Origin of the sequence: Nonomuraea endophytica (assembly GCF_014203235.1) — a bacterium.
Classification (GTDB): Bacteria; Actinomycetota; Actinomycetes; order Streptosporangiales; family Streptosporangiaceae; genus Nonomuraea; species Nonomuraea endophytica.
The window spans coordinates 630,903-687,546 of record NZ_JACHIN010000005.1 but is presented as its reverse complement, the minus strand read 5'-3'; the positions used below and the strand labels follow the sequence as shown (position 1 = coordinate 687,546).

At 72.3% G+C, this 56,644-nt stretch carries 54 protein-coding genes (2 of these 54 only partly in view); 39 read left to right on the top strand and 15 right to left on the bottom strand.

Features of this window, described 5'->3' with window-relative positions; translation table 11 throughout:
• The 10 genes from HNR40_RS21905 to HNR40_RS21860 form a co-directional block, all read left to right on the top strand.
• A protein-coding gene (locus HNR40_RS21905; protein WP_184964091.1) for a flavin reductase family protein crosses the window boundary here: on the top strand, positions 1–340 show its 3' portion. Its footprint begins 173 nt before the window's first position; 340 of the gene's 513 nt are visible here — the last part of the coding sequence; the start codon falls outside the window, past its left edge; it ends in the stop codon at positions 338–340.
• A gap of 14 nt (positions 341–354) precedes the next feature.
• Positions 355–1,413 (top strand): LLM class flavin-dependent oxidoreductase, encoded by a 1,059-nt coding sequence (locus HNR40_RS21900; RefSeq protein WP_184964089.1) that lies wholly within the window; start codon positions 355–357, stop codon positions 1,411–1,413.
• Between the two features lie 13 nt (positions 1,414–1,426).
• Positions 1,427–1,936 (top strand): DoxX family protein, encoded by a 510-nt coding sequence (locus tag HNR40_RS21895; protein WP_221340632.1) that lies wholly within the window; start codon positions 1,427–1,429, stop codon positions 1,934–1,936.
• Complete coding sequence (locus tag HNR40_RS54820) at positions 1,933–2,778, top strand: ABC transporter permease (protein ID WP_184964085.1); 846 nt, start codon at positions 1,933–1,935, stop codon at positions 2,776–2,778. Before HNR40_RS21895 ends, HNR40_RS54820 begins: the two co-directional genes overlap by 4 nt.
• Entirely contained in the window at positions 2,775–3,575 is an 801-nt protein-coding gene (locus HNR40_RS21885; protein WP_184964083.1) for an ABC transporter permease, read from the top strand. The genes HNR40_RS54820 and HNR40_RS21885 overlap by 4 nt, the downstream gene beginning before the upstream one ends.
• Positions 3,572–4,330 carry an ABC transporter ATP-binding protein gene (locus HNR40_RS21880; protein ID WP_184964081.1) on the top strand — a complete coding sequence of 253 codons (759 nt, stop codon included), beginning with the start codon at positions 3,572–3,574 and terminating at the stop codon, positions 4,328–4,330. Before HNR40_RS21885 ends, HNR40_RS21880 begins: the two co-directional genes overlap by 4 nt.
• A 9-nt stretch (positions 4,331–4,339) precedes the next feature.
• Entirely contained in the window at positions 4,340–5,296 is a 957-nt protein-coding gene (locus HNR40_RS21875; RefSeq protein ID WP_184964079.1) for an ABC transporter substrate-binding protein, read from the top strand.
• Between the two features lie 39 nt (positions 5,297–5,335).
• Positions 5,336–5,755 carry an ester cyclase gene (locus HNR40_RS21870; RefSeq protein WP_184964077.1) on the top strand — a complete coding sequence of 140 codons (420 nt, stop codon included), beginning with the start codon at positions 5,336–5,338 and terminating at the stop codon, positions 5,753–5,755.
• Positions 5,752–6,444: a Crp/Fnr family transcriptional regulator gene (locus HNR40_RS21865; protein ID WP_184964075.1), complete on the top strand. Its 693-nt coding sequence runs from the start codon at positions 5,752–5,754 to the stop codon at positions 6,442–6,444. The genes HNR40_RS21870 and HNR40_RS21865 overlap by 4 nt, the downstream gene beginning before the upstream one ends.
• A 113-nt stretch (positions 6,445–6,557) precedes the next feature.
• Positions 6,558–6,866, top strand: a complete 309-nt coding sequence (locus tag HNR40_RS21860; RefSeq protein ID WP_184964073.1) for a hypothetical protein — start codon at positions 6,558–6,560, stop codon at positions 6,864–6,866.
• Here the strand turns inward: HNR40_RS21860 and HNR40_RS21855 are convergent.
• Positions 6,826–7,386: a TetR/AcrR family transcriptional regulator gene (locus HNR40_RS21855; protein WP_184964071.1), complete on the bottom strand. Its 561-nt coding sequence runs from the start codon at positions 7,384–7,386 to the stop codon at positions 6,826–6,828. The genes HNR40_RS21860 and HNR40_RS21855 overlap by 41 nt on opposite strands.
• Positions 7,387–7,395: 9 nt before the next feature.
• Positions 7,396–13,191, bottom strand: a complete 5,796-nt coding sequence (gene pulA, locus HNR40_RS21850) for a pullulanase-type alpha-1,6-glucosidase (RefSeq protein ID WP_221340631.1) — start codon at positions 13,189–13,191, stop codon at positions 7,396–7,398.
• 216 nt (positions 13,192–13,407) lie between these two features.
• Here pulA and HNR40_RS21840 point away from each other — a divergent pair, with 216 nt between their 5' ends.
• The 6 genes from HNR40_RS21840 to HNR40_RS21815 all read left to right on the top strand — a co-directional run bounded on the left by HNR40_RS21840 (position 13,408) and on the right by HNR40_RS21815 (position 18,481).
• Entirely contained in the window at positions 13,408–14,697 is a 1,290-nt protein-coding gene (locus tag HNR40_RS21840; RefSeq protein WP_184964069.1) for an extracellular solute-binding protein, read from the top strand.
• An 84-nt stretch (positions 14,698–14,781) separates the two neighbouring features.
• Positions 14,782–15,795 (top strand): carbohydrate ABC transporter permease, encoded by a 1,014-nt coding sequence (locus tag HNR40_RS21835; protein WP_312896466.1) that lies wholly within the window; start codon positions 14,782–14,784, stop codon positions 15,793–15,795.
• Entirely contained in the window at positions 15,792–16,640 is an 849-nt protein-coding gene (locus tag HNR40_RS21830) for a sugar ABC transporter permease (protein ID WP_312896465.1), read from the top strand. The genes HNR40_RS21835 and HNR40_RS21830 overlap by 4 nt, the downstream gene beginning before the upstream one ends.
• Positions 16,637–17,635, top strand: coding sequence for a LacI family DNA-binding transcriptional regulator (locus tag HNR40_RS21825; protein WP_184964065.1), 999 nt, complete (start codon positions 16,637–16,639; stop codon positions 17,633–17,635). Before HNR40_RS21830 ends, HNR40_RS21825 begins: the two co-directional genes overlap by 4 nt.
• 37 nt (positions 17,636–17,672) lie before the next feature.
• Positions 17,673–18,011, top strand: coding sequence for an ArsR/SmtB family transcription factor (locus HNR40_RS21820; protein WP_184964063.1), 339 nt, complete (start codon positions 17,673–17,675; stop codon positions 18,009–18,011).
• Positions 18,008–18,481, top strand: coding sequence for an SRPBCC family protein (locus HNR40_RS21815; protein ID WP_312896464.1), 474 nt, complete (start codon positions 18,008–18,010; stop codon positions 18,479–18,481). Before HNR40_RS21820 ends, HNR40_RS21815 begins: the two co-directional genes overlap by 4 nt.
• 502 nt (positions 18,482–18,983) lie before the next feature.
• Here the strand turns inward: HNR40_RS21815 and HNR40_RS21810 are convergent.
• On the bottom strand, positions 18,984–20,645 hold the full coding sequence (locus HNR40_RS21810) for a beta-N-acetylhexosaminidase (RefSeq protein WP_184964061.1): 1,662 nt from the start codon (positions 20,643–20,645) through the stop codon (positions 18,984–18,986).
• Between the two features lie 58 nt (positions 20,646–20,703).
• Between HNR40_RS21810 and HNR40_RS21805 the strand changes: the two genes are divergently transcribed.
• From HNR40_RS21805 to HNR40_RS21750, 12 genes are all read left to right on the top strand, one after another.
• Complete coding sequence (locus HNR40_RS21805) at positions 20,704–22,197, top strand: ROK family transcriptional regulator (protein ID WP_184964058.1); 1,494 nt, start codon at positions 20,704–20,706, stop codon at positions 22,195–22,197.
• 91 nt (positions 22,198–22,288) lie between these two features.
• Positions 22,289–22,897 (top strand): ACT domain-containing protein, encoded by a 609-nt coding sequence (locus HNR40_RS21800; RefSeq protein ID WP_184964056.1) that lies wholly within the window; start codon positions 22,289–22,291, stop codon positions 22,895–22,897.
• Between the two features lie 353 nt (positions 22,898–23,250).
• Positions 23,251–23,769, top strand: a complete 519-nt coding sequence (locus HNR40_RS21795; RefSeq protein WP_184964054.1) for a MaoC family dehydratase — start codon at positions 23,251–23,253, stop codon at positions 23,767–23,769.
• Complete coding sequence (locus HNR40_RS56425; RefSeq protein ID WP_184964052.1) at positions 23,766–25,007, top strand: LLM class flavin-dependent oxidoreductase; 1,242 nt, start codon at positions 23,766–23,768, stop codon at positions 25,005–25,007. Before HNR40_RS21795 ends, HNR40_RS56425 begins: the two co-directional genes overlap by 4 nt.
• The gene (locus HNR40_RS21785) at positions 25,004–26,203 is read left to right on the top strand and encodes a CaiB/BaiF CoA transferase family protein (RefSeq protein ID WP_184964050.1); all 1,200 of its coding nucleotides are present in this window, start codon (positions 25,004–25,006) and stop codon (positions 26,201–26,203) included. The genes HNR40_RS56425 and HNR40_RS21785 overlap by 4 nt, the downstream gene beginning before the upstream one ends.
• Complete coding sequence (locus tag HNR40_RS21780) at positions 26,200–27,684, top strand: MmgE/PrpD family protein (RefSeq protein ID WP_184964048.1); 1,485 nt, start codon at positions 26,200–26,202, stop codon at positions 27,682–27,684. Before HNR40_RS21785 ends, HNR40_RS21780 begins: the two co-directional genes overlap by 4 nt.
• Before the next feature lie 19 nt (positions 27,685–27,703).
• Positions 27,704–28,708, top strand: coding sequence for a RidA family protein (locus HNR40_RS21775; protein ID WP_312896463.1), 1,005 nt, complete (start codon positions 27,704–27,706; stop codon positions 28,706–28,708).
• Positions 28,705–29,151, top strand: a complete 447-nt coding sequence (locus HNR40_RS21770) for an FAS1-like dehydratase domain-containing protein (protein WP_184964046.1) — start codon at positions 28,705–28,707, stop codon at positions 29,149–29,151. Before HNR40_RS21775 ends, HNR40_RS21770 begins: the two co-directional genes overlap by 4 nt.
• Complete coding sequence (locus tag HNR40_RS21765) at positions 29,148–29,528, top strand: MaoC/PaaZ C-terminal domain-containing protein (RefSeq protein ID WP_312896462.1); 381 nt, start codon at positions 29,148–29,150, stop codon at positions 29,526–29,528. Before HNR40_RS21770 ends, HNR40_RS21765 begins: the two co-directional genes overlap by 4 nt.
• The gene (locus tag HNR40_RS21760; protein ID WP_184964044.1) at positions 29,525–30,667 is read left to right on the top strand and encodes an acetyl-CoA acetyltransferase; all 1,143 of its coding nucleotides are present in this window, start codon (positions 29,525–29,527) and stop codon (positions 30,665–30,667) included. Before HNR40_RS21765 ends, HNR40_RS21760 begins: the two co-directional genes overlap by 4 nt.
• Positions 30,660–30,974 carry a Zn-ribbon domain-containing OB-fold protein gene (locus HNR40_RS21755; protein WP_184964042.1) on the top strand — a complete coding sequence of 105 codons (315 nt, stop codon included), beginning with the start codon at positions 30,660–30,662 and terminating at the stop codon, positions 30,972–30,974. Before HNR40_RS21760 ends, HNR40_RS21755 begins: the two co-directional genes overlap by 8 nt.
• Positions 30,975–30,980: 6 nt before the next feature.
• On the top strand, positions 30,981–32,144 hold the full coding sequence (locus tag HNR40_RS21750; protein ID WP_184964040.1) for an acyl-CoA dehydrogenase family protein: 1,164 nt from the start codon (positions 30,981–30,983) through the stop codon (positions 32,142–32,144).
• On the opposite strand, the gene HNR40_RS21745 is transcribed toward HNR40_RS21750, so the two are convergent.
• Entirely contained in the window at positions 32,145–33,170 is a 1,026-nt protein-coding gene (locus tag HNR40_RS21745; protein ID WP_184964038.1) for an FAD-dependent oxidoreductase, read from the bottom strand.
• Positions 33,171–33,248: 78 nt separating this feature from the next.
• Here HNR40_RS21745 and HNR40_RS21740 point away from each other — a divergent pair, with 78 nt between their 5' ends.
• Both HNR40_RS21740 and HNR40_RS21735 read left to right on the top strand, forming a co-directional pair.
• Positions 33,249–33,827, top strand: a complete 579-nt coding sequence (locus tag HNR40_RS21740) for a TetR/AcrR family transcriptional regulator (RefSeq protein ID WP_184964036.1) — start codon at positions 33,249–33,251, stop codon at positions 33,825–33,827.
• Positions 33,828–33,869: 42 nt separating this feature from the next.
• Entirely contained in the window at positions 33,870–34,343 is a 474-nt protein-coding gene (locus tag HNR40_RS21735) for an NUDIX hydrolase (RefSeq protein ID WP_184964034.1), read from the top strand.
• Between the two features lie 26 nt (positions 34,344–34,369).
• Here the strand turns inward: HNR40_RS21735 and HNR40_RS21730 are convergent, their stop codons facing one another.
• Complete coding sequence (locus HNR40_RS21730; RefSeq protein ID WP_184964032.1) at positions 34,370–35,767, bottom strand: MmgE/PrpD family protein; 1,398 nt, start codon at positions 35,765–35,767, stop codon at positions 34,370–34,372.
• The gene (locus tag HNR40_RS21725; RefSeq protein ID WP_184964030.1) at positions 35,764–36,558 is read right to left on the bottom strand and encodes a cyclase family protein; all 795 of its coding nucleotides are present in this window, start codon (positions 36,556–36,558) and stop codon (positions 35,764–35,766) included. Before HNR40_RS21725 ends, HNR40_RS21730 begins: the two co-directional genes overlap by 4 nt.
• Positions 36,559–36,609: 51 nt before the next feature.
• Here HNR40_RS21725 and HNR40_RS21720 point away from each other — a divergent pair, with 51 nt between their 5' ends.
• From HNR40_RS21720 to HNR40_RS21710, 3 genes are all read left to right on the top strand, one after another.
• The gene (locus HNR40_RS21720; protein ID WP_184964028.1) at positions 36,610–36,954 is read left to right on the top strand and encodes a hypothetical protein; all 345 of its coding nucleotides are present in this window, start codon (positions 36,610–36,612) and stop codon (positions 36,952–36,954) included.
• A gap of 11 nt (positions 36,955–36,965) precedes the next feature.
• Positions 36,966–37,727, top strand: coding sequence for an IclR family transcriptional regulator (locus HNR40_RS21715; RefSeq protein WP_184964026.1), 762 nt, complete (start codon positions 36,966–36,968; stop codon positions 37,725–37,727).
• 251 nt (positions 37,728–37,978) lie between these two features.
• Complete coding sequence (locus HNR40_RS21710; protein WP_184964023.1) at positions 37,979–38,689, top strand: FadR/GntR family transcriptional regulator; 711 nt, start codon at positions 37,979–37,981, stop codon at positions 38,687–38,689.
• Positions 38,690–38,702: 13 nt separating this feature from the next.
• Here the strand turns inward: HNR40_RS21710 and HNR40_RS21705 are convergent, their stop codons facing one another.
• Entirely contained in the window at positions 38,703–39,986 is a 1,284-nt protein-coding gene (locus HNR40_RS21705; RefSeq protein WP_184964021.1) for an ABC transporter ATP-binding protein, read from the bottom strand.
• A gap of 299 nt (positions 39,987–40,285) precedes the next feature.
• Between HNR40_RS21705 and HNR40_RS21700 the strand changes: the two genes are divergently transcribed.
• Genes HNR40_RS21700 through HNR40_RS57290 form a run of 3 tightly spaced genes read left to right on the top strand, consistent with a single transcriptional unit; the run spans position 40,286 to position 43,643 of the window.
• On the top strand, positions 40,286–41,749 hold the full coding sequence (locus HNR40_RS21700) for a glycoside hydrolase family 13 protein (protein ID WP_184964019.1): 1,464 nt from the start codon (positions 40,286–40,288) through the stop codon (positions 41,747–41,749).
• Between the two features lie 5 nt (positions 41,750–41,754).
• Positions 41,755–42,780 carry a LacI family DNA-binding transcriptional regulator gene (locus HNR40_RS21695; RefSeq protein ID WP_184964017.1) on the top strand — a complete coding sequence of 342 codons (1,026 nt, stop codon included), beginning with the start codon at positions 41,755–41,757 and terminating at the stop codon, positions 42,778–42,780.
• Positions 42,777–43,643, top strand: coding sequence for a carbohydrate kinase family protein (locus HNR40_RS57290; protein ID WP_184964015.1), 867 nt, complete (start codon positions 42,777–42,779; stop codon positions 43,641–43,643). Before HNR40_RS21695 ends, HNR40_RS57290 begins: the two co-directional genes overlap by 4 nt.
• A 10-nt stretch (positions 43,644–43,653) precedes the next feature.
• On the opposite strand, the gene HNR40_RS21685 is transcribed toward HNR40_RS57290, so the two are convergent.
• A complete protein-coding gene (locus HNR40_RS21685; protein ID WP_184964013.1) occupies positions 43,654–44,766 on the bottom strand; it encodes a hypothetical protein in 1,113 nt (370 codons plus the stop codon).
• A 129-nt stretch (positions 44,767–44,895) separates the two neighbouring features.
• Here HNR40_RS21685 and HNR40_RS21680 point away from each other — a divergent pair, with 129 nt between their 5' ends.
• Positions 44,896–45,948 carry a sensor histidine kinase gene (locus HNR40_RS21680; RefSeq protein WP_184964011.1) on the top strand — a complete coding sequence of 351 codons (1,053 nt, stop codon included), beginning with the start codon at positions 44,896–44,898 and terminating at the stop codon, positions 45,946–45,948.
• 37 nt (positions 45,949–45,985) lie between these two features.
• Entirely contained in the window at positions 45,986–46,615 is a 630-nt protein-coding gene (locus tag HNR40_RS21675) for a response regulator (protein WP_184964009.1), read from the top strand.
• A gap of 10 nt (positions 46,616–46,625) precedes the next feature.
• Here HNR40_RS21675 and HNR40_RS56420 read toward each other — a convergent pair whose 3' ends face one another.
• From HNR40_RS56420 to HNR40_RS21645, 7 genes are all read right to left on the bottom strand, one after another.
• Positions 46,626–48,638 carry a protein kinase domain-containing protein gene (locus HNR40_RS56420; RefSeq protein ID WP_184964007.1) on the bottom strand — a complete coding sequence of 671 codons (2,013 nt, stop codon included), beginning with the start codon at positions 48,636–48,638 and terminating at the stop codon, positions 46,626–46,628.
• A 443-nt stretch (positions 48,639–49,081) separates the two neighbouring features.
• On the bottom strand, positions 49,082–50,527 hold the full coding sequence (locus tag HNR40_RS21665; protein WP_184964005.1) for a thiamine pyrophosphate-dependent enzyme: 1,446 nt from the start codon (positions 50,525–50,527) through the stop codon (positions 49,082–49,084).
• A gap of 106 nt (positions 50,528–50,633) precedes the next feature.
• Entirely contained in the window at positions 50,634–51,746 is a 1,113-nt protein-coding gene (gene rodA / locus HNR40_RS21660) for a rod shape-determining protein RodA (RefSeq protein ID WP_184964003.1), read from the bottom strand.
• On the bottom strand, positions 51,743–53,608 hold the full coding sequence (mrdA, locus tag HNR40_RS21655) for a penicillin-binding protein 2 (RefSeq protein ID WP_312896471.1): 1,866 nt from the start codon (positions 53,606–53,608) through the stop codon (positions 51,743–51,745). Before mrdA ends, rodA begins: the two co-directional genes overlap by 4 nt.
• On the bottom strand, positions 53,496–54,125 hold the full coding sequence (gene mreD, locus HNR40_RS57285; protein WP_312896461.1) for a rod shape-determining protein MreD: 630 nt from the start codon (positions 54,123–54,125) through the stop codon (positions 53,496–53,498). The genes mrdA and mreD overlap by 113 nt, the downstream gene beginning before the upstream one ends.
• Positions 54,125–54,916, bottom strand: a complete 792-nt coding sequence (gene mreC / locus HNR40_RS21650; RefSeq protein WP_184963999.1) for a rod shape-determining protein MreC — start codon at positions 54,914–54,916, stop codon at positions 54,125–54,127. Before mreC ends, mreD begins: the two co-directional genes overlap by 1 nt.
• Positions 54,917–54,970: 54 nt before the next feature.
• Complete coding sequence (locus HNR40_RS21645; RefSeq protein ID WP_184963997.1) at positions 54,971–56,002, bottom strand: rod shape-determining protein; 1,032 nt, start codon at positions 56,000–56,002, stop codon at positions 54,971–54,973.
• A 195-nt stretch (positions 56,003–56,197) separates the two neighbouring features.
• On the opposite strand from HNR40_RS21645, the gene HNR40_RS21640 reads away from it, so the two are divergent.
• A protein-coding gene (locus tag HNR40_RS21640) for an IclR family transcriptional regulator (RefSeq protein ID WP_184963995.1) crosses the window boundary here: on the top strand, positions 56,198–56,644 show its 5' portion. It continues 336 nt past the right edge of the window; only the first 447 of its 783 coding nucleotides appear in the window; its start codon is at positions 56,198–56,200; the stop codon falls past the right edge of the window.

Below are 56,644 nucleotides of genomic sequence, written 5' to 3'. Positions count from 1 at the left end.
GTGCATCGGCCGCGGCTCGCGCACGCTGACGGCGATCGAAAGCTCCGGCGCCTTCTGCGTGAACGTCCTGGACGCCGGCTCGGCCTCGTTGTCGGAGCGCTTCGCCGGCGGCGGGGACGGCAAGTTCGACGGCATCGCCTGGCGGCCGGGGCGCCACGGCGTGCCGGTGCTCACGCAGGGCACCGTCGCCCACGCGATCTGCGAGGTGCTGGAGACCGTCAGCGGCGGAGATCACCTCATCGTCATCGGCCTCGTCGTCGAGGGCGCCCGCGAGCGGGAGGCCGCCCCGCTGCTCTACCACCGCCGCCGCTACGCCGGATTCCCGGCCCAGCGAGCATGAAGGAGGAACCCCGGATGCGCTTCTCCATCTACCTGAACGCCCAGACCCGCGGCCCGCACGAGGACGTCGGCATCATCGAGACCCTCACCCGCCAGGCACTTGAGGCCACCCGGGCCGGCGTCCAGGGCATCGTGCTCACCGAGCACCACTTCTCCGGCTACAACACCTACGGCGACAACTTCATGTACGCCGCCCACCTGGCCGCCCTCGCGCCCACCGGCACCAGGTTCTCGCTGGCCGTGGCGGTGCCGCCGCTGCACAACCCGATGCGGCTGGCCGAGCGCTGCAACCTGCTGGACATCCTCACCGGCGGCGAGCTGATCGTGGGGTTCGCCGCCGGCGGCTCGCCGCTGGAGTACGCCGGCATGGGCCGCGACCCCTCCCAGCGCCACGCCCAGATGATGCACAACCTGGAGATCCTCGAAGCCGCCCTGGCCAAGCGGCCCGACGATCCGCCCCTGGAGTGGGAGACCGCGTTCGAGCGCGGCACCCTGCACACCCGCATCATGCCCGCCGCCCATCACCGCGCCGCCCCCGCCTTCGCCCGCGCCACCCAGAGCGACTCCGGCGCAGAATGGACCGGCCGCAAGGGCTGGTACCTGTTCACCGCCCGGGAGAAACCACAGCCGCTGACCGCCCGCTGGCGCGTCTACGAGCAGGCGCTGCGCGACGGCGGCCTCGGCGAGGAGGACGTCCAGGACCGGCTCGACTGGAGCATGGTCCAGAAGCAGGTCTACGTGGCCGACACCGACGAGCAGGCCGACCGGGAGATCCGCGAGCGGCTCGTGCTCATGGCCGAGCACCAGCGGCGCAGCTTCGGCATGGTCAAGGACGTGCGCGACGCCGCCCATCTCAAGAGCGTCGTCGGCGTCTCGCCGCAAAACCCCGACGAGTTCGTCGACCACGCCATGCTCATCGGCCACCCCGGGTCGGTGTCCGAGCAGATCAGGGAGTACGAGGCGGCCGGGGTCCGGCACATGGCGCTGCTGTTCAACTACGGGTTCATGCCCCCCGAGGTCTCCGACCGGTCGCTGCGCCTGTTCCTCGACCAGGTACTTCCCGCCTTCAGCTGAACGGAGCACGGTGATGGACATCGGGTTGCTGATCCTCCGCCTCGCGGTCGGCCTGGTCATGGCCTACCACGGCACGGAGAAGCTGTTCGGCTGGTGGGGCGCCGACGGGCTGAAGGGCGCCGCCGCGTTCTTCGGCCGCATGGGCTACCGGCCGCCGCTGCTGATGGCGGCGGTGGCCGGTCTGGCCGAGACCGCCGGCGGGCTGCTGCTGGCCGCCGGGGCGCTGACGCCGCTCGCGGTGCTGATGCTGGCCGGCACGTTCGCCAACATCGTCATCCTGCACCTGCCGAACGGGCTCTCGCGCCGCCGCAACGGCTTCGAGTACGAGCTGGTGCTGCTCGCGGCCACCTGCTGCCTCGCCTTCACCGGGCCGGGCGCGCTGGCCGTGGACGCGCTGCTGGGGCTCTCGCTGGCCGGCGCCACCTGGGGCGCGGCGCTCGTGGGCGCCGGACTGCTGGCGGGGGTGGTCGTCTCGGCCAGCCGTACCAGGAAGGTCTCCGCTGGACCGGCGGGGGCGCCGTGAACGCGCCCGTCACCACCACGGGCGTGCGCGCCGAGCCGCGCCGCCCCGGCGTGCGCCGCCGCACCTCCCCGCGCGGCGCGCTGGCCGCCTTTCTCAGGGGTACGGCCGGCGCCGCGCTGCTGACCCTGGCCTTCGAGGTGTTCGCCCGGCTGGAACTGGTCGATCCGAGGCTGCTGCCGCCCGCCGGGGTGATCCTGGGCGAGGCGCTGCGGCTGCTGGTGGATCCGGCGTTCCTGGTGGAGGTGTGGGCCACGCTCGTGGCGGTGCTCGGCGGCGTGGCGCTGGCGGCGGCGATCGCGGTGCCGCTCGGCGTGCTCATCGGCTCCTACCGGCTGGCCGCGCTGGGGCTGACGCCGATCATCGACTCGCTGCGTTCGGTGCCGGGAATCGCGATCATCCCGCTGCTGGTCCTGGTGATGGGCCAGGGGGTGTCGATGAAGGTGACGATCGTGGCGTTCGTGGCGGTGTGGCCGCTGTTGTTCAACACCGTCTACGGCGTGCGCGGCGTGGATCCGGTCGCGATGGAGACCGCCCGCGCCTTCCGGGTGCCGGTGCACCGTACCTGGTGGCGGGTGGTGCTGCCGAGCGCGCTGCCGCTCGTGCTCACCGGGCTGCGGCTGGCGCTGGCCACCGGGCTGACCGTGGGCATCGCCGCCGAGATCGCGGTGGGCACGCGGGACGGGGTCGGCTACTTCATCCTGCGCGCCAGCTATGCCGGGTTCCACGCCGACACCGTGTTCGCCGCGGTGACGCTCGCCGGGGTGCTCGGCTACCTGATGAACGGGATCACCGTCGCGCTGACGAACCGCCTGGTGGTCTGGGACGGAAAGGGGCCTTCGTGAGCGCCGCGCACGCCCCGGCCGGCAGGAGGGCGGGCGGGCTGGCCCAGGGGTTGCTCGCCCGGCTCGGGCCCGTGGTGCTGGCCGTGCTGCTCTGGCAGTGGGCCGCGCTGGCCGCCGGTTCGCCGTTCTTCCCGCCGCCGGGGCGGATCGCCGGGCGGGTGGCCGAGCTGTGGTTCAGCGAGCCGCTGCTGACCGAGCGGTTCTGGCAGGACGCCGGGCCCAGCGTGCTCAGGGCGCTGACCGGCTGGCTGGCCGGGGCCGCGCTCGGGGTGGTCGTCGGGCTGGCCGCCGGGCTGTGGAAGGCCGCGGCCGGATACGTCGATCCGCCGGTCAACTTCCTGCGTTCGCTGCCCAAGCCGGCGATCGTCCCGGTGTTCCTGCTGGTCTTCGGCTCCGGCGACCTCATGCGGATCGGGCTGATCACCTTCGGCTGTGTGTGGCCGGTGCTGCTCAACACCATGCAGGGGGTGCGGTCGGTGGACCCCATGTACCTGGAGACCGCCCGCGCCTTCCACATCCCGCCCCGCACCCAGCTCCTGCGGGTGGTGATCCCGGCCGCGCTGCCGAAGATCTTCGCGGGCATGCGGGTGACGTTGTCGCTCTCGCTCATCCTCATGGTGCTGTCGGAGTGGCTGCTGGCCGACCACGGGCTCGGCCACTTCCTCATCACCGCCCAGCGCACCTTCGAGATCCTCGACGTCTGGGCGGCGATCGTCCTGCTCGGCCTGCTCGGATACCTGCTCAACGTGCTCTTCCTCGCCGCCGAGCGGCGCGTTCTAAGGAGTCGCCCCTCATGACCGCACTCCAGGTGAGCAACCTGTCCAAAAGCTACGGGGAGGGGAACCCGGCGCTGCACAATCTCTCCTTCGAGGTGCGGGAGGGCGAGCTGCTGTCGATCGTCGGTCCGTCCGGGTGCGGCAAGACGACGCTGCTCAAGTGCGTGGCCGGGCTCGTCCCGGCCACGCGCGGCGAGGTGCGGGTGCACGGCGAGGAGGTGAGCGGCGTCCCGGAGGGCCTGGCCGTGGTCTTCCAGGACTACGGGCGCTCGCTGTTCCCGTGGATGAAGGTGGGGCAGAACGTCGAGTTCCCGCTGGAGACGCTGCGGCTGCCGAAGGCCGAGCGCCAGGAGCGGGTGGAACGCTCGCTGGCCGCGGTCGGGCTGGAGGGCAAGCACGAGCGTTACCCCTGGCAGCTGTCCGGCGGCATGCAGCAGCGCGTCGCCATCGCCCGCGCGCTGGCCTACCGGCCGAAGGTGCTGCTGATGGACGAGCCGTTCGCCTCCGTCGACGCCCAGACCCGTTCGGGCCTGGAGGACCTGACCCGCCGGGTCCATCTGGAGTTCGGGATGACGATCCTGTTCGTCACCCACGACATCGACGAGTCGGTCTATCTGGCCGACCGGCTCGTCGTCCTGCGCAGGTCGCCGGGGAGCGTGCTGGCCGAGCTCGTCATCGAGCTGCCTCGCGTACGCGATCAGATCGTCACCAAGTCGCTGCCGGCGTTCGTGCGCCAGCGCAGCGTCGTGGCCCAGCACATCAAGGACGCGTCCTGAGGAGAGCCCGTGAAACGCACCATCGTCATCTGCGTGGCAGCCTTGCTCGTCGCCGGTTGCGGGGGCGGGCCGGCGCCGGCCTCCTCGGCCGGCCCCATCTCGATCACCATCAGCAATCCGGCCAACGTCAGCAACGTTCCGCTGCACCTGGCCATGGACAAGGGCTTCTTCGCCGCGGAGGGCCTGACCGTCAAGGCCGACGTGGACCTCGGCTCGGGCAGCACCGTCGAGGCGGTCGTCGGCGGCCAGGTGGACATGGCCTGGGCCAACGTGGTGAGCGGGCTCAGCGCGTACTCCAAGGGCCTCGGCGTGAAGCTCGTCGCCCTGACCGACACCGCGGTCACCGGGTCGCAGCAGGTGCTCGTGGGCAAGGGCTCACGCGCCCGGACCCTGGCCGACCTGAAGGGGCAGAAGCTGGCCGTGCTGTCGCCGAGCACGATCTGCATTCTCAACGTGCGCTCCGCGCTCAAGGCCCAGGGGCTGCCCGCGGACACGATCGCGTTCACGCCGGTGGCGCCGCCGGAGCACGCGAACGTGCTGGAGTCGGGAGAGGTGGCCGCGACCTGCACGAGCGACCCGTTCAGGACCCTCATGATCGACCAGCTCGGGGCCAGGTCGGTCTTCGACACCTCCTCGGGGGAGCTGGAGGGGTACGCGGTGGGCGGCTACCTGGTCTCCGACAAGTACGCGGCGGCCAACGGCAGGGCGCTGGCCGGGTTCCAGCGGGCGCTGCTCAAGGCGACCGCGTACGCCAACGCCCATCCGGACGAGGTGAAGGCGGCGCTGCCGAAGTTCACCACGATCGAGGCGGCGGTGGCGAACAAGGTCATCGTCAACAAGTACCTGGAGACGGCGGACGTCGCCACGCTGCGTCCGCAGGTGCAGCGCATCGCCGACGCGATGCGGACATACGGCCTGGCCGAAAACCCCATCGACGTGTCCGGATATTTCCTGACCAGTCCGTGAGACGCTGGATTCAGGTGAGCCTGTGAGAGGAGCACTCCGTTGCTGGCAGACCCCGCCGCGCAGGCGTACACCCAGGAGGAGTTGCGCAACCTGGAGGTCGTCCGCGCCCTGCGCCGCGCCACGGTGGAGGGCCGGAAAGCCTACATGTCGCCCGGCGTCCGTATTCACCGGCGGGGCATGGCCCACCTGGCCGCGCGCTCCGGCGCCTCCTATACGCCGGAGGGCCTGCCCGACCGGGCCGACGAGATCCACGCGATGATCGCCAAGGGTGACCGGGTGTGGGCGGTGTGGACCATCCACGCCACCCACGACGGCCACTTGTTCGGCCAGGAGCCGACCGGGCGGCCGGTGGAGGTGCTGGAGGTCGGCATCTGGCGGCTGGCCGATGGCAAGGTGGTGGAGGCCTGGTTCCTGGCCGACGAGTACGCCCTGGCCCAGACCTTCGGACTGCTGCCGTGAACGGCGGGATCCCGCTGCTGGACGGGCTGGCGGAGGAGGTGGTGGCCGACTTCCTGTCGCTGGCGGAGCACGCCGCCTTCCCGCGCGGCGCCAGGCTCTTCACCGAAGGCGAGCCGGGTGACTGCGTCCTGGTCCTGCTGAGCGGCAAGGTGAAGGCGACCAGGCCCAGCCCCGAGGGCGGCGAGATCCTGCTGAACATGGCCGGGCCGGGGGAGCTCCTGGGCGAACTGCGCCTGTTCGACACGGCTCCGCGCCAGGCCACGGCCACCGCCGTCCAGGAGACGACCGCCTACCGCGCTCCGGTCAAGGAGATGTCGGACTGGATCGACCGGCATCCCGAGGCCGCCCGCCGGGTCATGGGATTGCTGGCCGCGCGCATCCGGCGGATGAACGACCGCATCGAGGACGCGGCGGGCGTGGACGTGGCCACCCGGGTGGCCAGGGTCCTGGTGGAGCAGGGGGCCCGCTTCGCCCGCCGTACCAGCGTGGGACTGCGCCTGACGCTGGACCTCAGCCAGGACGACCTCGCCCACCACGTACGGGCCTCGCGTGAACGCGTCAACCAGATCCTCGTCGACTTCACCCGCCGGGGCTGGATCACCAGGGACGGCGGCGACCTCCTCATCCTCGACGCCCCGCAGCTCACCCGGCGCGCCCGCCACCGCTCCCGCCGCCCGTCGCTGCCGTAGGGCGCCGCGTGTGACGGGACTCACGGGCGATCACCCGCCCGCCGCCCTCCCCGGTGTAGTAGACATGAGACATCTAGATCCATTCGTCTCAGCGTCTCGGTTGAGGAGGGTCGATGCGGACCCGGCGAGAGGAACTCCAGGCCGCCCTGGCCAGGGTCAGGGCGAGCGGCGATCCGGCGGTTCCCGAGGACGTGCTGAGCGATCTGGCGCGGCGGTGGTACGCCGCGCTCGGAGCCCGCATGGACGCCCTGCTCGAAGACGGCGCCCCGCCCGACGTCGTCCGGCGGGCCTACGACGAGCAGGCCCAGGCCGACCCCACGTGGCGCTGGGTCCTCGACGCCCACCGCGACCATCCGGCCGTGGCGCGGACCGAGGAATGGTTCATGCGGGTGACGCTGGGCGGCCAATCGCTGCCCATATGAACCGGGCGATCTCCGCGCTGCCGCCGAGCGAGGTGGTCGGGTGCGCGATCAGGCTGAGGATCACCCGGGTGGTGAACTCGACGGCCTGCTCGGGCGTGACCCGCAGCAGGTGGGCGTTGGGACCGGCGGCCAGGAACGGCGCCATCCCCTCGGTCAGGAACGTGATGAACGCCGTGTGCCCCGGCCGCTCGATGAGCATCGTGAACAGCTCCTCCGGCTCCTCCATGAGCATGCGCTGCAGCACGTCGTGGTTGCCGGTGAACTCCAGCGCGAACTCCACCGAACGGGCGATCTGCTCCTGGGGCGGCTCCTCGGCGGCGAAGATCTCCTGGATCTGCTCGATGAACCTGGCGCCCTCGTGGCGTACCACGAGTTCGCCCATCCGGTCCTTGGAGCCGAACGCGCGGTAGACGGTGGCCCGCGAGACTCCGGCTTTGGCGGCCACGTCGCTCAGGGAGGTCTTGCGGTAGCCGTAGGTGGCGATGCATTCCAGCGCCGCCTGAATGAGCCGGTGGTCCACAGGCGGATTCTAGGGGGCGCTCACGAAGACCGCGGCCGTCCGGCCCGGCACGGTGAGCGCGCCGGTGGCGGCGTCGAAGCGGGACTGCCCGGCCACCGGGTCGGCCTGCTCCGGGTGGAGCGTGGTCGCGGTGCCCTTCAGCTCCGCCACCGTCACGCTTCGCGGCCCGGGGGTGGCGTTGAAGACGACGGTGACCGCCGACCAGCGCGGGTCCAGGCCGGTGCCGTCCAGGCGCATGGCGATCACGCCGGGCGGCGCGGCCGGGAAGGAGACCCGCTCGCGCGTCCCCGCGCCCAGCGCGAACAGCGGGGACGAGCCCCGGATGCGCAGGAACTCCCCGAACCGCTCCCGCGCCGCGGAGATCGCCGCGCAGTCCGGCCGCAGCCCCGGATCGGCCAGCAGCGGCCGCGCGTAGGGCCACCCGGCCTCGTTGTCCGCCTTCGGCGGCAGCCCGGCGCCGAACCCGTTGCCCCGCGCGCAGTCCCAGTGCAGGCGGTTGAACCAGTCGCCGGAGTCGTAGGAGTTGCGGTCCAGCGACTTCGAGCGCAGCCGCTCGCTGCCTGCGTGCACGAACGCGGTCCCCTGGCCCAGCAGCGCGGTGGCCAGCGAGAGCGCCTGCATCCGGACCCGCGCCGCCATGTCCGTGGCGGGCGGGAGCTTGTAGGCGAGAGCATCGTAGAGCGTCTCGTTGTCATGCGCGTCCACATATGTCACGACATCGGAGGGGTGGGCGGCATATCCGGCTTTCTGGCCGTTGTAGGGCACGTCCGCGCCGGTACGGCCGTCGGGCAGCACGTAGTCGCGCAGGTTGCCGGTCAGCCCGAGCATGATGAGGTCCTGGTAGTGCGCCAGGCGCGCCGTCGCGTCTCCGTTGGCCGGGCTGCCGTTGAGGTCGCCGGCCAGGCCGGAGCCGAAGCCCTGGACGCGCGGGTCGGCGTCGAACGGCCCGCCGCCCCGAACCCCATCACGCAGCCGGTCGTTGAAGGTGCCGATCCCGGTCCCGGCCAGGTTGGCCTGCGTGGCCTGCTCGAAGCGGGCGTCGTCGGCCACCTCGCCGAAGTTCCAGCCTTCGCCGTACAGCAGGATGTCCTTGCCGTTGACCCCGTCCTCGGCGGGTGTCAGGGCGTCCAGGGCGCGGCGCACGGCCAGGATGTTGGCCTTCGGGTGGTGTCCCATGAGGTCGAAGCGGAAGCCGTCCACCTTGTAGTCGCGGGCCCAGGTGACGACCGAGTCGACCACGAGCCTGCCCATCATGGTGTGCTCGGGCGCGGTGTTCGGGCAGCACGTCGAGGTGGCGACGGCGCCGTCGGGCAGCAGCCGGTGGTAGTAGCCGGGCACGATCGTGTCCAGCACGTCCGTGGAGTGGGTGTGGTTGTAGACGACGTCCATGACCACGCGCAGCCCCGAACGGTTGAGCCCGGCCACCATGGAGCGGAACTCGCGGGTGCGCGCGTCGGGGTCGGTGGCGTACGAGCCCTCGGGCACCGTGTAGTGCAGCGGGTCGTAGCCCCAGTTGAAGCCGTCCTTGGCCGCGGTCTTCGCGACGCACTCCTGCTGCAGCGGCGAGTCCGGCGGCAACGCGGCCAGGTCGCAGGCCGGCTCGGTCCGGTCGGCCCGGCGTTCCGGCACGGTGGCCAGGTCGAAGACCGGCAGCAGGTGTACATGAGTCAGGCCGTCGCGGGCCAGGTCGCGCAGCGCCCGCATGCCCGCGCCGTCGCCGGTGAACGCCTGGTAGGTGCCGCGCCGGTCCTGCGGGACGGTGGCGTCGGAAGCTGAGAAGTCGCGTACGTGGAGCTCGTAGATGGTCTTGGCGGGTTTCGGCGGGGGCTTGGCGAGGTCCGTCCAGCCGGGCGGGCGCTGCGCGTCCAGGTCGGCGAGCCTGCTGCGCACGCCGTCGGCGGCCACCGCCAGGCTGTAGGGGTCGGTGACCTCGTTGGTGACGACCCGGCCGTGCGCGGGGGAGTGGACGGTGACGAGGTAGGTGTAGTCGCGGCCGCGCCAGGACCTGGGGACGCGCACGGACCACACGCCGGTCTTCGCGTCCCGCCGCATGGCGTGTTCCGTGTACGTCGCCGAGTCCTCGTCGTACAGGGCCAGGCGTACCCGCTGGGCCGTTGGGGCCCACAGGGCGAGGCGGTCGCCCGTGTAGCCGAGCGGCTCGTCGGTGGCGTACAGGTCGTCGAGCACGCCGGGCAACTGGACGCCGGTCGCGGTCAGCAGCCGGCCGCCCGCGTCGTGTTCCACCGCCGCCACCTGGCCGCGCAGCGCGTCGGGCACCAGGGCGGCGTCGCGCGGGTCCACCTTGAAGGCGGGCAGCGCCTTGAGGTGCGGCCACTTGGCCTTCTGCGCGTCGGTGAGCGTGCCGGGCAGCAGCCGGATGCGCCGCTTGACCGTGCCGGTCGTCGATTCGAGTGCCTTGACGGTGTCGGCGCCGGCCTGCCAGACGACGGTGTCGCGGGCGATCCAGTGGGCCCGCAGCTTCTTCAGGTCCACGTCGGCGCCGCCCGCCTGCTGCGGCAGCACGTACCCGTCGACGCCGGACAGCTTCCACGCCTCGTCGCCGTCCAGGCGCTGGTCGGTGGCCTGGTCCTTCTCCTCGCCCTTGTGCACGATGTAACTCAGTCCCTTCGCGCCGTCGGCCAGCGGCACCCTCCAGTACACACCGAAGGCGTCGCGGCCGGACGGAGGCAGCGGGGCGTTCCACTCCGTCGGGGTGGCCGCGCCGCCCCACACGTGCAGGCCCCAGCCGTCGTAGTTCCCGTCGGGCCGGTGGTAGTGCAGCACCGCGACGCCGTCCGCGGCCGCGCGGGTGGCGTGGACCTTGGCCTGCCCCGAGTTCACGTACGCCTCGGGGCCGGTGAACGACTGGTCGGGGCCCGGATCCTTCTCGTCGCCCTTGTGCACGATGAAGTCGACCGGCCGGTCGGGGGCCTTGAGCGGCACCTTCCAGAACACGCCGAAGGAGTCGGCGCCGTCCGGCGGTTTCGGGCTGGCCCAGTCGGTCGGCTCGGCCACCGCCTCGCCCCACAGATGCAGGCCCCAGCCGGTGTACGCGCCGTCGGTCCGCCGGTAACGCACGGTGGCGTAGCCCTGGGCGGCCTGGCGGGAGGCGTAGACCGGCTCCTTGCCCTGCACCAGCCAGACCTCGCCGGTGCGCGCCGGGCTGACCTCGCGGTCGCCCCCATCCTTTTCGTCGCCCTTGTGGGGGAGGAGGCCGACGCTGGTGGCGCCGGGCTTGAGCTTGATCCAGGCGAAGCGGCCGAACGTGTCCTCGCCCTGGAAGGCCACCGGAGTGCCCCACTCGGTGGGCCGCTCGACGTCGCCCCAGACGTGCAGGCCCCAGCCGTCGGGGTCCTGGCGCTGGTAGTGCACGACCAGCCAGTCGCGGGTGGCGGGCTCGCCGGGCTTCGGGTCGGGCCCCTTCCTGGCCTGGGCGGTGGCCGAGGCGTGCCGTCCCGCGGAATCCTTGACGACCGCCTTGTAGAGGATCGGGGTTCCGGCCGCGATCCCCCTCAGGTCATGAAATATCCGGTACGTACGGCCGGTGCCCGGGGCGTCATCGGTCCCCAGCACCCGCCACGGCCCGTCACCCGCCTTGGCCGCGAAGGTGACCTGGTCGAACCCGTCACCCGGGACCGTGGCCCGGATCTCGACCCGCTCGTCCTCGGGGGTGCCCCGGATCTCCTCACCGGGCAGTGTGAGCGAGATCCTCGGACCCTGGGGCGGGGTGGCTAGCTTGCCGCCCGCCCGGAAGACGACGGCGGACATCGGTGGCACGGTCACGTCGAGCGCGGCATCCACCCCAGAGGTCGGCGTCACCGCCGCAGTTGTCAGCGTGACCGCCCCAGAGGTGAGCGTCACCGACCCAGCCGTCGGCGTGGTCGCTCCAGCGGTCGGCGTGGTCGCTCCCGTGACCGAAGCGGCCTTCGCGCCTGCGGGGACGGTCATCCCGGAGCCCGGGTTGGTCTTCGTGCCGCTACTCGGCGGGGCGGCGGCGCCCGGGGTCGGTGAGGCGGCCGGGCCCGTGGACGGCGTAGTCGGTGCGCTGCTGGTGGTTGGTCGCGTGTTGGTGGATGGGGTGGGGGCAGGGCCGTACAGCTGGTGGAAGGGGGTGGAGCGGGAGTAGGTGGGGACGCGCGCGCTCACGGGTGTGGTGGCGTTGTTGATCGCGACCACGTACTCGACCTGCTGCCGGGCGTCGATGCGGGAGAACGCGTAGAGGCCCGCCTGGGACAGGCGCTCCACCTGGGCGCCGTCGGCCAGGGTGGGGTGGCGGTCGCGGAGGTCGGCCAGGGCGGCGATGTGGCGGTACAACGGGTGGGACGGGTCGTAGTTGTCCCTGGCGTGGGTGGCGTCGGTGCCGATCAGGTCGTCGTCGAGATAGTCGGGGGTGCGGGAGGCGAACAGCGAGGCGCGGGCGTCCTTGTCGCCTCCGGCCCCGGTGAAGCCCTGCTCGTCGCCGTAGTAGACGACGGGCTGGCCGCGGGTCAGGTACATGAGCTCGTGGGCCAGCTTGTCGCGCTGGAGGAGCTCGGCCGCCGGGGCGTCCTGGGCGAGGAAGTGCCCGATGCGGCCCATGTCGTGGTTGCCGAGGAAGGTCGGCAGGGAGGCGGCGTTGGAGTCGGCGTCGAGGTGGTGGTCGTCGGCCGCGTACAGGGTGGAGAGCTTGGCGGCGCCGCCCTTGCCGCCCGCGTACGAGCGGGCGGCGTCCTGGAAGGGGAAGTCGAGGGTGGCGTCCATGCCGCCGCGGGTGGAGTAGCGGCTGGTGAAGGCGGGGTCGGAGCTGAACACCTCGCCGAACACGAAGAACCGGCCCCGGTTGACCGCGGGGGAGAAGCGCTCCCAGAACTCCATATTCACGTGCTTGGCGGTGTCGATGCGGAAGCCGTCGACGCCGGTCTCCTTCACCCACGTGCGGTAGATGTCGATCATGCCCTGGACGACCTCCGGACGTTCGGTCCACAGGTCGTCGAGACCGAAGAAGTCGCCGTACTCGGAGCTTTCGCCGGTGAAGGTGGAGTCGCCGCGGTTGTGGTACATCGTCGGGTCGTTGAGCCAGCCCGGCGTCTTGGCGGTGCGCGAGCCCACGGGCGTGTAGGGGAACGACTCGGTGTCCACCTTGGGGAAGGTGCCGCGGCCCGCGTGGTCGCGGTCGTCGAAGGGCATGCCTTCGGTGTCGACGTACGGGTATGCGCCCTTCGAGCGGTACGCGCGTGAGCCCTCGGCGTAGTCGACGACGTCGGCGGTGTGGTTGGTGATGATGTCGAAGAACACCTTCATGCCGCGCCGGTGGGCCAGCTTGACCAGCTGTTTCATCTCCGCGTTGGTGCCCAGGTGGGGGTCGATGCGGGTGAAGTCGGTGATCCAGTAGCCGTGGTATCCGGCCGAGTCCTGCTGGACGGGGCGGTTCTTGAAGGCGGGGGTGATCCAGAGGGCCGTGGTCCCGAGCCCCTGGATGTAGTCGAGCTTGTCGATCAGGCCCCTGAGGTCGCCGCCCTGGTAGTAGCCCTTGTCGGCCGGATCGAAACCGGTGCTCTGCCGGTCGCCCTGGAGGCCGCCGCGGTCGTTGGCCCGGTCGCCGTTGGCGAAACGGTCGGTCATGGCGAAGTAGAAGCGCTCGCGTGACAACTCGTTCCGTATGGCGTCCCTGGCCAGGGCCTCGTCTCCCGGTTGCGCCCGGTCGCTGAGCGGGGTCGTCACGGGTGCGCCTGTCGGCGCGGCCGTACCTCTGCCGGCTGGTACGGCGAGCAGCGCGGCGGCCAGGACGAGGGCGGTGAGCGTGCGTAAGGCGGGGCGGGAGCTCACAGGCACTCCAGGAGAAATGTAGGACGTTGCCCGGAACGTACGCGTTTGCGGAAGACCTTGCAATGCCTTGCAGAGGATTGCAGCAAAACCGCCGAAGATCGGGGCCTCAGATGTAACAAGTTTGCAGACCTTGCAGAAAGTTCTTCCGGATTTGGTCATGCGAGCGTAACGTCCCGGTTGCTTGACCCCGGTTTCGAGTACTTGAGGAGATGGACCATGCGGCGAGCCTTCCCTGCTGCGGCGGTCGTGGCAGCCCTTGCGCTAGCGGTTTCTGCCTGTGGCGGTGGTGAGAGCGCGGCTCCTGCCCCGGCGCAGTCGGCCGCCGACCCGTCGAAGATCAGCGGCGAGATCATCTGGTGGGACACCACCAGGCCCGACAGTGAAGGGCCCGTCTTCCAGGAGCTGATCAAGGAGTTCGAAGCGAAGTACCCGGCCATCAAGGTCAAGTACGTCAACGTGCCCTTCGACCAGGCGCAGAACCAGTTCCAGACCGCCGCCCAGGCGGGCACCGGCGCGCCCGACGTGATCCGCGCCGAGGTGGCCTGGACGTCGCAGTTCGCCTCGCTGGGCTACCTGCAGCCGCTCGACGGCTCCCGGGCGATCGACAACGAGGCGGACTTCCTCCCCGGACCCCTCAGTAGCACGAAATATCAGGACAAGACGTATGCGGTGCCCCAGGTCACCGACACCCTCGCCCTGCTCTACAACAAGAAGCTCCTGGAGAAGGCCGGCCACGCCGAGCCGCCCAAGAACGTCACCGAGCTCAAGCAGTTCGCCCTCGACGTCAAGTCCAAGGCCGGCGTCACCGGCCTGGCGCTCAACGTCGACGCCTACTTCCTGCTCCCCTTCATGTACGGCGAAGGCGGCGACACCCTCGACGTGCCCGCCAAGAAGATCGTGGTCAACTCCCCGGCCAACGTGAAGGCGATGCAGACCCTGTCGGACCTGGTGACCTCGGGGGCCGCCGCGAAGCCCGCCGTACAGGACAGCTACGTCAACGCGATGACCGCGTTCAAGGACGGCAAGGCCGCGATGATCTACAACGGCCCGTGGGCCCTGTCGGAGATCTACCAGGGCGCGGAGTTCAAGGACAAGGCGAACCTGGGCATCGCGCCGGTCCCCGCCGGCAGCGTCAAGGCCGGTTCCCCGACCGGCGGTCACAACCTGGCGATCTACGCCGGTTCCAAGAACATCCCGGCCAGCTCCGAGTTCGTCAGGTTCATGACCTCCAAGGAGAGCCTGGCCAAGATGGCGGGCAAGCTCGGGCTGCTGCCGCCGCGTACCTCGGCCTTCACCGACCCGGCGGTCACCGCGAACAAGGACGTCACCGTGTTCAAGCCGGTGCTCGACTCGGCCGTCCCGCGGCCGTGGATCCCGGAGGGCGGCCAGCTGTTCCAGCCGCTCCTTGAGGGCTACCAGGCGCTGGTCGGCGGCAAGGAGACGCCCGAGCAGATGGTGAAGACGGTCGACGAGAAGTACCGGGGCATCTTCAAGGACTGGAGCTGACCGGTGCCGGACTCGGGCACAAATGAGCGCGTGCCGGACTCGGGCACAAATGAGCGCGTGCCGGACTCGGGCACAAATGAGCGCGTGCCGGACTCGGGCACATCTGAGCGGGTGCCGGGCTCGGGCCTGGGCTCCGCTGAGCGAGTGCCGGGTGGGCGGCGGGTCGCGGGGCGTGCCCGCGGCCCGCGCCGGGCCTGGCTGCGCCACTGGTACGCCTGGGCGATGGTGGCCCCCGTGCTCATCGTCATGGCGGTGCTGATCGGGTGGCCGCTGGCCCGCGGCGTCTACCTGTCGCTCACCGACGCCACCGAGGCCAACGTCGGCCGGACGATCGGGGTCAACGTCATCCCGTCCCGCTACGAGTTCGTGGGGCTGGAGAACTACCTGGACATCCTCGGCAGCGGCCTGTTCTGGGCCAAACTCGGCTGGACGGTCACCTGGACCGTGGCCTGCGTGGCCCTGCACTACGGGCTCGGGCTCGGGCTGGCCGTACTCCTGCACCGCAAGCTGCGTTTCCGCTCGGTCTACCGGGTGCTGCTGATCCTGCCGTGGGCGATCCCCGCGTTCGTGGCCGCGTTCATCTGGCGCTACCTCTACAACAGCGACTACGGCGTCATCAACGCGATGCTGGAGGCGGCCGGGATCGGCGCGGTGGGCTGGCTGAACGACCCGTTCACCGCCAGGATCGCGGTGATCGCGGTCAACGTGTGGCTCGGCGTGCCGTTCATGATGGTCGCCATGCTCGGCGGCCTGCAGTCGATCCCCAAGGAGTTGTACGAGGCGGCCGAGGTGGACGGCGCCTCGCCGTGGCAGCGGTTCACCAACATCACGCTGCCGTCGCTGCGGGCCGTCTCCAGCACGGTGATCCTGCTGGGCACGATCTGGACGTTCAACATGTTCCCCGTCATCTTCCTCGTGACCGGCGGCGGACCGGGCAGCGAGACGGAGATCCTGGTGACCTACGCCTTCCGCGAGGCCTTCACCGGCGTCAGGAACTACTCCGGCTCGGCCACCTGGGGCGTCATCATCCTGTTGCTGCTCGTGCTCATGGCCTTCGGGTACCGGCGGGCGCTCCGTAAGACCGGGGAGGTGTGGTGAAAAAGCAGCATAAGAGGGGTGAGAGAGGCCCGCTGGCGTCGATCGCGCTGCACGTGACGCTGATCGTCGCGTCGCTGATCTCGATCTTTCCGGTCGTGTGGCTGATCCTGACCTCGCTCAAGCCGCGCGACGGCTGGCTCTCCACCGAGCTGGAGCTGTTCAACAGCCCCTCGCTCGGCAACTACGGCCGGGTGCTGTCGGAGACCGCGTTCCCGACGTGGCTGCTCAACTCGGTGCTCGTCGCCGGGCTGACCATGCTGCTCGGTGTGTTCCTGGCCGCGACCACCGGGTACGCGATCAGCCGCTTCCGCTTCCCCGGCTACCGGGGCGTCATGTGGCTGCTGCTGATCACCCAGATGTTCCCGGTGGCGATCCTCATCGTGCCCCTGTACAACCTGATGGCCTCGCTCAAGCTGCTCAACCAGCTTCCCGGGCTGGTCATCGCGTACATGACGGTGGCGGTGCCGTTCTGCGCCTGGATGATGAAGAGCTACTTCGACACCATCCCGCAGGAGATCGACCAGGCCGGGATGGTCGACGGGCTCAGCCCGTTCGGCGCGTTCTGGCGGGTCGTGCTGCCTTTGGCCCGGCCCGGCCTGGCCGTCACCGCTTTCTACTGCTTCATGACCGCCTGGGGCGAGGTCGCCTACGCGACCGTGTTCATGTCGCAGGAGGAGAAGCGCACGCTCGGCGTCGGCCTCCAGCAGTTCGTCGGGCAGCACTGGTCGGACTGGGGGCTGCTGACCGCGGCCGCCGCGCTCATCGCGATCCCGGCCGCGGCGGTCTTCCTGCTGGTCCAGCGCCACCTGGTGACGGGGCTGACCGCGGGCGCCACGAAGCTGTGAGGCTCGCCGACATCGCCGCCCAGGCCGAGGTGAGCGAGGCCACGGTCAGCAGGGTGCTCAACGGCCGGCCGGGCGTCTCGCCCGCGACCCGGCAGGCCGTCCTCGCCGCGCTCGACGTGCTGGGGTACGAGCGTTCGCCCCGCCTGCGCCAGCGCAGCGCCGGACTGGTCGGCCTGGTGACGCCCGAGCTGGAGAACCCGATCTTCCCGGCGTTCGCCCAGGCCTTCGAGCGCGCGCTGGTCCAGCACGGCTACACGCCGCTGCTGTGCACCCAGACGCCCGGCGGCGCGGCCGAGGACGAGTTCACCGAACTGCTGGTGGAGCGCGGGGTGAGCGGCATCGTGTTCCTGTCCGGCCTGCACGCCGACACCGCCGCGCGCTCCGACCGCTACGTGCAGCTGATCGGCCAGGGCGTGCCGATCGTGCTGCTGAACGGCTACGCGGCCGACGTCCCGGCGCCCTTCATCTCCCCCGATGACCGGCTGGCGGCGCGGCTGGCCGTACAGCATCTCGTGGACCTCGGGCACGCGCGCATCGGCCTGGCGGTGGGGCCGGCCCGGTTCGTCCCGGTGATCAGGAAGATCGAGGGCTACCGCGAGGCCGTGGGCGGCCCCGGACAGGTGGCCCACTCGCTGTTCTCTGTGGAGGGCGGGCAGGCCGCCGCCGCCCAGCTCCTCGACCAGGACTGCACGGGCATCGTGTGCGCCAGCGACCTCATGGCGCTCGGCGCGATCCGCGCGTGCCGCGAGCGCGGGCTCTCCGTGCCGGGCGACGTCTCGGTGGTCGGCTATGACGACTCGCCGCTGATCGCGTTCACCGACCCGCCGCTCACGACGGTTCGGCAGCCGATCAGGGCGATGGTGACGGCGGCGGTGCAGACGTTGATGGAGGCGTTCGGCGGTGCGCCGCCGAGGCACTCCGAGCTGGTCTTCCAGCCGGAGCTGATCGTGCGCGGCTCGACCGGCTCGGGTCCGCAGGTGGTCAGGTCCTCTTGACATATGGCGCGGGCGCATCGTATAAAACCGTCTAGTTATGGAACTGGACAGTTATGAACATCTCGACGCCACGTTCGCCGCGCTGGCCGATCCGACCCGCCGGGCCATCCTGGCCAGGTTGCGTGCGGGGGAGGCGACCGTCAGCGAACTGGCGGAGCCGTTCGCGATGAGCCAGCCCGCGATCTCCAAGCATCTGAAGGTGCTGGAACGGGCCGGGCTGATCTCGCGCGGACGCGACGCCCAGCGCCGTCCCTGCCGGTTGGAGGCCCGCCCGCTCAAGGAGGCCACCGACTGGCTGGAGAACTACCGGGACTTCTGGCAGGAGAGCTACCAGCGGCTGGACGCGTTGCTGGACGAGCTGAAGGAGCGGCCGTGACGCTCTCCGTCGAGGCGCTCGGCGACACCGAGATCATCATGATCCGGCCGTTCGACGCGCCCCGCCACCTGCTGTGGGCGGCGCTGACCGATCCTTCGCTGGTGCCGCGGTGGCTGGGGGCGCAGGGGTGGCAGATCGTGCGGTGCGAGATCGACCTGCGGGTGGGCGGCGCGTGGCGGTTCGTGTCGGCCGGGCCTGGTGGGGCTTTGATGGCACATGGCGGGATTTATCGGGAGATCGTGGCTGAGGCGCGGCTGGTGTTCACCGAGTCGTATGACGACCAGTGGGTGGCGGGGGAGTCCCTGACCACACAGATCCTGGACGAGCACGCCGGGCGGACCACTTTGACCACGGTGATCAGGTATTCGTCGCGTGAGGTGCGGGATGTGGCGCTCCGGTCACCCATGGAGCGTGGGGTGGGCGAGGGATTCAGCCGTCTGGACACGGTGTTGGCCAACCTGACACCTTGACCCACCGACCAACTCCGCCCACCGGCTCTGCCTGCCGGCTCTGCCCACCGATCCTGCCCGCTGGCTCTGCCCGCTGGCTCTGCTGGCCACGTCTCCCGCTGGCTCCGCCGACCGGCCCTGCCCGCCGATCCTGCTCGCTGGCCCTGTCGGCCACTTCTCCCACCGGCTCTGCTGGCTACTTCTCCCACCGGCTCTGCTGGCTACTTCTCCCACCGGCTCTGCTGACCGGCTCTGCTGCCGGTTCTCCCACCGGCTCCGATCTGCCTCTTCTGCTCGTGTGGCCCCTTTTTTTGGCCGCGTGTTGTTGCTTGGCCACTTGGCCAGTCCACTTGCTTGGCCACCTGGCGGGTCCACTTGCTTGGCCACTTGGCGGGCCCACGGGGCGGGCGTAACGGCGGCCCGCCCCGCGCGGCCTGCCTGCCGTTTCCCTGGAGTGCCCCCAGCCCCGTGCGGGGGGTGGGGGCGGGGCGGCTGGGCCGTAACGTATGGAAGAGGTTGTGATCTAAGAGGTGCGCTCGACGGCGGAGACGTGGACGTCGGTGGGGGGAAGTTGGGCGCTCCAGGCGAGCCAGTTCTGGCGGGTGCGGTGCGGGTCGTTGGTTTCGCGGGCGCGGCGGCCGGTGCCGCCGGACTGCCACGGGTGCGGGCCGTCGAGCGGGCGGTACTCGCAGCCCGCGGCCTCCAGCCGGGCCAGGTGGGCCTCGCTCAGGCGGCGGGTCAGGTCGGCGAAGTCGGCGGGGCGGCCTGACCAGACGGCCTCGGCGATCGCGCACGCCCTCGGGAAGGTCATGTAGTCGAGGTGGCGGTCGTCCGGGATGTACTCGCGCCACACCTGGAACTGCCCGCCCAGCACCCGCCCGCGCTCCTCCTCCGACCAGGCGCCGGGCAGGACCTCGAAGGTCGCCGCGTCCTCCAGCGTGATCGGGCCGCCGATGGACAGCGGCTCGCCGGGCGACGTGGACTGGTCGTAGTCGAAGTAGGTGGGGTAGGTGGGGGCGCGGACCACGTCGTACCCGGCCGCGGCGGCCTGGCGGGCGATCGCGTCGCCGCGCCAGCACATCACGATCGAGTCCGCGCGCACGCCGCCGCTCTGGAAGCCCTCGTCCCAGACGATCATGCGCTTGCCCCGCGTGGCCAGGTGTTCGGCGATCTCGCGCAGGAACCAGCCGTGCATGTCGCGCGCCCGCGTGACGCCGAGCGCGGCCATGTGCGCGGACACCTCGGGGTCGAGCGGCCAGTCCTCGGTCGGGCACTCGTCGCCGCCGAGGTGCACGTACGGGGTGTCGACGGCCTCCAGCACCTCGTCCAGCAGTTCGCACACCAGCGTGACGGCCGCCGGGATCGGCTTGAGCACGCCCGCCGAGACGCCCCAGCCGCCGAGCACCTCGCGGCTGCCGGTGCCGAGTTCGGGGAAGGCGGCCAGCAGGGCGGATGCGTGGCCTGGCAGGTCGAGTTCGGGCACGACGGTGATGCCGCGCTCGGCCGCGTAGGCGGAGATCTCGGCGAGGTCGTCGAGGGTGTAGTAGCCGCCGTGCGGAGTGCCGTCGTAGTCGTTGGAGTGGCGCCGGTGGCCGATGAGCGTGTCGGGCCGGTGCGTGGACCTGCGGTTGATCGCCGGGTGCCGGCGGCTCTCGACCCGCCAGCCCTGGTCGTCGGTGAGGTGGAGGTGGAGGCGGTTCATGCGGTGCATGGCGAGGAGGTCGACGTACTTGAGCACCGCCCCCTTGGTCATGAAATGTCGTGACACGTCGAGCATCCCGCCGCGCCAGCCGACCGCGGGCGCGTCCTCGATCTCGCCGCACGGCGCCTCCCACCGTCCCGGCAGCGCCGCCGCCCGCCACGCGTCCGCCGTGAGCAACTGCTTCAGCGCCTGTACGGCATGCCGTACCCCTGCCAGGTCCGTCGCCGTGATGCTGATGCCGTCGCCGGAGACGCGCAGCCGATAGCCCTCGGCCTGCCCGCCGTCCTCCACCCGGACGGAGAGCACGCCCTCAGGCGCGGAGCCCGGCGCGAGGGGCAGGTTCAGGGGGTGCAGGAGCCGCCGTACCAGGTGGGTGACCTCGGGTTCCGCGTGCAGAAGCGTGCCCGCGTCGAGCGTGAACGAGCCGGGCTGGGCCGCGGCATGCCGGGGAGCAGGGACGAGAAGTGCGTATCGATCGCTCATGCCAGCAAATTAACAGGATGGTATCCAGAAAGAAAGCCTGTGTGGTACATCTTGGCCCATGCCGCGCACCGCCTCGCCCCACACCGCCCGCCTCATCAACGACCGGGCGGCCTTCGACCTGCTGCTGGAGCACGGCAGCCTGTCCAGAGCGGAGCTGCAGCAGCGCACCGGACTCTCCCGCGCCACCATCGGCGACCTGGTCGACCGCCTGGAGGCCGGCAACCTCATCACCCCGGTGGGTGAATCCCCGGCCCGGCGCCGCGGCCCGAACGCCGTCCTCTACGGCGTGGTCGCCGACCGCGCGCACGTGGCGGGCGTGGAAGTGCGGGCAGGCGAGGTGCTGGCCTCGGTCAACGACCTGACAGGCAACCAGGTAGGTTCCGCCCGCCGCCTCCTCGACCCGGCCGCCGAACCCGACCAACTCGTCTTCGACACCATCACCGACGCCCTCCTGGACGCCCAGCTGGACCCCGGCCGCCTGGGCGGCGTAGTGGTCGGCACCCCAGGCCTGATCGACCCCGAGACCGGAGACGTCTCCTACGTCGGTGCACTGCCCACCTGGCACGCCAACCTCCTGCCCGGCCTGCGCGCCCGCCTGGGCGGCCTACCCGTCCTGGTCGAGAACGAGGTCAACCTGGTCGGCCTGGCCGAACACCGCCTGGGCGCCGCCCAAGGCGAGACCACCTTCGCCCTGCTGTCGCTGGGCACAGGCGTCGGCATGGCCGTCATCCTGAACGGCCGCCTGCACCGAGGCCGATCAGGCGGCGCCGGCGAAATCTCCTACCTCCCCCTCGGCCTGACCGGCTCGACCTTCCCCGACCTCATAACCGGCCCCGCCCTCCTGGCCCTCGCCCAATCCCACGGCCTCACCCCACCCGGCAACACCCCCGTGGCCGAGCCCCCTCCCACCACCCCACCCGGCAACACCCCCCTGGCCGAGCCCCCTCCCACCACCCCACCCGGCAACACCCCCCTGGCCGAGCCCTCTCCCGCCACCCCACCCGGCAGCACCCCCACGCCGCCGCCCGACTCCATGCCCACCTCGCCGGAACGCTCCTCCGTAAACCGCACCCAACCCGGGCACACTCCCGGCCACCCTGCCGGCGGCCAGGTCGCCTCATTCGGGGCTTCTGGCGTCACATCCAGCAGTTCGGCCGCCATCCCCGAGGCGTTCGACCGCACGCCCCGCAACCCCTCCGCCGCCTCAACTGGACAGGCAGGTGGCTTGGCCAGGCAGCGGCTGGGTGCGGAGGAGCTTGGTGAATTTGTCAGGCAGGCGCCGCCCGCGTTTCTGGACGAGCTGGCCGATCGGATCGTGTTCGGGGCGCGGGCCGTCTGCGCGGTGCTCGATCCCGGCGTCCTGATCCTCGCGGGAACCATCGGCAGGACGGGCGGAGAAGCCCTGGCTGCCAGGGTGGAGGAGCGGCTGGCGGCGCTGATCCCGTTGCCCACGCGGGTGGTGCCCGGAACCGTCGAGGGCGATCCGGTATTGCGTGGCGCGGTGGTGGTGGCCTTGGAGAGGCTCTACGCCCAGCTGTTCGACCAGCAATAATGCGAGATAGCCGCATCATGTGTGACATCTCCGTGGAACGTGCTGGAAACCTCACCACGGCACCGTGGACCCTCACGAAAGGGGGCGGACGATGCTGCTTCGGATCAGAGTGTCCCTGCCGGACAGGCCCGGCGGACTGGGCCAGGTAGCCAGGGCGCTGGGCGCGCTCGGCGCCGACATCCTTCAGGTGACCGTCCTGGAACGCGAGGCCGGTCGGGCACTGGACGAGTTCACCGTCAACTGGCCCGCCGCCGCGGGCGAGGTGACCGATCGCCTGTCCGGTGCGCCAGGTGTGCGAGTAGAGGGCTACTGGCCAACGAGGGAACTGCCGGGCTCGGCACCCGACTACGACGTCCTCACACAGGTGGCCGCCGACCCCGCACGCGGGCTCGCGACACTGGTGGACGCCCTGCCCGCCCTGTGCGGGGCCGACTGGGCGCTCGCGCTGGCCGACGGAGTGGTACGGCATGCCAGCCTGGCCGCCCCCACCGCCTTCGACCTCCCCGACCCACCCCTGCGCCCCGCCGCCAGAGCCGGAGCCGACCTGCGCCTCATGGTGCTACCCGTCGCCGAACTCCACATCGTGGTAGCCCGCTCCACCGGTCCCGCCTTCCACCGCGCCGAACTCCACCGCGCCACCCGCATCACCGACGTGGTGGCCAAGCTGTCAGGCCGCACCCCAGAAACCACCCACCCCTAAGCCCACTGACCTGCCTGAGACGGGCTGTCGCGTGAGACGGGCTTTCGGGCGGGGCCGGGACGCCGTGACCTTGGCTCCTGCGTGAGATGGGCGCCTGTGCGAGGCATGGCTCGCGTGGGAGGGACTTGTGGGTGGGTGGGCCGTGGTTGCCTGCCGGTGGGTTCGGTGGGTTCGGTGGGTCCGGTGGGTCCGGTGGGGTTGGTCAGGCGGGAGGGTGGGTGCGGGTTCGGGCTTGGGATGTGGTGGGTTTGGCGGGAGGGGTGGGTGTGGGTTTGGGTGTGTGATGGGTTTGGGGGGAGGGGGTGGGTGTGGGGCGTTGACCGGGAAAAGGTCAGACGATTAACGTGGCGAAGGTGACCGTGCATGAGGCGGCCATCGGCCGCTACTACGAGGACTTCGTGGTCGGCGACGTCTACCAGCACCCGTTGGGCCGCACGATCAGCGAGGCCGACAACACGTGGTTCACGCTGCTCACGATGAACACGAACCAGAACCACTTCAACGCCCACTTCGCCGCCAAGGCCCCGGCCGGGAAGATCATCGTGAACTCGGGGCTGACGGTGGCGATCGTGCTGGGGTTGTCCGTGATGGACGTCAGCCAGACCGCGATCATGAACCTGGGTTGGGAGAACATCAAGCTCACCCACCCCGTCTTCATCGGCGACACCGTCTATGCCGAATCGCTGGTCACCGCGAAGCGGGAGTCGCGGTCGCGGCCGTACGCGGGGATCGTCACGGCGCAGACGCGCGGACTCAACCAGGACGGCGACGAGATCATGTTCTGGACCAGGACGGTCATGGTGTACAAACGCGACGCCCCGCATGACAAGGACTATTTCCCCCAGGCCAAGAACGGTCCCATGACCACATGAGGATCACCTACGGCCCGTGGGGCGAGACCCTCGCCGAACTGGCCGAGGCGGCGCGGGCCGCCGAGGAGGCAGGGGCCGAGGTGGTGTGGCTGCCCGAGCTGCACCGCAGCGCCACCGTGACCGCCGCCGCCGTCGCGCCGGTGCTGAGCAGGGCGGGCGTCGGCACCGCGGTCGCGCTGGCCTTCACCCGCAGCCCGCTGACCCTGGCTCTGGAGGCGCTCGACCTGGACGAGCTGACCGGCGGACGGTTCGTGCTCGGTCTCGGCGTGGGGGCGCGCCGCCTGAACGAGCGCTGGCACCACGTCGCCGCCGACCGCCCCGTCACCCGATTACGCGAGACCGTCGAGATCATCAGGGCCGTGGTCGCGGGTACGCCGCCGGTGGTCGAGGGGGAGACGCGGCGCGCCGACCTGCGCGGGTTCCGGCGGCCGCACCGGCCGGTCCGTGCCGCCATCCCCATCTACCTGGCCGCCGTGGGGCCCCAGCTCACCCGCCTGGCCGGGCGGATCGCCGACGGGTGGATCTCACATGAGCTGTGCTCGCCCGCCTACGTCCGCGAGCACGTCCTGCCCAACCTGTGCCAGGCAACAGCCCCGGCAAAGGACTCAGGCGTCGGGAGTGAGCGGGGCGAAGAGCCCGGCGCACGGGTACGGGCGGGGATGGGTCTGGACGGATCGCCCGGCGCACGGGTACGGGCGGGGATGGGTCTGGACGGATCGCCCGGCGCACGGGTATGGGCGGGGATGGGTCTGGACGGATCGCCCGGCGTGCGGGGAGGGGCGGGGGCGGGTCTGGACGGGGCGTCCGGTGGGTGGGTGGACGCGGGGGTGGGTCCGCAGGTGGGGTCGGGGCTGGATGTGGTGGTTTCGGCTTGTTGTGCCATCGATGCCGATCCCGCCGAGGCTCGTCGTCAGGCCAAGGGTGTGCTCGGCTTCTACGCCAGCGTCGCCACCTACCGCGACTTCTTCGCCTTCCACGGTCTGGCCGAAGAGCAGGAGGCGGTCATCGAGGCCTTCCGGGCGGGGACTCCGGCGGACGGGCTGGCGGCAGCCGTACCGGATCGGATGGTGGAGCGGTTGGCGCTGGCCGGAACGCCCACGCAGGTCGCCGCGGGGATCGACGCCTATCGCGGGCTGGCCACCACGATCAAGCTCACCCCGCCCGTGTACGGCCGGCCGCCCGAGGCCGTGCGCGAGTCGCAGGCCCGCATCATCGCGCTCATCAAGGAGCTGACATGAGGCCGCTGGAGGACGTCAGGGTCATCAGCCTGGAGCAGTACGGCGCCGGGCCGTTCGGGAGCGTGCACCTCGCCGATCTCGGCGCGGAGATCATCAAGGTCGAGGACCCCCGAGCCGGGGGCGATGTGGGGCGGTATGTCCCGCCGTATGCCGAGGGCGGGGATTCGCTGTTCTTCGAGACGTTCAACCGCAACAAGAAGTCGATCGCGCTGGATCTGGGGTGCGCGGCGGGGCGGGACGTTTTCGAGGATCTGGTACGGCACGGCGACGCCGTCTACTCCAACCTGCGCGGCGACGTCCCGGCCAAGATGCGGCTCACCTACGCCGATCTCAAGCATCTCAATCCCCGCGTGGTCTGCTGTTCGCTGACCGGGTTCGGGATGACCGGGCCGCGTACGGCCGAGCCCGGCTACGACTACATCCTCCAGGGGCTGGCCGGCTGGATGACGCTGACCGGCGAACCGGGCGGCCCACCGGCCAAGTCCGGCCTCTCGCTGGTGGACTACTCCGGCGGGCTGGTGGCGGCGCTCGCGCTGGTGGCCGGGGTGCACGCGGCGCGCCGGGACGGGGTGGGGCTGGACTGCGACCTGTCCCTGTACGACACCGCGATCACCATGCTCACCTATGTCGGGACCTGGGCGTTGAACACCGACTTCGTGCCTGCCCGGACCGCGCGGTCGGCGCATCCGTCGCTGGTGCCGTTCCAGAACTTCGCGGCGGCCGACGGGTGGCTGGTCGTGGGATGCGCCAAGGAGAAGTTCTGGCGGCGGCTGGCCGCGATACTCGGGCCGCCGTTCGACACCGATCCCGGGTACGCCGACTTCGCCGGCAGGCGGCGCAACGCCGACCGGCTGCTGCCCGCCCTCGCCGACGTCTTCCTGACCAGGACCGTGGACGAGTGGCTGGCGGTGCTGCGGCCGGCCGGGATCCCGTGCGGGCCGGTGAACTCCGTGCACGAGGCGCTGGCCGATGAGCACACCACGGCTCGGGGGCTGGTGGTGGAGACCTCCCACCCCCGCTACGGGCGGGTGCGGCAGTTCGGGTCGCCGGTGCGGGTGGGCGGTGAGCCGGTCGCGCATCGCCGGGCTCCCCGGCTGGGCGAGCACGCGGAGGAGGTGCTGCGGGGGTTGCTCGGGTACACGGAGGCGCACGTCAAGGCGCTGGCCGGGGCGGGGGCTTTCGGGGAGCCGGGATGACGGCCGCCGAGACGCTGGCCGCGTGGGGGCTGGGGCTCCGGCTGGACGACGTTCCAGACGAGGCACGCGCCGCCGCCCTGCGACACCTGCTCGACGGCCTCGGCTGCGCCACCGCGGCCACCAGACAAACAGCCGCCTGGCCAACGGCCGCCCGGCAGACAGCCGCCTGTCCTACAGCCGCCCGGCAAGGCGAACCACCGGAGGAGACGTCCCAAACCGGCGAGCAGGACAGGGCGCGGCCTGGGGCGGCCGCGGGAGACGGAACGGCGCAAGACAGTGGGGTGGTGGGGGAGGGGGCTTGGGCGGCTGTTCGGGTCGCTGGGGAGATGGGCGGGCCGCCCGAGGCGACGGTGTTCGGGAGCGGGCGCCGGGTGGGGGCGGTGGCGGCGGCGCTGGCCAACGGGGTGCTGGTGCACGCGCTGGACTTCGACGACACCCACGCCCTGGGGCTGGTTCACGCGACGGCCCCGGTGCTGCCGGTGGCGTTCGCGGTGGGGGAGGAGACCGGGGCGAGCGGGGCCGAGGTGCTCACCGCCGCGCTCGCCGGTTACGAGGCGATCTGCCGGCTGGGCGGGGCCGTACCGCATGGATTTCATGCTCGTGGCCTGCACGCCACCTCGGCCTGCGGCACGCTGGCCGCCGCGCTGGTGGCCGCCAGACTGTACGGGCTCACGCACGCCCAGGCGGTCGCCGCGCTGGGCATCGCGGGCAGCATGTCGGGCGGCCTGCTGGAGTTCCTGAACACCGGGGCCTCGACCAAGCAGCTCCACGCGGGCTTCGCCGCCCAGGCGGGTGTGCTGGCCGCGCGGCTGGCGCGGGCGGGGGCGAGCGGGCCCGCGACGGTGGTGGAGGGCGAGCACGGCCTGTACGGCGCGCTGCTCGGCCGCCCTGGCGTCGACCCGTTCGGCGACCTGGGGCGCGGCTGGGAGGTCACCCGGATCACGATCAAGCCCTACCCCGCCTGCCAGCTGCTGCACGCCGCCGTCGACGCCGCGAAGGTCCTGCGTGGGCTGGCCGCCGCGGAGGAGGTGGCCGGGATCGAGGCGGAGGTCCATGACGACGCCGCGGCGCTGGTGTGCGGGGCGGGCAAGGAGCGACCGCGCACGCCGTACGCGGCGAAGTTCAGCCTGGCCTGGTGCGTGGCGGCGATGCTGGTCGACGGTGAGCTGACCGCGCGCACGTTCGCCCGGCCCGAGCGCGCCGACGTGTGTGATCTCGCCGCGAGGGTACGGCACGTGCCATCCGGGCACCGGGGCCCCGCGGCCGACCAGCACGGGCGGCTGCGGGCGCGGCTGACGGACGGGCGCCGGGTGGTCGCGGAGGTGGCGCGCGGTTCGGGCGGACCAGGCGATCCCCGCATCGACCGCCTGGTCGCCGACAAGGCTCTGGGAAACGGGCTGAGCGCCCGCGCCGTGGACCTCGCGCTGCGCCTGCACGAACTGCCCGCCCTCGACGACCTGCTGAAGGAGCTGACGCGATGACCGCGAGGGAGTGGCCGAGGTGAGGGACAGGACCGTGCGGCTGCCCGCGCTGACCGGCACCGACGCCGGCGACGCCTACGAGCGGGCCCGGGTGGCGCTGGGCGCGCTTGGGCTGACGTGGGCGGACGCGGTGCATGTGCGGGAGTACGCGAGCGCGAGGCCGGACCCGGCGGCCAGGCCGGAAGGGGTCACGCTGTCGGCGATCGCGGTCGAGGGCGTGCTGGAGGACGGGCACGAGGTGGCCGTCGAGGTGACGGCGTGCCGAGGGGGCGGGGAGCGGTTCGTCACCGGCCGCGGCGTGGTGACCGTGGCGGGGGAGATCGTGTATCTGCCCGCTATCGTCCCGGCCGATCTGACGGCGGGGTTCGGCGAGCAGTACCGCTCCTGCCTGGAGGTGGCGGCTGAGCTGCTCAAGGTGGCCGGGATCGGGCTTGAGGGGCTGGTGCAGACCACCGACTACACCGCGACCGCCACCCGGGCAGACTACCCGCGCTGCGGCCGCCCGCGCAGGGAACTGCTGGGCGGCGAGGGCGCCGACGGCCGGCCCGTGCATCCGGGCGCGGCCGGGATCCTGGTGGACCGCGCCGCCGTGGAGGGCGCGATGGTCACGCTGGACGCGGTCGGCTCGCGGCTGCCGCTGCGCGCCGTCAACCCCGGCTGGACACGCTACGACACGCTCACGTACAAGCCGGGGGTGGCGGCGGGCGGCACGTTGTTCATGTCGGGCTTCGGCGCGCTGGAGCCGGCGACCCAGCGGGCGCTGCACGAGGGCGACCTGGTGGCGCAGGCCGAGTACACCTACACGGCGATCGAAGCCGTGCTGCGCGAGGAGAACCTGACGGGCTCGGACGTGGTCAGGCTGGTCGAATACATCACTCCTCCAGCCATCACGAAGTATCCGGAAATAGTGGCGGTCAGGGAGCGCCACTTCCCCCACGGCCCCGCCCTCACCTCGGTCGTCTGCACGGCCCTGCTGCGCCCCGAGTTTCTCATCGAGGTCGTCCCCACAGCGGTGCTCCGGTGAACGAGGTCACCTACACCTCCCCGGAAGAGCTCGGCCGCGCCGCGATCCGCTACTTCGCCCAGGCCGTGGGCGACGCCAACCCGCTCTACACCGACGACGCCCACGCCCGCGAACACGGCTACGACGGCGTCATCGCCCCGCCCACCCTGATCTTCGAGACGAACCAGTTCACCGGCCTGCCCCGCGACGCCGACGGCTACTGCGGCCACACCTGGGACCTCGACTTCCCCGGCACCCGCCTCGTGCGCGGCGGCAACACCTACGAGCTCCACCAGCCGGTACGGCCCGCCGACGTCATCACCGTCACCTGGCGCCTTGGCAAGATCGTCCGCAAGGCGGGCAAGATCTTCGTGACGTCCACGGCCACCTACACCAACCAGCACGCCGACCTGCTGGCCGTCAACGAGGAGACGCTGATCTACATACCTCTGGAGGACCCGTGATCCCCCCTCTGCAACGCCGGATCGACCCGGCCGGCATGATCGCGTACGCCGGGGCCACCTGGGACTGGCACCGCCTCCACCACGACTCCGCCTACGCCGTGGAAAGGGGCCTGCCCGCGCCGGTCGTGGACGGCCAGCTCTTCGGCGCGCTCCTGGCCGAGCAGCTGCAGGACTGGCTCGGCCCGAGCGCGCGGATCACCCGGATGAGCTTCCGGTTCCGCTCGATGGTGTTCGCGGGCGAGACCGTCCGCTGCACCGGGCGCGTGGTGTCCGAGGCGGACGGCCTGCTCACGGTGGAGCAGCAGGTCGAGGTCATCGGCGACAACCCCAGAATCGCCGTGGCCCCCGCGACGTCCGTGGTGGAGAGGCGGCTATGACTGCGGTGGCCGTCGTCGGGGCAGCCGAGTCCGATCTCGGGGTCACCGGCAGGAGCGCACTCGAACTCCAGGCCCAGGCGGCCACCCGCGCCCTGGCCGACGCCGGCCTCGCCCTGCGCGACGTCGACGGCCTGGCCACCGCGGGCGTGGGCAGGTTCGCCGCCACCCAGGTGGCCGAGTATCTGGGTCTGCGCCCCGCCTGGACCGACTCCACGTTCGCCGGCGGTTCCGCGTTCGAGATGTACGTGGCGCGGGCCGTACAGGCGATCGGGGCGGGGCAGTGCACGACGGTGCTGATCTCCTACGGCTCGAACCAGCGCGGCGCCCGCACCCGCGCCCTGTCGGGCGTCCACGAGGGCGACGTCCCCCAGACCACCCACGAGGCCCCGTACGGCCCGCTCTACCCGATCTCGTACTACGCGCTGGCCGCCCAGCGCTACCTCCACCAATACGGCAGAAGCCGCGCCGACCTGGCCCAGGTCGCCGTGGCCGCCCGCGAGTGGGCGCTGCTGAACCCGCGCGCCCACCGCCACGCCGCCGGCCCCCTGACGGTCGAGCAGGTCCTCGCCGCGCCCATGATCTCCACACCGCTCACCGCCGCCGACTGCTGCCTGGTCACCGACGGCGGCGCCGCGATCGTGCTCACCGCCCTCGACCGCGCCCGCCACCTGCCGAAGGTCCCGATCACGATCCTCGGGTACGGCGAGGCCACCACGACCGCCGGCATGTCCCAGGCCCACGACATCCTGGACACCGGCGCGGCGGAAGCGGGCCGGAGGGCCTTCGCCATGGCCGCCGTCACGCCGGAGGACGTGGACGTGGCCCAGGTGTACGACTCGTTCACGATCACGGTCCTGCTCACCCTGGAGGCCCTGGGCTTCTGCGAGCCGGGCGCGGCCGGCGACCTGGTGAAGGAGGCGGGGCCGGGCGGCGCGTTCCCGCTCAACACCACCGGCGGCGGCCTGTCCTACTGCCATCCGGGCATGTTCGGCCTGTTCCTGCTGGTCGAGGCGGTCCGCCAGCTGCGCGGCGAGTGCGGCGCGCGTCAGGCGCCCGGCGCCGAGGTGGCGCTGGCCCACGGCACCGGCGGCATCCTGTCCACGCACGCCACCGTGCTGCTGGGGGCCGACCGTGGCTGAACGCCTGGAACTGCAGGAGTGCCGGGCCTGCGGCCGCCGCCAGCACTACCCGAGACCGCTCTGCCTCGGCTGCGGCTCGCCCGATCTGGGCTCGTGCGAGGCGGAGGGAGGCGGCTCGGTGGACACCTTCACCGAGGTCCACCGCGCCCCGTCCGCGGACTTCCAACCCCCGTACGTGATCGCCCGAGTCCGCCTGGACGAGGGCCCCGTCCTGCTCACCCGCCTGGTCGGCCCCGGCCCGTGGGCCTGCGACGAGCGGGTACGCCTCACCTGGTGGCAAGGGCTGCCCGTCTTCGAGAAGGAGTAACGCGCCATGGACTTCGAGCTGACCGACGACCAGAGGGCCTTCAGGGAGACGTTGCGCGCCTTCGTCGAGAAGGAGATCGTCCCCGTGGCCACCGAGTGGGAGCACTCCGGGAGGTATCCCACCGAGATCGTGGCGAAGATGAAGGAGATGGGGCTGTTCGGGCTGACCGTCCCCGAGGAGTACGGCGGGCTCGACGCCGACATGGTGACCTTCGCCCTGGTCTTCGAGGAGATCGCCAGAGGCTGGATGGGCGTGGCCGGGACCATCGGCTCCCACTCGCTGTCGGCCTGGATGATCGCCCGCCACGGCACCGAGGAGCAGAAGCGCCACTACCTGCCGGATCTGGCGAGCGGCGCCCGCCGTACCGGACTGGCGCTGACCGAGCCGGGAGCGGGCACGGACCTGCAGGGCATCCGGACGCGCGCGGTCCGCGACGGCGAGCACTACGTCGTCAACGGCGTCAAGACGTGGATCACCAACGCCCGCCACGCCGACCCGCTGCCGGTACTGGTGAAGACCGCGATCACCGAGCCCGCGCACAAGGGCATGTCGGTGCTGCTCGTGGACGCCGGAACGCCCGGCTTCACGGTCAGCCGCGACCTGCCCAAGCTCGGCTACAAGGGCACCGAGACCTGCGAGGTCGCGCTCCAGGACGTGCGCGTCCCGGTCTCGGCGCTGCTCGGCGGCGAGGAGGGCAGGGGCATGCAGCAGGTGCTGTCCGGCCTGGAGATCGGCCGCGTCAACATCGCCGCCAGGGCCGTCGGGGTGGCCCAGGCCGCCTACGACGCGGCCCTGTCCTACTCCCGCCGGCGGGAGGCGTTCGGGCAGCCGATCGCCGAGTTCCAGGCCGTCCAGCTCAAGCTCGCCGACCTGGCCACGGAGATCCAGGCCGCGCGGCTGCTGACCTACTGGGCCGCCTCGCAGGCCGACGGCGGCAAGCGGGTGGACATGGAGGCCGGGATGGCCAAGTACTTCGCCTCCGAGGTGGCGCTGAAGGCGTCGCTGGAGTCGATGCGCATCCACGGCGGCTACGGCTACAGCCAGGAGTACGTCGTCGAGCGCCTCTACCGCGACGCCCCGCTGATGGCCATCGGCGAGGGCACCAACGACGTGCAGCGCCTGGTGATCGCCAAGGCCCTGATCATCGGCAAGGGCAAGGTCGGCTGGTGATCAGGCGGGCAGCAGGCGCAGGAGCGAGTCGCGCAGCCCGGTGCGGCGTACCGTCATGAACCGGTGCAGGCCGCGCGAGCCGAGCGCCACCCGCTGCGCGCTGCGCCGCCGCTCGGCGTCGTAGGCCCGCAGCGCCTCCGGCAGCCTGGCGTGCGTGGCGATCGCCCTGGTCAGCGCCTCGGCGTCGAGGATCGCCGTGCACGCGCCCTGCCCCAGGTTGGGCGTCATCGCGTGCGCCGCGTCCCCGACGAGCGCCACGTTCCCGCCGCTGGTGAAGGAGGGCAGGGCGGGGTGCAGGTGGCGCATCTCGTAGCGGATCCACTCCGCGGGGTCCGTCTCGTGCAGGATGCGGGGGATCGGGTCGTGCCAGCCGCTGAACAGCTCGCGCAGTTCCCCGGCGGTGGTGGCCTCCGGCACCGTCGCGTACCAGTTCGTCTTGCCCGGCTCGACCGGCGTCATCCCGAAGAACCGCCCGGCGCCCCACGTCTCGCCGTGGATGCCGCTGTCGAATCCGGCGATGCCGATCCACGCCACCGTCCCCACGTGGCGCGGGCCGCTGCGCCCGCCGAAGCGCCCCCGCCGCACCGCGCTGCGGATGCCGTCGGCGCCGACCACCAGGTCGTGGCCGGCCGCGAGCTCCTCCACGTCGCGCACCTCGCCGCCGAACTCGATCGGCACGTCCAGCGCCCCCAAGAGCACATCCAGCAGGTACGGCCGCGCGATCAGCAGTTCCGGCCGCCCGGCCCTGCGCTCGATGCGCTCCAGCGGCAGGTTCGCGATCACCGCGCCGTCCGGGGTGCGGATGCGCCCGTCCCGGTACGGCACCGCCCGCTCCATGAACCCCTGCCCCACGCCCAGCCGCTCCAGCGCGCCCTGGGCGGTCGGGTGGATGCCGAAGGCGGTGCCGTACCTCTCGAGCTCGGCCCGCCGCTCCAGCACCCGCACCGACCACCCCGCGCGCCGCAACCCGATCGCGGTGGCCAGCCCGCCCACGCCCGCCCCGACCACCACAGCCTTTCCGGCCATGTCCCACCTCCACGAAATCGACTACCACATCTGTGGTACCACGTTTGGGGTAGTATCGGCAAAAACGAGAGGCGGAGCATGGCGAACCAGGACCGTCGGGACCTTCTGCGCGACGCGGCCATCCACGTGCTGGCGCGCGAGGGCGGGCGCGGCCTGACGCACCGCGCGGTCGACGCCGAGGCGGGCGTGCCCGGCGGCACCGCGAAGAACTACTTTCCGGCCCGCGAGGCCCTGCTGCGCGCGGTCGCCGAGCGCTGCCTGGAGCTCTACCGGGGCGCCGTCCCGGCCTCGCCGCCCGGCGACCCGGCCGAGCTGGCGGCCAGGTTCGAGGCGCTGCTGCGCGACGCGGCGGGGCCCGGCCGCGCCCGCCTGCTCGCCTACCTGGAGCTGCAGGCCGAGTCGGCGCGCCGGCCCTGGCTGGCGGAGATCCTCGACCCGATCGCGGCGGGCGACTTCACCGGGTTCGAGCTGGCCCAGCGGGCGGCCGGGCTGCCCGTCACCCGCGAGAGCGCCGCGCTGGTCACGCTGGCCCTGCACGGGGCGCTGCCGCACCTGCTGTCGGACGGTCCGGACACGCTGGCGGCGGCGGGGCTGGACGATCCGGGCGCGTTCGTCCGCGGCGTACTGCGGGCGGCCTATCCGGGTGCGGCGCTCTAGGGGAGGACAGTGACGCGGAGCTTCAGGGAGGACAATGCGGGGGTGAAACCACTTCTGGCCGTGAGCTCGGTCGTGCTCGGGGACGGCGAGGTCCTCATGGTCCACCAGCGCAACGCCGCCGACCCGCACCCGATCTGGGGCCTGCCCGGCGGCATGGTCGAAGACGGCGAGCTGTCGGACCGGGCGGCGGCCCGCGAGGTCGCGGAGGAGTGCGGGCTGAAGGTGGGCCCGCCCACGCGCCTGCTGGCGGTGGTGCAGTTCCCGGTTCCCGCGACGCTGACCGCCTTGTACTTCGCGTTCGAACGGCCGCGCGGGCAGGACCTCACGCCCGCCGACCCCGACGGTGACGTGCTGGAGGCGGCCTGGGTGCCGGTCGGGCAGGCGCTGGCGCGGCTGGCGGACTTCCCGCTGGCCGTCATGCGCGAGCCCGCGACCGCCTGCCTGCGCGAGCCCGGCGGCCCGGTCCGCTACTGGACCTGGCCGGACGGGCCCGACGGCCGCACCATGGTGATCTAGGCCGCGGTGATCTAAGCAGTGGTGATCTAGGCCACGGTCAGGGGGAGCAGGCTCGCGGCGGGGGCCCCGGAACGGGCCGCCGTCACCAGGGCCTCCATCCGATCCTCGGGCAAGGCACGGCGGGCGTTGTCGCGGAACTTGCGGGCCAGCTCTTCCCCGGTCAGCGGATGCTCGGGGCCGCCCCTGGAGGAGTCGACGCGGTGTTCCAGCTCGGTGCCGTCGGCCAGCCGTACCCGCAGAACGGCCGCGAAGGCGCGCGGGAAGATCTCCGTCGCCCGCGCGTCGGCAACGCACCGCACCCGCGCGGCCAGCGCCAGCCGCGCCGGATGCAGCTCGGCGAAGTCGTCCAGGCAGACGCCGAGCCCGCCGCCCGAGCCGAGCAGCGCCGTGGCGACCGTGTAGGGGCCGGAGAACTTCGCGTGGTAGGGGGAGCGGGGCGCGGCCTTCTCCTCGGCCGGTTCCGCGATCGTGCGCAGGACCGGCGCGGGCACGCCCAGCTCGATCTCGGCCTCAGCCAGCGCCTCGGGGCCGAGCCGGTCGCGCAGGGCGAGCGCGCAGTCGATCGCGGGGTGGGTGAAGTGGTTGGTCGGGTACGGCTTGTAGACGGTGCGCAGCAGTTCCCACCGCTCGCCGAGGCCGTCGAGCAGCGCCCCGGCGTCGAACCTGCCGTCCAGCCAGGCCTGGAAGAAGCCGAACCGCCCTTCCAGCACCGTCGGCGGCCCGGTCACGCCTTCGAGGGCCAGCACCGCGGCCGACACCCCGGCGTGCGCCGCCCAGCCGCAGTGCACCCGCTTGACGGTGCCGCCGGTCCTGTTGGCCTCGATGACCCCGGCGCCCATGCTGGCGGCGATGCCCAAGGCGTCGGCCAGCCCTTCGGCGGGCAGCTCGTACAGCATCCCGGCCGCCACCGCGGCGCCGAGCGTGCCGCAGATGGACGTGGCGTGCTGGCCCTTGTCGAAGAAGAGCGAGTTGCCCGCCTCGGGCAGGTAGGAGGCCATGCCGAGCCGGTTGCACACCTCGATCCCGGCGGCGACCGCCGCCGCCAGGCTCGTCCCGCCGGCGCCCGTGGCCTCGGCCGCGGCCAGCGCGGCGGGCACCACGGGCGCGCTCGGGTGCAGCACCGAGGGCAGATGCGTGTCGTCGTAGTCGAGAGAGTGCGCGAGCGTGCCGTTGACCAGGGCGGCCGACGGGGCGGGCAGGCGGTGGCCGCTGCCGATCGTGGTCGCCTCCCCGGTGCCGTTCCACCGCAGGGCCGCGCGCAGGACCGCGGGCGCGGCGTCGGCGTCCGGCTCGGCGTAGGCGGCCAGGCAGTTGCCGAGCACGTCCAGGATCCGGCCGGCGACGTCCGCGCGGACCTCGCCGGGCAGTCCGTCGTCGCGGCAGCTCGCGGCGAAGGCGGCCAGCAGTTGCACGTGTGTGGTCATGCGCGCTCCCCGGGCAGAACGGCCAGCGGCCGGACCGGCGCGCCGGTGGCGCCCACGATCGGCAGCGGATTGAGTACCAGGAGGAACTCGCGTACCCCCGCGTCGAGCAGTTCGTGCAGCCGCATCGTCTCCACGATGTTGATCCCCGACTCCACGAGCATGATCCGGTGCACCGGCAGCGCGGCGTGGCCGCGTTCCGGCGCGATGTGCTCGAAGGCGATCGTCTCGCCGCCGACCACGCGCGGTCGCCGCTCGGCGAGCCAGTGCCCGGCCTCCACCCCCGGCCCCGGTACGCCCGCCGTCTGGCCGGTGAACCGCCCGGGATCGTGCCAAACGCGCGACCAGCCGGTGCCGATCAGCAGGGCGTCGCCCGCGCGGATCTCCACCCCCTCCGAGGCCTTCTCCAGGTCGGCGACGCTCACCTCGTAGCCGGCGGGCAGGAAGTCGACGCCGTGGACGCGGGCCACGTCGAGCAGGACGCACCGGCCCACGTACGGGTCGAAGGAGTCGATGCCCAGCGAGCTGAAGCCGTCGTTGGTGGTGAGGTCGGCCGGGTCGGCTCCGCCGTACAGGAGGCCGTCGTGCGAGACGTGGGCCAGGGCGTCCACGTGAGTGCCGACGTGGCCGCCGGTGACGATCAGCTCGTTGGCGGCGGAACCGCCGTCGGCGCGGACGACATCTCCGTGCCGGCGCTCCAGGAGCATGCGAAATGGGGGATGATTGGGCGATTGGGGCATACCCCTACGCATCGGCTGCGCCAAGTCGTACACACGCAACCCGTCCTGCCACATGGCTCACTCCCGGTTGTTCCAATTATTGGAATTAGGTTTCAGACTGTACCCATGATCTACCTGGTCTACCGGATGCGGCTCGCCGAACGCGCCCGCAGGGACATGGCGGCCTTCTGGGAGTGGCTGGAGGAGCGCGAGCGCTGGTTCTACCGCGATTTGCCGATGGTGAAGGAGGTGCGCTGGTTCTACAGCGTGGTCGGTGACGTATACATGCTGGAGAACCGGGCGGCCTTCGACGACGAGGCGGCCTGGGGCGCCTACAGAAAGGCCCTGGCCACCCTCAAGAGCGACTCTTCCTGGGAGTCGCAGCGCGTGTCACAGGAAGAATGGTGGGACTTCGTGGACACGAGGATCATGACTGACCCACCCGTACCGGTGGGGTTGCATCGCAGGTGAAAGGCTCCAGCATGTCCAGCCAGACCGTCGCGACCGTCGAGCGGGCGGCCGACGTACTCGTCCGCTTCGCCGAGGCGGGCACCAGCACGCTCGGGGTGACCGAGCTCGCCGACAGCCTCGGCATGTCCAAGGCGGCGGTCCACCGGGTGCTGGCCTCCCTGCGCAGCCGCGGCCTGGTCGAACTCGACGAGGACAGCCGCCGCTACTCGCTCGGGCTGACCGCGATGCGGCTGGGGCTGGCCTATCTGGACCGCATCGACATCCGCCGCCTGGCCGCGCCCGAGCTGGCCGGGCTGAGCGCCCGCACGACCGAGACCGCGACACTGTCGATCAGGACCGGCCTCAACCGCGTCTACATCGACCAGGTCAAACCGCCGCGCGAAGTCATCATGGCGGTCTCGCTCGGCGTGCCGTACCCGCTGCACGCCGGGGGTTCGTCCAAGGCGTTCCTCGCCTTCCTGCCCGAGGTGGAGATCGACTCCTACCTGTCGGCGCCGCTCGACCCGCTGACCCCGGCCACCGTCACCGACCCGGAGCGGTTGCGCACCGAGCTGGCGCTGATCCGCCGCCGCGGCTACGCCATGTCCATCTCGGAACGGCAGCGCGGCGCCGCCTCGGTGGCCGCGCCCATCCTCGACCACCACAGCCTGCCGGCCGCGGTGATCAGCGTCTGCGGGCCCGCCGAACGCTTCATCGGGGAGGCCGACGCCTGCGCGGCGGCCCTTCTGGAGGCGACCGACCGACTTTCCGCACGACTCGGTCACCGCGCCTGAGCTCTGGTTTTCTCCGGTACGGCCAGGCCGCTCCGGTTCTTGCCATTGACACAGCCGCCTCAGATTGGAACGCTGTTCCCAGAAGTGGAACGGGGCCCCTCGTACGGCGGGGTCGGAACGGCAGGATCGGCCTCACCGTGGGGGAGGCCGAACCCGCCACCCCGGCACTCGCCGGCCCCGTCCGGCAGGGCCGGGCGGGGCCGAATCCCTCAAGCGCCACGGCCGGGACCCGCCGAGTAGGGTCTGACGGTGTGACCAAGAAGCCGCCCGCCTACCAGGCGCTCGCCGCCGAACTGCGGGAGCTCATCGTGGCCGGCCGCTTCCGCCCCGGTGACCGGCTGCCGGTCGAGCCCGAGCTGTCGGCCGCCTACGGCGTGAGCCGGAGCACCGTGCGCGAGGCGCTGCGGCTGCTGGCCAGCCAGAACCTCATCGCCACCGTCCGGGGCGTGGCAGGGGGCAGCTTCGTGGTGACGCCGCGGCCCGAGCAGATCAGCGACTACCTGGCGACCAGCCTCAACCTGCTGGCCGTGGACACGCAGCTCACCGTGGACCAGTTCCTGGAGATCCGGGACCTGCTGGAGGTGCCGGCGGCCGGGTTCGCGGCGCTGCGCCGTACCCCCGAGGACCTGGCGGCGCTGCGGGCCACGCTCTTCGACCCCGGCGCGGCCTCGCCGGAGGAGATGTACGAGCCGAACAAGCGCTTCCACGCGCTGCTGCTCGGGGCCTGCGGCAACCCGCTGCTGGAGGTGGTGGCCAGGCCCGTCTTCCAGGTCCTGGACGAGCGTTTCCTGCGCTCGCGCGCCCCCGGCCGCTTCTGGCACGACGTCGACCGCGACCACCGCGAGATCCTCGACCGGGTGGAGGCGGGCGACGAGCCCGGCGCCCGCGAGGCCCAGCACGCCCACCTGGCCCGCCTGCGCGGCACCTACCTCGCCATCGACCGCAACGCCGCGCCCGGCTGATCGGGCTAAGGCCTCAGGTGGCCCGGCGGGGGGCGTCGATGCGGGCGCCCTCCTGCGTGAAGACCATGAGGCGGGAGACGTCCACGGCCACCTTGGCGGCGTCGTTGACCCGCCAGGCCGGGCGCACGCCCAGCCGGACGATCAGGTCGGTCCTGCGGTGGTGGCCGCTCTCCTCCGCCTGCTCCTGCTCCTTCTCCTCGATCACCGCGCGCGAGGCGAACATCCGCCGCAGCAGCGTGCCCAGCCCCGCCGACTCCTGGGCGTGGCCGTTGACCCGCTGGCGGGGATCCGGCGGCTCGGGTACGGCCACGCCGGGCGCCCCGCACTCCACATAGGCCAGCCACTCGTGCCCGTGGTACTCCAGCGCCCGGACCCGGCCGAAGAACGCCGGCCCGTCATAGGTCTCCGGCACCGGCGCCAGCCCGTCGGGCCGCATGCCGACCAATACCTGGCTGCCCGTGTACTGCGAGATCGCGTACGCCCGGGGGTCGCTCCACGGGATCGTCAGCCGGTGCGGGCCGAAGTCCAGCATCACGTACTGGTTCTGCGGGGTGCGCACCGTGGCGGCCAGCAGGTTGAGCTGCTGGGAGTTGAGGAAGGCCGCGACGAACGCGGTCGCCGGGTCGTTGTAGATCTGCGCCGGGGTGCCGACGTCCTGCAGGACGCCGCGGTTCATGATGGCGATCCGGTCGGCCAGCGTGAGCGCCTCGACCTGGTCGTGGGTGACGTAGATCGTGGTGACGCCGAGCGACCTGACCAGGGCGGAGATCTCCATGCGCAGTTCGGTGCGCATGCCGGCGTCGAGGTTCGACAGCGGCTCGTCCATCAGGAAGATCTTGGGCTGGCGGACGATGGCGCGGCCCATGGCCACGCGCTGGCGCTGGCCGCCGGACAGGGTTCCGGGGCGGCGGTCGAGCGTCTCGTCGATGTGCAGCGCCTTGGACAGCTCCAGCACCCGTTCCTTGACCAGCTCGGGATCGGTCTTGGCGATCTCCAGCGGGAAGGCGATGTTGCCGCGCACCGAGCGGTGGGGGTAGAGGGCGCCGCTCTGGAAGACCATGGCCACGTCGCGGTCGCGGGGGGCGAGGTGGTTGGCGAGCTTGCCGTCGAGCCACAGGTCGCCCTCGGTGATCTCCTCCAGCCCGGCGATCATGCGCAGCAGGGTGGACTTCCCGCAGCCCGAGGGGCCCAGCAGGACCAGGAACTCGCCGTCCTCCGCCTTCAAGCTCATGCGATCGACCGCCAGGTGGTCACCCGGGTAAACCTTGGTCACTTTGTCGAGAACGACCGAGCTCATGGGCAGCACCTTGCAGCCAGGTTCCGCTGTGATTGATGAGGTAGTACATCGCGGTTACAGCCTGATGTCCACCCTTGCCATAAAAAATCTCTATAGATCGGGTGCGCAGGGGTTGACAGCCCGCCTGACTTCTGTCTAATGCCTCAGCCAAGCTTCCGGGTCGTGAGTCAAGTCACATAGGGGGTTTTATCCCACTCTAGGGGTAAGTGTGGCGAAAAATCAGGGGTTGGTGGTACATGGAAGGGCTTGCGTAAACTTGCGGCAAGAGATTTCATGTACGGGACTATTGGGGGGTTTTGATGACCGACTGGTGGCGCGACGCCGTCATTTACCAGGTGTACGTCCGCAGTTTCGCCGACGGGAACGGCGACGGCGTCGGAGACCTGATCGGTGTGCGCGACCGCCTGCCGTACCTGAAGAGCCTGGGTGTCGACGCGGTCTGGCTCACCCCCTTCTTCACCTCGCCCATGGCCGACTTCGGCTACGACGTGGCCGACTACCGCGACGTCGACCCGCTGTTCGGCACGCTGGCCGACGCCAAGGCGCTCATCGACGAGGCGCACGGTTTCGGCCTGCGGGTCATCGTGGACATCGTGCCGAACCACACCTCCTCGGCCCATCCGTGGTTCCAGGAGGCGCTGCGCGGGCGGCACCGCGAGCGCTACATCTTCCGCGACCGGCCCAACGACTGGGAGTCCATCTTCGGCGGCCCGGCCTGGACGCAGGTCGAGGACGGCCAGTGGTACCTGCATCTGTTCGACAAGGAGCAGCCCGACCTCAACTGGGACAACCCCGAGGTGCGCGCCGAGTTCGACTCGATCCTGCGCTTCTGGCTCGACCTCGGCGTGGACGGCTTCCGCATCGACGTCGCCCACGGCATGGTCAAACCGCACGACCTCCCCGACATCGGGCACAGCGACCAGATCCGGATGATCGGCTCCGACGTCGTCCCGTACTTCGACAACGAGGGCGTCCACGACATCCACCGCCACTTCCGGCACATCCTGGACTCCTACCCCGGCGAGCGCATCGGCGTCGCCGAGGCCTGGGCGCCCACGCCCGAGCGGCTGGCCCGCTACGTCCGCCCCGACGAGCTCCACCAGGCCTTCAACTTCCACTACCTGGCCACCCCCTGGGACGCGCCCCGCCTGCGCGAGGCCATCGACGCCTCCCTGGCCAGCGCCGCCTCCGTGGGCGCGCCGTCCACCTGGGTGCTGTCCAACCACGACGTCAGGCGGCACGTCACCCGCTACGGCAGCCTCGACCGCGCCCGCGCCGCGATGCTGCTGACGCTGGCGCTGCCCGGCTCCGCCTACGTCTACCAGGGCGAGGAACTGGGCCTGCCCGAGGTGCTCGACCTGCCGGAGGAGGTCCAGCAGGACCCGCAGCGGCTGCGCGACCCCGAGAGCGGGCGCGACGGCTGCCGCGTGCCGCTGCCCTGGACCCGCGAGCTCGGCTGGGAACTGCCGTGGCTGCCCATCCCGGCGAGCTGGTCCGAGCTCAGCGTCGAGGCCCAGGAAGGCGTGCCGGGCTCCACCCTGGAGCTCTACCGCGGCGCGCTGCGGCTGCGCCGCGAGATCGCCGGTGAGCTGCGCTGGCTCGACTCGCCGGAGGGCACGCTGATGTTCGCCCGCGGCGACCTCGTCTGCGCCGTCAACCTCACCGATCGCCCCGTCGACTTCGCCCTCAAGGGCGAGCTTCTGCTGTCGTCGGCCGCCACGCCCGGCGCGCCCGATTCGGCGGTGTGGTGGAAAGTAAAGTAGCGCCCATGAACGGACACGCCCGCCTCGCCGACATCGCAGCCCAGGCGGGGGTGAGCGAGGCCACCGTGAGCAGGGTGCTCAACGGCAAGCCCGGCGTCTCCGCGGCCACCCGCCAGGCCGTCATGACCGCGCTCGACCTCATGGGGTACGAGCGCCCGCCCCGCCTGCGCCAGCGCAGCAACGGCCTGGTCGGGCTGGTCACCCCCGAGCTCGACAACCCGATCTTCCCCGCGTTCGCGCAGGCCATCGAGAAGGCGCTCACCCAGCACGGCTACACGCCCGTGCTGTGCACCCAGATGCCGGGCGGCGCCCCCGAGGACGAGTTCACCGAGCTGCTCGTCGACCGGGGCGTCAACGGGATCGTGTTCGTCTCCGGCCTGCACGCCGACACCACCGCGCGCATGGACCGCTACACCCGCCTGACCGACCGCGGGCTGCCGATCGTGCTGGTCGACGGCTACAGCGAGCACATCAACGCGCCGTTCATCTCGCCCGACGACCGGCTGGCGGCGCGGCTGGCCGTACAACATCTCGTGGACCTCGGGCACGAGCGCATCGGCCTCGCGCTCGGCCCGCGCCGCTTCGTGCCGGTCATCCGCAAGATCGACGGCTACCGGCAGGCGATGGCGCAGCTGCTCGGCGCCACCGAGGTGGACGGCCTCATCGCCCACTCGCTGTTCTCCGTCGAAGGCGGCCAGGCCGCCGCCGCCCAGCTGCTCGAACGCGGCTGCACCGGCATCGTGTGCGCCAGCGACCTCATGGCGCTCGGCGCGATCCGCGCCTGCCGCGAGCGCGGCCTGTCGGTGCCCGGCGAGGTGTCCGTGGTGGGCTTCGACGACTCGCCGCTGATCGCGTTCACCGACCCGCCGCTCACCACCGTCCGCAAGCCCATCGGCGCGATGGCCTCGGCCGCGGTGCAGACGCTCCTGGAGGAGGTGAACGGCGCGCCCGCCCGGCACGTCGAGCTGATCTTCCAGCCGGAGCTCGTCGTGCGCGGCTCCACCGGCTCGGGACCGCTGGTGAACCGGTGACCCACGACGTCCTCGTGGTCGGCGGGGCCGGCGTCGACACCACCGTCTACGTGCCCGCGCTGCCCCTGCCGTACGCCGACACCCACACCGTCCCGCCGGTGATCGACCGGATCGGCAACACCGGCGCCGGCGTGGCGCTCGGCTGCGCGGCGCTCGGCCTGCGCACCAGGTTCGTCGACCTGATCGGCGACGACCCGCAGGGCGCGCTGGTCCGCCGCGCGCTGGGCGGCGTCGACTGCTCGTTCGGCGCCGCCGTGGCCGGCACCCGCCGCAGCGTCCTGCTGGTCGGCCCCGACGGCCGCCGCACCTCGCTGTTCGACCCCCGCGCCACCCCCGGCGAGACGCTGCCCCCGTCCCTGTACTCGAACCTGCGTCCCCGCCACGCCCACCTGTCGATCACCGACTTCAGCCGGAAGGTCTTCGCCGACCTGCCCGGCGTCCCCACCTCGACCGACCTGCACGACTGGGACGGCGTCAACCCCTACCACGAGGACTTCGCCTACCAGGCCGGCCTCGTCTTCCTCTCGGCCGCCGCCCTGCCCGACCCGGAGACCGTGATGCGCCGCATCCTCACCGAGGGCCGCGCCCACACGGTCGTGTGCACCCGCGGGGCTGATGGCTGCCTCGTCCTGGAGCGCGGCACCGGCCCGCGCGCCTTCCCCGCCGTCCCGCCGCCCGGCCCGGTCGTCGACACCAACGGCGCGGGAGACGCCTTCGTCTCCGGCTTCCTGTACGGCCGGCTGCGCGGCCACGACCTGGAGACGGCGGTCCGGCTGGGTTCGCTGGCCGGCGCCCACGCCTGCACGGTGGAGGGCACCCACGAGTCCCCGCTGACCGAGACCGCCCTCCTCGCGCGGGCGTAGCTTGCCCCGGTCACCGTCCGCCCAGGCCGCAGCGAGGGCAGGCCGGGCGGGTGCGGTAGTAGTAGGCCAGCGTGGCCAGCCCGAGCGCCACGGCCCAGACGGGCCAGTACGCCATCGGGCTCACCAGCCACGACGACGGGTCCGTCCAGTCGGTGACCCGGACCGCCACCGCCCCGGCCGAGGCCAGGATCGCCGTCACCGCCCCGGCCGCGCCCAGCGGCAGCTTGCGCGGCACCGGCCGGCCGGCGAGCACCGGCACCCAGCGCGGCCAGACCTCGCCCCACGGGCGGACCAGGCCGAGCGTCAGCACGCCGCCCACGGCACCGAACGTGGCCAGCCCCGCGCCCGCCCACGCCATCCCGGTCTCGTGCAGCCACCTGATGCCCTCCTCCGAGAACAGCAGCGGGATCTTCAGCGCCCAGGCCCAGCGCACGACCGAGTAGAACAGCGGGACGGCGAAGGCCGTGTAGGCGGCCCACCTGCCCCAGCGCGCCGCGCCCGCGGGCGTGCTCCAGTGGGCGGCGTGGGCCTCGGTGCGGCCACAGCTCTGACACGCTCCCGCGCTGCGGCGGGTGACCGCCAGCGCCGCCCCCGCCCACAGCAGGCCGCCGGCCAGGCAGATCAGCATGTTCACCACCGGCCAGGGGAAGGCCAGCTCGAAGTAGTTGGCGTCCGGCCAGCCGAACGGCAGACCCACCAGGAAGATCGGCGCGTACCCGACCGCCGTCATGATCCGCGCATCCGGCACCAGCACCACCAGCAGGAACGCCATCGCCCACGCGGGCCCCAGCATCGCGACCCTGGCCACCCCGCCCCACCGCCGCGCCCCGCTCTCCCCGCTCCGTGTCGTGGCCGAGCCGCCCCAGTCGCGCGTCATGGCCACCGCCAGGAGCGCGCCCGCGAGGCCGAGCCCGGCGATGACCGGGGCGGTACCGGCCGCCGTGGCCGTGCCCAGGAAGGACTCGGCACGGGCGTCGGGGACGTCGCCTTCGCCGAAGGGGAAGCCGGCTCCGCCGTACGCCCAGAAAAGCCCCAGACCGCCGTACGCCAGCGACCACGCGGCCGCTCCCCACGTCGCCCAGCGGGGCCAGCGGGCGGTTCTCGCAACCTGCATCGTGTTCATGGCCCAAGCCTCGCGGCGGGGGCGGCCGCCGCACATCTGCCGTTCGCCGGATCCGGTGGCCCGCACACCAGCCCCGCCTCCGCCGTTCGGCGGAGGCCGCCGCTCCCCCGTCCCTCTACGCTCGAACCCATGTACGTGTTCGCAGCCGTCGTCGCCGTCCTGGCGGCGGTGACGGCCCTCCTCCCTCGCGGGGTGTCCGGGCTTGGGCGCCGGGCTTCTGGCTTCGTGGCTCTGACGCCTGAGGTCGTGGCCGTGGTGGCCGGGGGTGTCTCGTTGGTTGTCACCGCCGTCATCGTGGTGGCGCGGGGCGATGTCCAGGCCGGGACCTGGGGGTTGTTCGCCGAGGTGCCCGCGCTGCTGGTGCTGACGCTTCTGGCCGCGCGGCGTCGCCCGGTCGCCGCCCTCGTGCCTGGGCTGGCTGTCGCGCTGGTGCTGCTCAGGCAGGTGTGGAACGGTCCGCCGCTGCTGATCCTCGGCGCGTGTGCCGCCTGGGCGCTGCCCGCGGTGGCGGCGGCCGGGGCTGGGCTCTATCTGCGCTGGCTGGATCAGGCCCGGGGGCGGGCGGTGGCGGCGGCCGTACAGGATCAGCGGCTGGCACTCGCGCGTGACCTGCACGACTTCGTCGCCCACGACGTCAGCGGCATGCTGGTGCAGGCGCAGGCGGCCGGGTTCACGCCCGGACTGCCCGAGCCGGTGGCCGACGCTCTGCGGCGGATCGAGGATGGCGGGCGGCGCGCGCTGGCCTCGCTGGACCGTACCGTCCACATGCTCAATGACCCGGACCGGGCGCCGACTCCTGGCCTCGAACGGGTGGGGGAGCTGGCCGACGGGTTCCCGCCGTCGGTGCGGGTGAGCTTCGACGTCGCGACCGAAGGGGTCTCGCGTGAGGCGTCGGCGACCGCGTACCGGGTGGTGAGCGAGGCGCTGACCAACGTCCGCCGCCACGCCCCGCGGGCCAGCGCCGTGGCGGTGAGCGTGAGGGCCGATCGTCTGTGGCTGGAGGTCCGGGTTGAGGACGACGGTGCTGCGGGCCGTACCGACGCGAGAAGGGGCAGCGGCATCGGCAGAAGGGGTGGCTTCGGCCTCGCGGGGCTGTCCGAGTTGCTCGCCGCCGTCGGCGGCTCGCTGGAAGCGGGCCCGCACGGCGACGGCTGGCGACTCACGGCGGTGATCCCCGCATGACACGGTACGGCGCCGCCGTTCCAGGAACAGGGAGAAGATGAGCACGCGGATCGTGATCGCCGACGACCAGGACGACGTCAGGATCGGCTTCCGGCTCATCCTGGACTCCCAGCCGGACATGACGGTCGTGGGCGAGGCGGCCGACGGCACCAAAGCGGTCGAGCTGGCCAGGCATCTCAAACCCGACGTCGTGCTGGCCGACATCCGGATGCCCGGCCTCGACGGCCTGGAGGTCACCCGGCAGCTCGCGCAGGAGACGCGGGTGATCGTGGTGACCACGTTCGACCTCGATGACTACGTCCACACCGCCCTGCGCAACGGGGCCGCGGGCTTCCTGCTCAAGCGTTCCGGCCCGACCCTGCTCATCGAGGCGATCCGGGCGGCGATGGCGGGTGACACGTTGATCAGCCCGCAGGTGACCGTACGTCTGCTGCGCCACCTCCGCGCCCCCGACGGTCAGGCGCCGCCGCCCGACCCGCTCACCGACCGCGAACGCGAGATCGCCGTCCTGGTGGCGCACGGCAGGACCAACGCCGACATCGCCACCGAACTCTTCATCAGCCCGGGCACCGTCAAGACCCACCTGGCCAACATCCAGCGCAAGGTCGGCGCGGCCAACCGGGTCGGGATCGCCGCTTGGGCCTGGAGCTCCGGAGCCGCCCGCTGACCCCGCGGCGCTAGCCGAGTTCTACGCGTACGCCTCGGCTCAGGCCGGAGTCGTGCAGTTCGGCGCCCTCCGCGCTGGCGGTCTTGGGCAGGTCGAACTCCAGGGCGCCGGTGAACGACTGGCCGGGGTCGATCCGGATCGGGGTGATCTCCTTGCCCGCCTTGTCCAGGAGCCTGGCGGCGCCGTGGAGGACGTCGTCCTGGTCGATCAGCTTCTGCTGGCCCGGGTAGAGGACCCTGGCCTCCTGGCCGATGTTGGACACCCGTACGGACAGGCGGCACTGACGGCGCTCGGCGGTCTTGGCGGGTTTGGGGCACTTGGTGGCGGTCACGGTGAACTTCAGCTTGCCGTCCTGGACCGACGCGCCCTCACCCGCCGCCGACGGGCCGCGGAAGAACCACGCCATCAGCGCGATGAACAGCACGATCACCACCAGCACGATCACCGCCGCGATCAGGCACCCCGACACGCCCCGCCGGGCCGATCGCTGAGGCACACCGAAACCACGCGGCGGCAGCGGCCCCTGACCGGTGGTCGACGGATGTGGCAACGGCCCCTGCCCGGTGGCGGAAGGCCGGGGCAGCGGCCCTTGCCCGGTCGTGGAGTGCTGGGCGAGCGGCACCGGCCCGGTCACCCCGGGCCCAGACCGCCGAGGCGGCCCAGTGCGCGGATCACGCCCGGGCCGCGGGTCATGCGGAGCCGGACGCGACCCGGGCCTCACCGGCCCAGGTCCCGCCGGTCCAGGCAACGGTCCCTGACCCGTGGTCGAGTGACCAGGCCCCTGCCTGCCAGGCCCACCCGAGCCGGGTACACCGGGCCCGGGTGCCTCGGAGCCGTGTCGGCCAGGGCTCGGAACCCCGTGGCCAGGTCCGCCAGAGGCCGGACCGGGCCCGCCCGAGCCTGGGGCGGGGCGGCCGGGGGCGCCGGGGATGGGTGGTCCTGGCTGTGGGGGAGGGCCGGGGCGTGCGGGCTGGCCCGACGTGCCGGGGTGGGGCGGCTGGCCCGCGGTGCCGGGGTGCGGGGGCTGGCCCGCGGTGCCGGGGTGGGGTGGCTGGCCTGCGCTGCCCGGGTGTGGGGGTTGGGCTGGGGTGCCGGGGTGGGCCGGAGGTGGGGTAAAGGGGGCTGGGCGGCCCGGGGGGTTCTGGGCCACGGCGGGGTCCCACATGCTGGTCAGGTGCCGGGTCGCGGCGAGCTGGGCGGCGGGCTCGTCGGCCGCGCCCACGAGCTCCAGCAGCAACTGCCGCGACGCCGGACGCCGCGCCGGGTCCGGGTGGATGGCCGCCGCCACCAGCCGGTCCAGCGGAGCGGGCAGCCCACGCAGGTCCGGCGGGGCGGTCCTGGCGCGGGCGGCCATGACGTAGGCGTCACCCTCGCCGAAGGGGTGCCCGCCCAGCCCCGCGTACGCGATCAGCGAGCCCCAGGCGAACACGTCGCCCGCCGGGCTGGTACGCCCCTCGAAGACCTGCTCCGGCGCGATCCACCCCGGTGTGCCCATGACCATGCCGGCGTTGGTGTGGCGGGAGTTGACGTGCGTGGAACGGGCCAATCCGAAGTCGATCACGCGCGGCCCGGCGAGGGTGAGCATGACGTTGGCCGGCTTCAGGTCCCGGTGGACCAGGCCGACGGCGTGGATGGCGGTCAGCGCCGCCGCCACGCCCACCGCGGCCGCGTGCAGCACCGACGGCTCCAGCGCGCCGTGCTCGATGAGGTGGTCCTCCAGGGAGACGCCGTCGATGTACTCGGTGACGAGGTAGAGCAGGCCGTCGTGCTCGCCGTGGTCGAGTACGCGCGCGGTGCAGAACGAGGCGACCTTGCGCGCGTTGGACACCTCTTCGTGGAAGCGCGCCCGGTAGACCGGGTCGGCGGCGAAGTCGCGGCGGATCGCCTTCAGCGCCACCTTGGACCCGTCGGCGCCCTTGGCCAGGTAGACGGTGCCCATGCCGCCCGAGCCGAGGCGCTTGACCAGCTCATACGGGCCGATCTCGGACGGGTCGTCGGGGGTCAGCGGACCGCGCTTTCCCACCCTCGCCGCCCTCTCACCGTCGTCATCCCGCCGTCTCAAACCGACCGATCCTCCGCCCGGCATGCCTTTTCTCCCCAGACTCTAACGGTTGAGAGACGATCAGGCGTCGCACTGGGTTTCATCGCAGGTCGGGGTCCTGAGGCTCCGGAGGGTCCGGCCGCGGCGGGAAGGGTACGGCTCCCGCCCCGGGGATCGGCGCCACCACGGTACGGGGGCCCTCCGGAGGGTGCGTGGACTAGCGGACCCAGCTGACGCCGGAGCCGGCCTTCATGCGATCACCCCCTTCCCTGTGGTCGGTGAGCGGGGCGCCGGCGGCGCCCGGCTCGGCCATGGAAGCGCGCCTCGGACACGAACCACGTGGACCGGGACGCCGCCGGGCCTCCCGTCGTGCCCGCCGCTCAATAGGGTGCGCGGCGGTGCACGCGGGCCTGGGTGCGCCCATGTCAGGGCCCGTTCACGGGCACCTCGATGAGCATGGGCAGGTCGGAGGCGGTCGCGATGCGCAGCGCGGCGGTGAGCGCCTCGGCGGACTCGACGTGGCTGGCGGCGACGCCGTACCCCTTGGCGATGGCGCAGAGGTCGGCGCCGGGACCGGCGCCGTCGAGGCGTGACAGCCAGCGCAGCATCGCCCGCGCGCCGTCGGTGAGGACCACGACGGTCAGCGGCACCCGGTACGCGGCGGCGCTCCACAGGGCGGCGACGGCGTGCTGCAGCGACCCGTCGCCGACGACGGCGACGACGGGCCGGGACGGTTCGCCGAGCTGGGCGCCGATGGCGGCGGGCAGCGCGTGCCCGGCTTCGCCGCCCGCGGCGCACAGGAACGAGCCGGGGCGGTCGATCCTGATCTGGTCGTGGAAGACGGGGCGGCTGGGCGGGGACTCGCTGACCCAGATCGTCTCGGGGGGCGCGCCTTCGGCGAGCGCGGCCAGCGCGGTGACCAGGCTCATCGGACGGCTGCCGCGGGGCGCGGGGGAGGGCGCGGGCCAGGTGCCGGGCAGGGGCTCGTGCCTGAGCTTGGTGAGTTCGGCGAGGGCGGTCAGCGCCTGCCGTACGTCGCCCAGGATGACGTCGCCGAAGGCGGCGCAGGACGGGTCGGAGGTGAGCAGGACGGCGGCGACGCCTTCCGGCGGCGGCACGCCGGCGGCGAGGACCAGGTCGTGGGTGGCGAGCTGGCGGGCGGCGGGTTCGGCGCCGGGGAGCAGGGCGCCGCGGTAGTGCGGATGGGACTGCGGGAAGGACACGCGGCCGGACTGGGCCGCCTCCCAGACGGGCAGCGCGCAGCGCTCGGCGAGTTCGACCGCGGCCGCCCAGCCGCCCGAAGCGTCCACGTCGGCGCCGACGACGAGCACGGGCGAGCGTGCGCGGTCGAGCCGCTCGGCCAGTACGGCCAGCGCGATCGGGTCGGGGGCGGCCGCGGCGGCCAGGGGGCGGACGGCGGGAGCCGGGTCCGCCTCGGTCGCGGCCAGGTCGGCGGGCAGCGACAGGAACACGGGGCCGCGCGGCGGGGTGAGCGAGACGTGGTAGGCCCACTCCAGCGCGGCGGGCACGTCGCGCGGCGCGGGCGCGCAGGACCACTTGACGGCGGGCCGGGCGGATCCGTGGCCGTGGCCGGGGTGCCCGAGCCCGGTCGTGACGATGAGCGGGGTGCGGTTGGCGGCGGCCCCGAGCACGGCGCCCGCACCGTGGGCGGCGCATCCGAGGTCGACGAGGGCGGGGCGGCCGGTGACCGAGGCGTATCCGTCGGCCATGGCGACCACGACGGCCTCCTGAAGGCCGCGGATGCGGCGGACGTCTCCGGGGAAGGCGCCGTCGGCTCCGGGGCCGCCGAAGACGGTGGTGAGGTCCCGCAGCCGCATCCAGTCGGCGATGGCCCGGCTTGTGGTGCTCATGACATTGATGGGAACTCCGCGGCATCAATGAGGCAATCATCCGTTTCGGCCGATGGAACGCCAAGTGCGAATTTCCAGACTGTGTTCCGGCAGGGAAAACCGCAGGTCAGTGGCCTTTGGGTGGATGGCCCCGGTGGATCGACTGCAGGACGCCGATCGCCGCCAACGCGGCCACCGTGGCCGACCCGCCGTAAGAGACGAAGGGGAGCGGGACGCCGATCACCGGGGCCAGCCCGAGCGCCATGCCGATGTTCACGAACGTCTGGAGCGCCAGCCAGCACACGACCGCCGCCGCCGCGACGCAGCCGAACGAGCCCGTACGGCCCGCGACGCGCAGCCCGCGCCACAGCACCACCGCCAGCAGAACCACGATCAGCGCCGAGCCCAGGAAGCCGAGCTCCTCGCCGGCCACGGTGAAGACGAAGTCGGTGTGCTGCTCGGGCACGAACCGCCCGGCCGTCTGGTCGCCGTTGAACAACCCGCGCCCGAACGCGCCGCCCGAGCCGACCGTGACCAGCGCCTCCTTGGCCGTGTAGCCCGCGCCGAGCGGGTCGGCGCCCGGCTCGGCGAAGGCGATCAGGCGGCTCACCTGGTGCGGCTGGAGCAGTCCCAGGAACCAGGCGGCGGCCCCCGCCGCGACGGCCGACCCGCTCAGCGCCAGCAGCCACCGCAGCGCCACCCCGGCCGCGAACAGCGCGCCCAGCACCACCGCGGCCAGGATCAGCAGCGTGCCCATGTCGGGCTGCAGCATGATGAGCGCGGCGGGCGGCGCGGACAGGGCCAGCGCCAGCCCCACCTGGGTCCAGCGCGGCCGCCGCTCGCCGTCGTGCCGCTCGGCGAGCACGGTGGCCAGCGCCAGCACGAGCGCCAGCTTCGCCGGCTCCGACGGCTGCACCTGCAGCGGGCCGAGACCGAGCCACGCCTGCGCCCCGTTCACGGTACGGCCCAGCGGCGTCAGCACCGCCGCCAGGCTGAGCACGGCGGCCAGATAGGCCCACGGCGTGTACGCCCGCAGCACCCGGTGACTCGTGGCCGAGAGCGCGACCATGACCGCGACCCCGACCGCGATGTTGACGAGCTGCCGCTTGAGATAGGTGAGCGGATCCTGCCCGGCGTCCAGCAGCCTCGGCTCGGTGGCCGACCACACCAGCACCGCGCCCAGCCCGCACAGCGCGACCGCCGCCACGGCCAGCACCCAGTCGGGCCGCTGAGCCCTCACCGCAGCGCCGCCTTCCCGCCCTCCAGCCCGTACATGCCCGACCAGATCTCCCGTACGGCCGGCGCCGCCGTCGACGCGCCCGTCCCGCCCTGAGAGACCACGACCACGACGGCGTAACGCGGTTTGCCGGCCGGTGCGAAGGAGGCGAACCAGGAGGTGTCCTTCTTGCCATAGGCCTCGGCCGTACCCGTCTTGCCGGCCACCGCCAGCCGGTCCAGCGGGAACCCGGCGAAGGCCCCGGCCGCCGTCCCGCTCCTGGGCACCTCGGCCAGCGCCTTACGGATGTAGGCGAGCACCTTTTTCGGCACCGGCAGCCGTCCGGCCACCTTCGGCTTGATCCGCCGCACCACGCTGCCGTCGGCCCGCACGACCGCCTTGCCCACACGCGGGGTGAACAGCTTGCCGCCGTTGGCCAGCGCCGCGTACGCCCTGGCCAGCTGCAGCGGCGTCACCAGCACGTCGCCCTGCCCGATGGAGAAGTTGGCCGCGTCGCCGGCCCACCACCGGTGGCCGTCCACGCAGTTCTCCTTGGCGATCGCCCGGACATAAGCGGACCTGGCGCGCTTGGCCTCCTTGCAGGACTGCTTCCTGGTCTGCGCCCAGAACGAACGTTTCCACGCCCGCGTCGGCAGCCGCCCCGCCGCCTCGCCGGGCAGGTCGATCCCGGTGCGCTTGCCGAACCCGAAGGCCGCCGCCATCTTCTGCATCGGATCCCTGGGCCGTTTGACCGGCTTCGTGCCTCCGTCCTTGAGCCACATCTCGTAGGCGAACCGGTAGAAGATCGTGTCGCACGAGGCGGTCAGCGCCCGGCTCAGCGGCATGCTGCCGAGCGGGATCCCGCGGAAGTTCCTGAACGACCTCGCGCCCACCTGGAACGACCCCGGGCAGCCGTAGATCCCGTCGAGCGCGTAGCCCGCCTTCACCGCCGCGGCCGCCGAGGTGATCTTCCAGGTGGAGCCGGGCGCCCACTGGCCCTGGATCGCCTTGGGCTGCAGCCTGCCGCGCAGCTCGCGGTAGGCGTCGCCGGAGATGCCGCCCGACCACACGTCAGGGTCGTAGCCCGGGTGGGCGGCCAGCGCCACCACCCGTCCCGTCCGCACGTCCATGACCACCGCCGCACCGGCGTCCGCGGGCAGCCGCCGGTCGCGCGCCCCCTCCACCGCCCGGCGCAGCGCCCGCTCGGCCACCTCCTGCACCTCGGCGTCGATGCTGGTCACCAGGTCGTGCCCGGCCACCGGCGGCGTCTCGGAGAGCGTCCTGACGACCTGGCCGGTGGTGTCCACGACCACCTCGCGCCGGCCCGGCCGCCCGCTCAGGTCGGCGTCGTAACGCGCCTCAAGACCCTCCTGGCCCGACAGGCCGATGCCGCTGGCCGGGTCGCCGCCGCCCGACGGCGCGACGTAGCCGAGCGTGTGCGCCGCCAGCTCGCCGCGCGGGTGGTCGCGCACCGGCACCGGGTCGGCGCTCACGCCGGGGAACAGCTCCGGCCGCTCGGCGATCTGCAGCGCCGCCCGCGTGCTCACCTCCCCCGCCACGGGGATCGGCTGGTACGGCGAGCCGGGCCAGCACGGGGGGCGGACGCCGGCCGTACACAGGCGGACCTGTTCGGCCAGGCGCGCGGCCGGGACGCCGAGCACGCCGGCCAGCCGGTCGAGCACCGCGCGCCCGCCGTCGCGGCGGCGGGTCAGCGCCACGTGGTCGACCGTGACCGCCAGCCTGGTGCGGTTGCGCACCAGCGGGCGGCCGCGGTCATCGAGGATCCCGCCCCTGACCTGCGGCACGACCACCTGCCTGACGTGATCTTCCGCCGCGGCCCTGGCGTAGTCGTCGCCGTGGCGCACCTGCACGTCCCACAGCCGGATGAGCGGGATGAGCAGCAAGGAGGCGATCAGCACGTGCAGGACCAGCAGCCGGGAACGCATCGGGCGCCTTCCACCGCATCGGGAACCAGACCAGAGGGCTCGCGGCCACTGTGTACGCGGCGGCCAAGGGCAGGACGTGGACGAGCGCCGGACCCCCGGCGCGCGGGTCGCCGAGCGCCGCGTGCACGCCCGCGGTGAACAGCAGCCCGGCCAGCACGCCCAGCGGGAAGGCGGCGACGGCCGGCAGCCTGAGCAGGTGGCCGGCGACGTACCCGGCCAGGCACAGGGCCAGCGCGTCCCGCCCCACCGGGTGGACGGCCGGCGGGATCAGGTCCAGGACGGCGCCGGCGGCGAACCCGGCCACCGCGCCCGCGACCGGCCCCCGCAGGCGGGCGACGGCCAGGACCGCGAGCAACGTCAGGTCGGGGGTGACGCCGCCGGGCAGCGACAGCCGGTTGACCAGCACCACCTGGATCAGCGGCGCGAGCGCGACCGCCGCCCATGCCCGCGCGGGCATCACGGCACGCTCCCCGGCGGGATCACGACGGCGACCGCGTCGAGGGCGGTGAGGCGGGCCGCCGGACGGACCAGGGCGGTGCGGGTGAGGGGATCGGTGGAGGGAGAGACGCCGACGATGGTGCCGATCGGGACGCCGGGGGCGAACGGCACCATCCGCCGCGAGCCGAACGTCACCACCTTCTGGCCCACCGAGACCGGGGCCTCGGCGTCGAGCAGGTTCAGGCGCAGCAGGCCGCCGGGCTTGCCGCCGCCCGTGACGGTGCCGACCTCCCCCGGCTGCTCGCTGTGCAGGCGGGCGCCGACGACCGAGGTGGCGTCGCTGACCAGCAGGACGGTGGCGGTGCCCGGACCGGCGGCGACGACCCTGCCCACCAGGCCGTCGCCGTTGAGCACGGTCAGATCGGGACGGACGCCGGAGGTGGTGCCGGCGTCGATGGTGACGGTGGCGGACAGGCCTTGCCGCCCGCCGTACGCGATGACCTGGGCCGCGACGAAGCGCGGCCCGGGTGCGGTGGGATCGGGCCGGTGGGGTCGGGTCCAGAGTTCGGCCCGCAGGCGGGCGTTCTCCTGCTCCAGCGCCCGGATCCGGCGGGTGTCCGAGCCGCCGGCGGCAAGGCCGGAGACCGCCCTCTCGACCGGGCCTGCCACCGCGGCGCCCGCGGTGAGCAGCGGCTGCAGCGCGGCCTCGCGGTCGGCGGCGATGAGCAGCGCCGCGGCCAGCACGAGGACGCCCACCACCAGCCGGCCCCGGCCCGGTTTCCTGCCGAGCGCGCCCCGGCCCCGTCTCATCCGTCTTCCTTCCCGGCGGCCCCCGCGCGCATCCGCAGGTCGCCTCCTTTCAGATCAGCGACGGGTCTCCGGTACGAAGACGTCCTTCAGGCGGCCGAACTGCTCCACACATCGGCCGGAGCCGAGCACCACCGACTGCAGCGGGTTCTCCACCAGCTTGATCGGCATGCCGGTGGCCTCCGACAGCCGCCGGTCGAGTCCGTGCAGCTTCGCCCCGCCGCCGGTGAGCGCGATGCCGCTGTCCATCAGGTCGCCCGACAGCTCCGGCGGGCACTCGTCCAGCGTGGCCTGGACCGCTTCGACGATGGAGTTGACCGGCTCGGCCAGCGCCGCGCGGATCTCGGCCGCGCTCACCGGGACGGTCTTGGGCAGGCCGCTGACCAGGTCGCGGCCGCGGATCTCGGCCGTCGGGTCCTCGCCGTCGGGGTAGGCGGAGCCGATGTTCATCTTGAGCTGCTCGGCGGTGCGCTCGCCGAGCATGAGGCCGTGTTCCTTCTTGGTGTGGGCGATGATCGCCTGGTCGAGCTCGTCGCCGCCCACCCGGATGGAGGTGGAGCTGACGATGCCGCCGAGCGAGATCACGGCCACCTCGGTGGTGCCGCCGCCCACGTCGACGACCATGCTGCCGGCCGGCTCGTGCACGGGCAGGCCGGCGCCTATCGCGGCGGCCATCGGCTCCTCGATGAGGTAGACCTGGCGGGCGCCGGCCTCGTAACAGGCCTCTTTGACGGCGCGTTGCTCGACGCCGGTGGTGCCGCTGGGCACGGCGACCACGACGCGGGGGCGGACGATGTAGCGGCGGCGGTGGACCTTCTGGATGAAGGAGCGCAGCATGCGCTCGGCGACCTCCAGGTCGGTGATAACACCGTCCCTGAGCGGGCGGATGGCGACGATGTAGCCGGGGGTGCGGCCGATCATCTGCTTGGCGTCGCCGCCGACGGCGACGATCTTGTCGGTGCGGGTGTTGATCGCCACGACGGACGGCTCGTCGAGCACGATGCCGCGGTCTCGGACGTAGACGAGCGTGTTGGCGGTGCCGAGATCCACCGCCAGGTCACGGCCAAGGAAGGGGAACGGGATGGGCATGGGCGACACCAGCCCTCGGTGGGGGATAAATCACGCCCTTCCCCACCGATTCCCCGTCAAACGGCCAGGTCAGAAGGTTTCACAATCGTTAGCAAGGACGGTGTGCTTGATCCCTGCTTCGGGTAAACCCGAAACCATGGATCGCACCCCGGGGGAAGCCCTTCCTTCTCCTTGGCGAGGATGAGGATGGTGGACATGCCGGGGAAGTCGATCGTGCAGCACCGGCGCGCACCGGAGGCCGCCCAGCCGGGCAGCCTGGAGAAGGGGATCGACATCCTCTTCTCGCTCAGCGCCGCGGCGCAGCCGATCAGCCTGTCGCAACTGTGCAGGAACACCGGCCTGCCCAAATCGACCGCCCACCGGATCCTCGCGGTCCTGTGCTCGCGGTCCCTGGCCAAACGGGCCGGCACCGACTACCTCGTCGGCGACCTGCTCGCCCGGCTCGGCGACGCCCGTGGCCGCATTCCGGGGACCAGACGGGCCGTCCTGCCGTACCTGCTGTATCTGTACGAGACCACCCGGCAGACGGTCAACCTGGCCGTGCTGTCGGGCCTGGAAGCCGAGTACGTCGAGCGGGTCTACGGCCACAACCGGGTCGCCTCGCCCTCCGACGGCGTGGACCGGGCGCCGCTGCACTGCACG

What these genes read in the sequence shown, in the direction of transcription:
- mreD (WP_312896461.1), bottom strand. Translation starts at nt 54,125, where the DNA reads ATGCCCGCGCGGGCATGGGCGGCGGTCGCGCTCGCGCCGCTGATCCAG.
- HNR40_RS21880 (WP_184964081.1), top strand. Translation starts at nt 3,572, where the DNA reads ATGACCGCACTCCAGGTGAGCAACCTGTCCAAAAGCTACGGGGAGGGG.
- HNR40_RS21675 (WP_184964009.1), top strand. Translation starts at nt 45,986, where the DNA reads ATGAGCACGCGGATCGTGATCGCCGACGACCAGGACGACGTCAGGATC.
- HNR40_RS21780 (WP_184964048.1), top strand. Translation starts at nt 26,200, where the DNA reads ATGACGGCCGCCGAGACGCTGGCCGCGTGGGGGCTGGGGCTCCGGCTG.
- HNR40_RS21665 (WP_184964005.1), bottom strand. Translation starts at nt 50,527, where the DNA reads ATGAGCACCACAAGCCGGGCCATCGCCGACTGGATGCGGCTGCGGGAC.
- HNR40_RS21680 (WP_184964011.1), top strand. Translation starts at nt 44,896, where the DNA reads ATGTACGTGTTCGCAGCCGTCGTCGCCGTCCTGGCGGCGGTGACGGCC.
- HNR40_RS21685 (WP_184964013.1), bottom strand. Translation starts at nt 44,766, where the DNA reads ATGAACACGATGCAGGTTGCGAGAACCGCCCGCTGGCCCCGCTGGGCG.
- HNR40_RS21760 (WP_184964044.1), top strand. Translation starts at nt 29,525, where the DNA reads ATGACTGCGGTGGCCGTCGTCGGGGCAGCCGAGTCCGATCTCGGGGTC.
- mreC (WP_184963999.1), bottom strand. Translation starts at nt 54,916, where the DNA reads ATGAGACGGGGCCGGGGCGCGCTCGGCAGGAAACCGGGCCGGGGCCGG.
- HNR40_RS21860 (WP_184964073.1), top strand. Translation starts at nt 6,558, where the DNA reads ATGCGGACCCGGCGAGAGGAACTCCAGGCCGCCCTGGCCAGGGTCAGG.
- HNR40_RS21750 (WP_184964040.1), top strand. Translation starts at nt 30,981, where the DNA reads ATGGACTTCGAGCTGACCGACGACCAGAGGGCCTTCAGGGAGACGTTG.
- HNR40_RS21820 (WP_184964063.1), top strand. Translation starts at nt 17,673, where the DNA reads ATGGAACTGGACAGTTATGAACATCTCGACGCCACGTTCGCCGCGCTG.
- HNR40_RS21785 (WP_184964050.1), top strand. Translation starts at nt 25,004, where the DNA reads ATGAGGCCGCTGGAGGACGTCAGGGTCATCAGCCTGGAGCAGTACGGC.
- HNR40_RS21695 (WP_184964017.1), top strand. Translation starts at nt 41,755, where the DNA reads ATGAACGGACACGCCCGCCTCGCCGACATCGCAGCCCAGGCGGGGGTG.
- HNR40_RS21715 (WP_184964026.1), top strand. Translation starts at nt 36,966, where the DNA reads ATGTCCAGCCAGACCGTCGCGACCGTCGAGCGGGCGGCCGACGTACTC.
- HNR40_RS21805 (WP_184964058.1), top strand. Translation starts at nt 20,704, where the DNA reads ATGCCGCGCACCGCCTCGCCCCACACCGCCCGCCTCATCAACGACCGG.
- HNR40_RS21725 (WP_184964030.1), bottom strand. Translation starts at nt 36,558, where the DNA reads ATGTGGCAGGACGGGTTGCGTGTGTACGACTTGGCGCAGCCGATGCGT.
- HNR40_RS21720 (WP_184964028.1), top strand. Translation starts at nt 36,610, where the DNA reads ATGATCTACCTGGTCTACCGGATGCGGCTCGCCGAACGCGCCCGCAGG.
- HNR40_RS21705 (WP_184964021.1), bottom strand. Translation starts at nt 39,986, where the DNA reads ATGAGCTCGGTCGTTCTCGACAAAGTGACCAAGGTTTACCCGGGTGAC.
- HNR40_RS21645 (WP_184963997.1), bottom strand. Translation starts at nt 56,002, where the DNA reads ATGCCCATCCCGTTCCCCTTCCTTGGCCGTGACCTGGCGGTGGATCTC.
- HNR40_RS21810 (WP_184964061.1), bottom strand. Translation starts at nt 20,645, where the DNA reads ATGAGCGATCGATACGCACTTCTCGTCCCTGCTCCCCGGCATGCCGCG.
- HNR40_RS21800 (WP_184964056.1), top strand. Translation starts at nt 22,289, where the DNA reads ATGCTGCTTCGGATCAGAGTGTCCCTGCCGGACAGGCCCGGCGGACTG.
- HNR40_RS21840 (WP_184964069.1), top strand. Translation starts at nt 13,408, where the DNA reads ATGCGGCGAGCCTTCCCTGCTGCGGCGGTCGTGGCAGCCCTTGCGCTA.
- HNR40_RS56425 (WP_184964052.1), top strand. Translation starts at nt 23,766, where the DNA reads ATGAGGATCACCTACGGCCCGTGGGGCGAGACCCTCGCCGAACTGGCC.
- HNR40_RS21700 (WP_184964019.1), top strand. Translation starts at nt 40,286, where the DNA reads ATGACCGACTGGTGGCGCGACGCCGTCATTTACCAGGTGTACGTCCGC.
- HNR40_RS21895 (WP_221340632.1), top strand. Translation starts at nt 1,427, where the DNA reads ATGGACATCGGGTTGCTGATCCTCCGCCTCGCGGTCGGCCTGGTCATG.
- HNR40_RS21730 (WP_184964032.1), bottom strand. Translation starts at nt 35,767, where the DNA reads ATGACCACACACGTGCAACTGCTGGCCGCCTTCGCCGCGAGCTGCCGC.
- HNR40_RS21740 (WP_184964036.1), top strand. Translation starts at nt 33,249, where the DNA reads ATGGCGAACCAGGACCGTCGGGACCTTCTGCGCGACGCGGCCATCCAC.
- HNR40_RS21745 (WP_184964038.1), bottom strand. Translation starts at nt 33,170, where the DNA reads ATGGCCGGAAAGGCTGTGGTGGTCGGGGCGGGCGTGGGCGGGCTGGCC.
- HNR40_RS21900 (WP_184964089.1), top strand. Translation starts at nt 355, where the DNA reads ATGCGCTTCTCCATCTACCTGAACGCCCAGACCCGCGGCCCGCACGAG.